At 43.2% G+C, this 50,191-nt stretch carries 56 protein-coding genes (1 of these 56 only partly in view); 19 read left to right on the forward strand and 37 right to left on the reverse strand.

Annotated elements, in window-relative coordinates; translation table 11 throughout:
* On the forward strand, positions 1–353 hold the 3' portion of the coding sequence (locus tag BIW53_RS13915) for a hypothetical protein (RefSeq protein ID WP_070992629.1). Its footprint begins 16 nt before the window's first position; 353 of the gene's 369 nt are visible here — the last part of the coding sequence; the start codon falls outside the window, past its left edge; its stop codon occupies positions 351–353.
* Positions 354–417: 64 nt separating this feature from the next.
* On the opposite strand, the gene rplQ is transcribed toward BIW53_RS13915, so the two are convergent.
* The 19 genes from rplQ to BIW53_RS14010 all read right to left on the reverse strand — a co-directional run bounded on the left by rplQ (position 418) and on the right by BIW53_RS14010 (position 12,220).
* Positions 418–816, reverse strand: a complete 399-nt coding sequence (gene rplQ / locus BIW53_RS13920; RefSeq protein WP_070992630.1) for a 50S ribosomal protein L17 — start codon at positions 814–816, stop codon at positions 418–420.
* 36 nt (positions 817–852) lie between these two features.
* A complete protein-coding gene (locus tag BIW53_RS13925; protein ID WP_070992631.1) occupies positions 853–1,839 on the reverse strand; it encodes a DNA-directed RNA polymerase subunit alpha in 987 nt (328 codons plus the stop codon).
* A gap of 24 nt (positions 1,840–1,863) precedes the next feature.
* Positions 1,864–2,484: a 30S ribosomal protein S4 gene (gene rpsD, locus BIW53_RS13930; protein WP_070986503.1), complete on the reverse strand. Its 621-nt coding sequence runs from the start codon at positions 2,482–2,484 to the stop codon at positions 1,864–1,866.
* A 21-nt stretch (positions 2,485–2,505) separates the two neighbouring features.
* Positions 2,506–2,892: a 30S ribosomal protein S11 gene (gene rpsK / locus BIW53_RS13935; protein WP_010363724.1), complete on the reverse strand. Its 387-nt coding sequence runs from the start codon at positions 2,890–2,892 to the stop codon at positions 2,506–2,508.
* Positions 2,893–2,905: 13 nt separating this feature from the next.
* Positions 2,906–3,262: a 30S ribosomal protein S13 gene (gene rpsM / locus BIW53_RS13940; RefSeq protein WP_058031679.1), complete on the reverse strand. Its 357-nt coding sequence runs from the start codon at positions 3,260–3,262 to the stop codon at positions 2,906–2,908.
* Between the two features lie 129 nt (positions 3,263–3,391).
* Entirely contained in the window at positions 3,392–3,505 is a 114-nt protein-coding gene (rpmJ, locus tag BIW53_RS13945) for a 50S ribosomal protein L36 (RefSeq protein WP_002959476.1), read from the reverse strand.
* A gap of 23 nt (positions 3,506–3,528) precedes the next feature.
* Positions 3,529–4,857: a preprotein translocase subunit SecY gene (secY, locus tag BIW53_RS13950; protein ID WP_070992632.1), complete on the reverse strand. Its 1,329-nt coding sequence runs from the start codon at positions 4,855–4,857 to the stop codon at positions 3,529–3,531.
* A gap of 11 nt (positions 4,858–4,868) precedes the next feature.
* A complete protein-coding gene (rplO, locus tag BIW53_RS13955; protein WP_070986505.1) occupies positions 4,869–5,303 on the reverse strand; it encodes a 50S ribosomal protein L15 in 435 nt (144 codons plus the stop codon).
* A gap of 5 nt (positions 5,304–5,308) precedes the next feature.
* Positions 5,309–5,491, reverse strand: coding sequence for a 50S ribosomal protein L30 (gene rpmD, locus BIW53_RS13960; protein WP_016710201.1), 183 nt, complete (start codon positions 5,489–5,491; stop codon positions 5,309–5,311).
* A 6-nt stretch (positions 5,492–5,497) separates the two neighbouring features.
* A complete protein-coding gene (gene rpsE / locus BIW53_RS13965; RefSeq protein WP_070992633.1) occupies positions 5,498–6,004 on the reverse strand; it encodes a 30S ribosomal protein S5 in 507 nt (168 codons plus the stop codon).
* Positions 6,005–6,013: 9 nt separating this feature from the next.
* Positions 6,014–6,364 (reverse strand): 50S ribosomal protein L18, encoded by a 351-nt coding sequence (gene rplR, locus BIW53_RS13970; RefSeq protein ID WP_070992634.1) that lies wholly within the window; start codon positions 6,362–6,364, stop codon positions 6,014–6,016.
* Between the two features lie 9 nt (positions 6,365–6,373).
* Positions 6,374–6,904: a 50S ribosomal protein L6 gene (gene rplF / locus BIW53_RS13975; protein ID WP_070992635.1), complete on the reverse strand. Its 531-nt coding sequence runs from the start codon at positions 6,902–6,904 to the stop codon at positions 6,374–6,376.
* A gap of 13 nt (positions 6,905–6,917) precedes the next feature.
* Complete coding sequence (gene rpsH, locus BIW53_RS13980; RefSeq protein WP_070992636.1) at positions 6,918–7,310, reverse strand: 30S ribosomal protein S8; 393 nt, start codon at positions 7,308–7,310, stop codon at positions 6,918–6,920.
* A gap of 20 nt (positions 7,311–7,330) precedes the next feature.
* The gene (gene rpsN, locus BIW53_RS13985; protein WP_058031299.1) at positions 7,331–7,636 is read right to left on the reverse strand and encodes a 30S ribosomal protein S14; all 306 of its coding nucleotides are present in this window, start codon (positions 7,634–7,636) and stop codon (positions 7,331–7,333) included.
* A gap of 10 nt (positions 7,637–7,646) precedes the next feature.
* Positions 7,647–8,186, reverse strand: a complete 540-nt coding sequence (rplE, locus tag BIW53_RS13990; RefSeq protein ID WP_070986510.1) for a 50S ribosomal protein L5 — start codon at positions 8,184–8,186, stop codon at positions 7,647–7,649.
* Between the two features lie 16 nt (positions 8,187–8,202).
* Entirely contained in the window at positions 8,203–8,517 is a 315-nt protein-coding gene (rplX, locus tag BIW53_RS13995) for a 50S ribosomal protein L24 (protein WP_070986511.1), read from the reverse strand.
* 10 nt (positions 8,518–8,527) lie between these two features.
* Complete coding sequence (gene rplN / locus BIW53_RS14000) at positions 8,528–8,896, reverse strand: 50S ribosomal protein L14 (protein WP_010378257.1); 369 nt, start codon at positions 8,894–8,896, stop codon at positions 8,528–8,530.
* A 288-nt stretch (positions 8,897–9,184) separates the two neighbouring features.
* Positions 9,185–10,012, reverse strand: coding sequence for a polysaccharide deacetylase family protein (locus tag BIW53_RS14005; protein ID WP_070992637.1), 828 nt, complete (start codon positions 10,010–10,012; stop codon positions 9,185–9,187).
* Positions 10,013–10,279: 267 nt separating this feature from the next.
* Positions 10,280–12,220 carry an AsmA family protein gene (locus BIW53_RS14010; protein ID WP_070992638.1) on the reverse strand — a complete coding sequence of 647 codons (1,941 nt, stop codon included), beginning with the start codon at positions 12,218–12,220 and terminating at the stop codon, positions 10,280–10,282.
* A 262-nt stretch (positions 12,221–12,482) separates the two neighbouring features.
* Here BIW53_RS14010 and BIW53_RS14015 point away from each other — a divergent pair, with 262 nt between their 5' ends.
* Together BIW53_RS14015 and BIW53_RS14020 are read left to right on the forward strand one after the other, a co-directional pair.
* On the forward strand, positions 12,483–13,649 hold the full coding sequence (locus BIW53_RS14015) for a hypothetical protein (RefSeq protein ID WP_070992639.1): 1,167 nt from the start codon (positions 12,483–12,485) through the stop codon (positions 13,647–13,649).
* Positions 13,650–13,877: 228 nt separating this feature from the next.
* Positions 13,878–14,546, forward strand: coding sequence for a TorF family putative porin (locus BIW53_RS14020; RefSeq protein ID WP_070992640.1), 669 nt, complete (start codon positions 13,878–13,880; stop codon positions 14,544–14,546).
* A 60-nt stretch (positions 14,547–14,606) separates the two neighbouring features.
* Here the strand turns inward: BIW53_RS14020 and BIW53_RS14025 are convergent, their stop codons facing one another.
* The 6 genes from BIW53_RS14025 to BIW53_RS14050 form a co-directional block, all read right to left on the reverse strand.
* Complete coding sequence (locus tag BIW53_RS14025) at positions 14,607–15,503, reverse strand: aldo/keto reductase (protein WP_070992641.1); 897 nt, start codon at positions 15,501–15,503, stop codon at positions 14,607–14,609.
* Positions 15,500–16,687: a formate-dependent phosphoribosylglycinamide formyltransferase gene (gene purT, locus BIW53_RS14030; RefSeq protein ID WP_070992642.1), complete on the reverse strand. Its 1,188-nt coding sequence runs from the start codon at positions 16,685–16,687 to the stop codon at positions 15,500–15,502. The genes BIW53_RS14025 and purT overlap by 4 nt, the downstream gene beginning before the upstream one ends.
* 36 nt (positions 16,688–16,723) lie before the next feature.
* Positions 16,724–17,386 (reverse strand): fumarylacetoacetate hydrolase family protein, encoded by a 663-nt coding sequence (locus BIW53_RS14035; protein ID WP_070992643.1) that lies wholly within the window; start codon positions 17,384–17,386, stop codon positions 16,724–16,726.
* 135 nt (positions 17,387–17,521) lie between these two features.
* Positions 17,522–18,223, reverse strand: a complete 702-nt coding sequence (locus BIW53_RS14040; RefSeq protein ID WP_070992644.1) for a hypothetical protein — start codon at positions 18,221–18,223, stop codon at positions 17,522–17,524.
* Positions 18,213–18,911: a hypothetical protein gene (locus BIW53_RS14045; protein ID WP_070992645.1), complete on the reverse strand. Its 699-nt coding sequence runs from the start codon at positions 18,909–18,911 to the stop codon at positions 18,213–18,215. Before BIW53_RS14045 ends, BIW53_RS14040 begins: the two co-directional genes overlap by 11 nt.
* A gap of 1 nt (position 18,912) precedes the next feature.
* Positions 18,913–19,641, reverse strand: a complete 729-nt coding sequence (locus tag BIW53_RS14050; protein WP_070992646.1) for a hypothetical protein — start codon at positions 19,639–19,641, stop codon at positions 18,913–18,915.
* An 801-nt stretch (positions 19,642–20,442) separates the two neighbouring features.
* On the opposite strand from BIW53_RS14050, the gene BIW53_RS14055 reads away from it, so the two are divergent.
* Entirely contained in the window at positions 20,443–21,120 is a 678-nt protein-coding gene (locus BIW53_RS14055; protein ID WP_070992647.1) for a nitroreductase family protein, read from the forward strand.
* 28 nt (positions 21,121–21,148) lie between these two features.
* On the opposite strand, the gene BIW53_RS14060 is transcribed toward BIW53_RS14055, so the two are convergent.
* From BIW53_RS14060 to BIW53_RS14070, 3 genes are read right to left on the reverse strand one after another with little or no spacing between them, the layout of a single operon-like run.
* A complete protein-coding gene (locus BIW53_RS14060) occupies positions 21,149–22,207 on the reverse strand; it encodes an efflux RND transporter periplasmic adaptor subunit (RefSeq protein WP_070992648.1) in 1,059 nt (352 codons plus the stop codon).
* The gene (locus BIW53_RS14065; RefSeq protein WP_070992649.1) at positions 22,191–25,481 is read right to left on the reverse strand and encodes an efflux RND transporter permease subunit; all 3,291 of its coding nucleotides are present in this window, start codon (positions 25,479–25,481) and stop codon (positions 22,191–22,193) included. Before BIW53_RS14065 ends, BIW53_RS14060 begins: the two co-directional genes overlap by 17 nt.
* An 11-nt stretch (positions 25,482–25,492) precedes the next feature.
* Positions 25,493–25,789: an ArsR/SmtB family transcription factor gene (locus tag BIW53_RS14070; RefSeq protein WP_070992650.1), complete on the reverse strand. Its 297-nt coding sequence runs from the start codon at positions 25,787–25,789 to the stop codon at positions 25,493–25,495.
* A gap of 110 nt (positions 25,790–25,899) precedes the next feature.
* Here BIW53_RS14070 and BIW53_RS14075 point away from each other — a divergent pair, with 110 nt between their 5' ends.
* The 3 genes from BIW53_RS14075 to BIW53_RS14085 all read left to right on the forward strand — a co-directional run bounded on the left by BIW53_RS14075 (position 25,900) and on the right by BIW53_RS14085 (position 29,264).
* The gene (locus BIW53_RS14075) at positions 25,900–26,073 is read left to right on the forward strand and encodes a YgaP family membrane protein (RefSeq protein ID WP_342671980.1); all 174 of its coding nucleotides are present in this window, start codon (positions 25,900–25,902) and stop codon (positions 26,071–26,073) included.
* Positions 26,074–26,077: 4 nt separating this feature from the next.
* Entirely contained in the window at positions 26,078–26,422 is a 345-nt protein-coding gene (locus tag BIW53_RS14080; protein ID WP_070992651.1) for a rhodanese-like domain-containing protein, read from the forward strand.
* A gap of 292 nt (positions 26,423–26,714) precedes the next feature.
* Entirely contained in the window at positions 26,715–29,264 is a 2,550-nt protein-coding gene (locus tag BIW53_RS14085) for a serine hydrolase (RefSeq protein ID WP_070992652.1), read from the forward strand.
* A 29-nt stretch (positions 29,265–29,293) separates the two neighbouring features.
* Here the strand turns inward: BIW53_RS14085 and BIW53_RS14090 are convergent, their stop codons facing one another.
* Positions 29,294–29,926 (reverse strand): YiaD family glycine zipper/OmpA-like lipoprotein, encoded by a 633-nt coding sequence (locus tag BIW53_RS14090; RefSeq protein WP_084228171.1) that lies wholly within the window; start codon positions 29,924–29,926, stop codon positions 29,294–29,296.
* 69 nt (positions 29,927–29,995) lie between these two features.
* On the reverse strand, positions 29,996–30,727 hold the full coding sequence (locus BIW53_RS14095) for a substrate-binding periplasmic protein (RefSeq protein WP_245699428.1): 732 nt from the start codon (positions 30,725–30,727) through the stop codon (positions 29,996–29,998).
* Positions 30,728–30,918: 191 nt separating this feature from the next.
* Here BIW53_RS14095 and chrA point away from each other — a divergent pair, with 191 nt between their 5' ends.
* A complete protein-coding gene (gene chrA, locus BIW53_RS14100; RefSeq protein ID WP_070992655.1) occupies positions 30,919–32,043 on the forward strand; it encodes a chromate efflux transporter in 1,125 nt (374 codons plus the stop codon).
* On the opposite strand, the gene BIW53_RS14105 is transcribed toward chrA, so the two are convergent.
* From BIW53_RS14105 to speA, 4 genes are all read right to left on the reverse strand, one after another.
* The gene (locus BIW53_RS14105; RefSeq protein WP_070992656.1) at positions 32,011–33,216 is read right to left on the reverse strand and encodes a mechanosensitive ion channel family protein; all 1,206 of its coding nucleotides are present in this window, start codon (positions 33,214–33,216) and stop codon (positions 32,011–32,013) included. The two genes, chrA and BIW53_RS14105, sit on opposite strands and share 33 nt — an antisense overlap.
* On the reverse strand, positions 33,213–34,133 hold the full coding sequence (locus BIW53_RS14110; RefSeq protein WP_070992657.1) for an acetyltransferase: 921 nt from the start codon (positions 34,131–34,133) through the stop codon (positions 33,213–33,215). Before BIW53_RS14110 ends, BIW53_RS14105 begins: the two co-directional genes overlap by 4 nt.
* A gap of 25 nt (positions 34,134–34,158) precedes the next feature.
* Complete coding sequence (locus tag BIW53_RS14115) at positions 34,159–35,028, reverse strand: acyltransferase (protein WP_070992658.1); 870 nt, start codon at positions 35,026–35,028, stop codon at positions 34,159–34,161.
* Positions 35,029–35,150: 122 nt separating this feature from the next.
* The gene (gene speA / locus BIW53_RS14120; protein ID WP_070992659.1) at positions 35,151–37,031 is read right to left on the reverse strand and encodes a biosynthetic arginine decarboxylase; all 1,881 of its coding nucleotides are present in this window, start codon (positions 37,029–37,031) and stop codon (positions 35,151–35,153) included.
* Between the two features lie 338 nt (positions 37,032–37,369).
* Between speA and BIW53_RS14125 the strand changes: the two genes are divergently transcribed.
* Positions 37,370–38,089, forward strand: coding sequence for a hypothetical protein (locus BIW53_RS14125; protein ID WP_070992660.1), 720 nt, complete (start codon positions 37,370–37,372; stop codon positions 38,087–38,089).
* A gap of 657 nt (positions 38,090–38,746) precedes the next feature.
* Entirely contained in the window at positions 38,747–39,607 is an 861-nt protein-coding gene (gene speE, locus BIW53_RS14130; RefSeq protein ID WP_070992661.1) for a polyamine aminopropyltransferase, read from the forward strand.
* A 72-nt stretch (positions 39,608–39,679) separates the two neighbouring features.
* Here speE and hemE read toward each other — a convergent pair whose 3' ends face one another.
* Entirely contained in the window at positions 39,680–40,744 is a 1,065-nt protein-coding gene (gene hemE / locus BIW53_RS14135; RefSeq protein WP_070992662.1) for a uroporphyrinogen decarboxylase, read from the reverse strand.
* A gap of 450 nt (positions 40,745–41,194) precedes the next feature.
* Here hemE and BIW53_RS14140 point away from each other — a divergent pair, with 450 nt between their 5' ends.
* Positions 41,195–41,665 (forward strand): Rsd/AlgQ family anti-sigma factor, encoded by a 471-nt coding sequence (locus tag BIW53_RS14140; RefSeq protein WP_070992663.1) that lies wholly within the window; start codon positions 41,195–41,197, stop codon positions 41,663–41,665.
* Between the two features lie 79 nt (positions 41,666–41,744).
* On the opposite strand, the gene fkpA is transcribed toward BIW53_RS14140, so the two are convergent.
* On the reverse strand, positions 41,745–42,497 hold the full coding sequence (fkpA, locus tag BIW53_RS14145; RefSeq protein WP_070992664.1) for an FKBP-type peptidyl-prolyl cis-trans isomerase: 753 nt from the start codon (positions 42,495–42,497) through the stop codon (positions 41,745–41,747).
* A gap of 254 nt (positions 42,498–42,751) precedes the next feature.
* Between fkpA and BIW53_RS14150 the strand changes: the two genes are divergently transcribed.
* Positions 42,752–43,741, forward strand: a complete 990-nt coding sequence (locus BIW53_RS14150) for a WD40 repeat domain-containing protein (protein ID WP_070992665.1) — start codon at positions 42,752–42,754, stop codon at positions 43,739–43,741.
* Positions 43,738–43,950 carry a SlyX family protein gene (locus BIW53_RS14155; RefSeq protein WP_070992666.1) on the forward strand — a complete coding sequence of 71 codons (213 nt, stop codon included), beginning with the start codon at positions 43,738–43,740 and terminating at the stop codon, positions 43,948–43,950. The genes BIW53_RS14150 and BIW53_RS14155 overlap by 4 nt, the downstream gene beginning before the upstream one ends.
* Before the next feature lie 13 nt (positions 43,951–43,963).
* On the opposite strand, the gene BIW53_RS14160 is transcribed toward BIW53_RS14155, so the two are convergent.
* Complete coding sequence (locus BIW53_RS14160) at positions 43,964–44,164, reverse strand: YheV family putative zinc ribbon protein (RefSeq protein WP_070992667.1); 201 nt, start codon at positions 44,162–44,164, stop codon at positions 43,964–43,966.
* A gap of 179 nt (positions 44,165–44,343) precedes the next feature.
* On the opposite strand from BIW53_RS14160, the gene BIW53_RS14165 reads away from it, so the two are divergent.
* From BIW53_RS14165 to BIW53_RS14185, 6 genes are all read left to right on the forward strand, one after another.
* Positions 44,344–46,263: an ATP-binding cassette domain-containing protein gene (locus BIW53_RS14165; protein ID WP_070992668.1), complete on the forward strand. Its 1,920-nt coding sequence runs from the start codon at positions 44,344–44,346 to the stop codon at positions 46,261–46,263.
* Positions 46,260–46,721, forward strand: a complete 462-nt coding sequence (locus BIW53_RS14170; RefSeq protein ID WP_070992669.1) for a TIGR02444 family protein — start codon at positions 46,260–46,262, stop codon at positions 46,719–46,721. The genes BIW53_RS14165 and BIW53_RS14170 overlap by 4 nt, the downstream gene beginning before the upstream one ends.
* 122 nt (positions 46,722–46,843) lie before the next feature.
* Positions 46,844–46,984 carry a DUF3149 domain-containing protein gene (locus tag BIW53_RS21095; RefSeq protein ID WP_139158858.1) on the forward strand — a complete coding sequence of 47 codons (141 nt, stop codon included), beginning with the start codon at positions 46,844–46,846 and terminating at the stop codon, positions 46,982–46,984.
* 260 nt (positions 46,985–47,244) lie between these two features.
* Positions 47,245–48,225, forward strand: a complete 981-nt coding sequence (locus BIW53_RS14175) for a hydrolase (protein WP_070992670.1) — start codon at positions 47,245–47,247, stop codon at positions 48,223–48,225.
* Positions 48,222–48,470 carry a YheU family protein gene (locus tag BIW53_RS14180; RefSeq protein WP_070992671.1) on the forward strand — a complete coding sequence of 83 codons (249 nt, stop codon included), beginning with the start codon at positions 48,222–48,224 and terminating at the stop codon, positions 48,468–48,470. Before BIW53_RS14175 ends, BIW53_RS14180 begins: the two co-directional genes overlap by 4 nt.
* A gap of 76 nt (positions 48,471–48,546) precedes the next feature.
* Positions 48,547–49,695: a dipeptidase gene (locus BIW53_RS14185; protein ID WP_070992672.1), complete on the forward strand. Its 1,149-nt coding sequence runs from the start codon at positions 48,547–48,549 to the stop codon at positions 49,693–49,695.
* Positions 49,696–50,191 lie beyond the last annotated feature (496 nt).

The raw sequence follows: 50,191 nt of genomic DNA on the forward strand, positions 1-50,191 counted from the left end.
CGATTCCGCAAACGCTGATAATGGTGATATTTCTTTCAACCGTCTATCTTTCGACAGTGATTTTATATTACAAATTAAACAACCACGTAAAACTCGGTGCAGGTTATGGTGTGGATACTTCAGTAGAACTCGAAAGTGACTTTTCTGACGATGTAAAACTCGATAACGCTGGTAAATTTATACTTTCAGGTATGTATACCTTCGAAGACATAAGCGCTAGCTTAGAACTCAGATATAGTTCCGTTGAGTACACGGTATCAAAAATTGGCTCTATTAATATTTCTAATGATATCGCAAATCACAACAAAGTCGATGGTAATCACTCTGCTCTACTGTTCCATTGGAATTTCTAAAAAATAAGTTTCATAACGAAAAAAGCCGAGCAATAGCTCGGCTTTTTCAATGTCTTATAAAGACTTACTCTGCAGACTGTGCGTCTTCTTGAGTTTCTTCCGCAACAGGGCGGTCTAGAAGCTCAACGTAAGCCATTGGTGCATTATCACCAGCACGGAAGCCACACTTAAGAATACGAGTGTAACCACCTGGACGACCCTCAAAACGAGGACCGATTTCGCTGAATAATTTACCAACTACTTCTTTATCACGCGTGCGAGCAAACGCTAAACGACGGTTTGCTACACTGTCAGTCTTAGCCAGTGTGATTAAAGGTTCAATTACACGGCGCAACTCTTTCGCTTTAGGCAAAGTTGTTTTGATGATTTCGTGCTTCACCAAAGAACCAGCCATGTTGCTGAACATCGCTTTGCGATGGCTGCTGTTACGGTTTAATTGACGACCACTCTTACGATGGCGCATGACCCTATCCTTCTAACTAAAATATAGTAACTTAGCTTATTCAGCTAAGCTTGCCGGCGGCCAGTTCTCTAGGCGCATACCTAGTGAAAGACCACGTGAAGCCAGTACATCTTTGATTTCAGTTAGAGACTTCTTACCAAGGTTTGGTGTTTTCAGAAGCTCAACTTCAGTACGCTGTACTAAGTCACCGATATATTGAATTTGCTCGGCTTTCAGACAGTTTGCTGAACGTACTGTTAGCTCAAGATCATCAACTGGACGAAGCAGAATAGGATCGAATTCTGGCTTCTCTTCTTTCTCTTCTGGCTCAGACACATCTCGTAAATCTACGAATGCTTCTAACTGCTCAGCTAAGATAGTAGACGCGCGGCGGATCGCTTCTTCAGGATCTAAAGTGCCGTTTGTTTCCATATCAATGATTAACTTGTCTAAGTCTGTACGTTGTTCAACACGGGCTGACTCAACCGAGTACGCAATACGCTCAACTGGACTGAATGATGCATCAAGCAGCAAACGACCAATTGGACGCTCATCGTCATCAGAGGATAAACGGCTAGACGCAGGCACATAACCACGACCACGCTCAACACGAATTCTCATGCTGATTTCACTATTGTCAGCAGTTAAGTGACAAATGATGTGATCCGGATTGGCGATTGTTACATCTCCATCGTGCTGGATATCTGCCGCAGTCACAGGGCCTACACCAGACTTAGTCAGGGTCAGAAAAACTTCATCTTTACCTTCTAGAGATACCGCTAAACCTTTAAGGTTCAACAAAATTTCAATGATGTCTTCTTGAACGCCTTCTTTCGCGCTGTACTCGTGCAATACACCGTCGATTTCAACTTCAGTTACTGCACATCCTGGCATAGATGACAACAGTATACGGCGTAAAGCGTTACCCAAAGTGTGGCCAAAACCACGCTCTAATGGTTCTAAAACAACTTTAGAACGCGTTGGGTTGATAGCGTCGATATCGACTAACCTTGGCTTTAGGAATTCGGTTACAGAACCCTGCATTTTATCCTCTCTTAACTCTTAACTTTACTTCGAGTAAAGTTCGACGATTAGTTGTTCGTTAATGTCCGCAGACAGATCAGAACGCTCTGGTAGGCGCTTGAAGCTACCTTCCATTTTCTTACCGTCAACTTCAATCCAAGTTGGCTTTTCACGTTGCTCAGCCAACTCTAGAGCAGCGATGATACGCGCTTGCTTTTTAGACTTCTCGCGAATTACTACTACATCTTCAGGAGTAACTACGAAAGAAGGGATATTAACAACACGACCATTAACCATAACCGCTTTGTGGCTAACTAGCTGACGTGCTTCTGCACGTGTGCTCGCAAAACCCATGCGATATACAACATTGTCTAAACGTTGCTCTAGAAGCTGTAGTAGGTTTTCACCTGTATTACCTTTAAGGCGAGCAGCTTCTTTGTAATAGTTACGGAATTGCTTCTCAAGTATACCGTAGATACGACGTACTTTTTGCTTTTCACGTAATTGTAAACCGTAATCAGATAGACGACCTTTACGAGCGCCGTGCTGACCAGGTGCAGTCTCAAGCTTACACTTTGAGTCGATAGCTCTCACGCCGCTCTTAAGGAACAGGTCAGTACCTTCACGACGACTCAGCTTGAGCTTAGGGCCCAAATATCTTGCCATGTTCTTTCTCCTAACCTATTGTTAAACGCGACGTTTCTTCGGTGGACGACAACCATTATGAGGGATTGGCGTCACGTCAGTGATGTTTGTGATACGGTAACCCGCAGCATTCAATGCACGTACAGCAGACTCACGGCCTGGACCTGGACCTTTAATGAACACTTCTAGGTTCTTAAGACCGTACTCTTGTGCAGCAGTACCTGCGCGCTCAGCAGCAACCTGTGCAGCGAACGGAGTAGACTTACGTGAACCACGGAAACCAGAACCACCTGCAGTCGCCCAAGAAAGAGCATTACCTTGACGGTCAGTAATGGTTACGATTGTATTGTTGAATGAAGCATGAACATGTGCCATACCATCAACAACTTGTTTTTTGACCTTTTTACGACGAATTGGTGCTTTAGCCATAACTTACCCCACCTTATTTCTTGATAGGCTTGCGAGGACCCTTACGAGTACGCGCGTTAGTCTTAGTACGTTGACCACGTAGTGGTAACGAACGACGATGACGTAAGCCACGGAAACAACCAAGGTCCATAAGACGCTTGATGTTTAAAGTCACTTCACGGCGAAGATCACCTTCGACTGTGTACTTGCCAACTTCTTCACGAAGTACGTCAAGTGTTTCGTCAGAAAGATCACCGATTTTTGTAGTTTCGGCGATACCAGTCGCTGCTAAGATCGCCTTAGCGCGAGTTTTACCTACACCATAGATGCTAGTTAAACCAATAACTGCATGCTTATGATCAGGGACGTTAATGCCAGCGATACGGGCCACTAACACATCTCCTATATTTAGATCCGACACCCATCTGTTTGAAAAGCCCGCAAGGATACTCAAACGAAGATCGGATCACATTCAAAAACACAGGCTAAGTAAGATTTACTTAGCCTGCATGACTTTTTATTAGCCTTGCCTTTGCTTGTGCTTAGGCTCACTGCAGATCACACGTACTACACCAGCACGCTTGATAACTTTACAGTTACGGCAAATTTTCTTAACGGAAGCACGTACTTTCATTGCTCAACTCCGTGAAAATAACCTTATCGGCCATAGCCTTTAAGGTTTGCTTTTTTCAGCACAGAATCATACTGATGTGACATCATATGAGTCTGTACTTGTGCCATAAAGTCCATGATCACAACCACGATAATCAAAATTGATGTACCGCCGAAGTAGAATGGCGTTTGCCATGCCATGGTCATAAACTCGGGCACCAGACAGATAAAGGTTATATACAAAGCACCTGCCAATGTCAGGCGTGTCATCACTTTATCAATGTATTTAGATGTCTGCTCACCTGGACGAATGCCTGGAATAAAAGCGCCAGATTTTTTCAGGTTATCTGCTGTCTCACGCGGGTTAAATACCAACGCAGTGTAGAAGAAGCAGAAGAAGATAATAGCCGCAGCCAAAACCATCGCATACAGAGGTTGACCAGGAGTCAATACTGCAGAGATAGCCTGTAGCACATCAGCGACCGGACCTTCACCTTGGCCGAACCAGCTTGCAATTGTACCAGGGAACAAAATTATACTGCTAGCAAAGATTGGTGGAATAACACCCGCCATATTTACTTTTAGTGGTAAATGCGTGCTTTGAGCAGCAAATACTTGACGACCTTGCTGGCGTTTAGCGTAGTTAACGACGATACGACGTTGACCACGTTCAAAGAACACCACAAGATAAGTAACTGCGAATACGATTACCGCAATCAATAACAGTACAAGAATATTCAGATCACCTTGGCGCGCCATTTCAGCTGTCGAACCAATCGCAGACGGCAGGTTAGCTACAATACCAACAAAAATCAGGACTGAGATACCGTTACCAATACCTCGTTCTGTGATTTGTTCGCCCAGCCACATTAAGAACATAGTACCAGTTACCAAACTCACCACTGCGGTGAAGTAGAAACCGAAACCTGGGTTAACAACTAACCCGTCCATCATGCTTGGTAAGCCTGTGGCTATACCTATTGACTGGAATGTAGCAAGCACAAGCGTACCATAACGCGTGTACTGACTAATTTTCTTACGCCCTTGCTCACCTTCTTTTTTAAGCTCTATCATCGCAGGATGTATATGCGTCAATAGCTGCATAATAATTGAAGCTGAGATATATGGCATAATACCTAATGCCAGTACCGAAGCACGCTCAAGCGCACCACCGCTGAACATGTTGAACATTTCAACAATGGTGCCCTTTTGTTGCTCGAAGAAATCGGCAAGTACAGCGGCATCAATCCCAGGGATCGGCACGAATGAACCTAGACGGTAAATAATGATAGCACCCAATACAAATAGTAATCGACGCTTCAGTTCCGCAAGCCCACTTTGTGCACTTTGCATATCTTGACCTGGTTTAGCCATAGTGTACTTCCTTATTCTTCTACCTTGCCTCCGGCAGCTTCGATAGCTTCGCGAGCACCTTTAGACACTTTAATGCCTTTAACGGTTACTGCGCGTGAAACTTCGCCAGATTTAACAACTTTAACGAACAGAACGTTCTTTTTAACTAGACCAGCTGCTTGTAACGCGTTCAAGTCTACCACATCGCCTTCAACTTTAGCGATTTCGTATAGGTTAACTTCTGTAGATACTAAAGATTTACGAGAAGTGAAACCGAACTTAGGTAGACGACGTTGCATAGGCATTTGACCGCCTTCGAAACCAACGCGTACTTTACCGCCAGAACGTGATTTTTGGCCTTTATGACCACGGCCACCAGTCTTACCAAGACCAGAACCAATACCACGACCTAGACGTTTCTTTTCAGTTTTTGCACCAGCAGCAGGTGAAAGTGTATTCAAATGCATTCGAATTACCCCTCAACCTTAACCATGTAAGAAACTTGGTTGATCATACCACGTACACATGCTGTGTCTTCTAACTCAACAGTGTGATTGATACGACGTAAACCAAGGCCACGTAAAGTTGCTTTATGTTTCGGTAAACGACCGATAGAGCTCTTTACTTGAGTAACTTTTACAGTTTTATTAGCCATGGTTAATTACCCCTGAATCTGTTCAACAGTTAAACCACGTTTTGCAGCAATACCTTCTGGAGAATTCATATTCTCTAGAGCTGAGATTGTTGCACGAACGATGTTGATTGGGTTTGTTGAACCGTATGCTTTTGATAATACGTTCTGTACACCCGTTACTTCTAGTACTGCACGCATTGCACCACCGGCGATGATACCAGTACCTTCAGATGCTGGCTGCATGTATACTTTAGAACCCGCGTGACGACCCTTGATAGGGTGCTGTAACGTGTTACCATTTAGTTCAACGTTGATCATGTTGCGACGTGCTTTTTCCATTGCTTTTTGAATAGCAGCAGGAACTTCACGTGCTTTACCATAACCAAAACCTACTTTACCCGCGCCGTCACCAACTACTGTTAGTGCAGTGAAGCTAAAGATACGACCACCTTTAACCACTTTAGACACACGGTTCACCGCGATTAGCTTTTCAGCTAAATCAGGCTGTTGTTGCTTTGCTTCTACGTTAGCCATTGTCTACTCCTAGAATTGCAGACCGGCTTCACGCGCAGCATCAGCTAGCGCCTTCACACGGCCGTGATATTTAAAGCCACTGCGGTCAAAGGCGATTTTCTCAATGCCTTTGTCAGCTGCACGTTCAGCAACAGCTTTACCTACAGCTTGAGCTGCAGCGATGTTGCTTGTACCTGAAACTGTTTCGCTAATTGCTTTTTCAACAGTAGAAGCAGCAGCCAGTACACTACCCTCAGCATTAACAACCTGAGCATAGATGTGACGTGGCGTGCGGTGGATAACAAGACGCGTAGTGCCTTGTTCAATAAAATTTCTACGGGTGCGTTTAGCACGACGTAGACGAGCTGTTTTCTTATCCATCGTCTTACCTTACTTCTTCTTAGCTTCTTTACGACGCACGTGCTCATCTGCGTAACGTACACCTTTACCTTTATAAGGCTCTGGCTCACGGTATGCGCGGATGTTAGCAGCAGTTTGACCAACTAATTGTTTGTCAGCGCCCTTAACTACAAGTTCAGTTTGGCTTGGAGCTTCGATAGTGATGCCCTCAGGGATATCAAAGTTCACTGGGTGAGAGAAGCCAAGAGTTAAGTCTAAAACTTTACCCTTAACAGCCGCACGGTAACCAACACCAACTAGTTGAAGTTTTTTCTCATAACCTTCGTGTGTACCAACAATCATGTTGTTGATAAGTGCACGAGCAGTACCTGCTTGTGCCCACGCGTTCGCAACGTCACGAGGTGTCGTTGTGATCACGTTGTCAGCTAGAGTTACTTCAACAGCGTCGTTGATAGTACGAGACAACTCACCATTTTTGCCTTTAACTGTGATGTCCTGGCCTTTAATTGTAACTTCTACACCGGCAGGAACTGTAATTGGAGCCTTCGCTATACGAGACATTGTTCCCCTCCGATTAAGCTACAAAGCCAATGATTTCACCACCAACGCCTGCACTACGTGCTGCGCGGTCTGTCATCAAGCCTTGAGAAGTTGATACGATAGCGATACCTAGACCACCCATTACCTTAGGTAATGCGTCACGTTTCTTATAGATACGTAGACCAGGGCGGCTAACACGCTGGATGTTTTCAATAACAGCTTTGCCTTCGAAGTACTTTAGTTCGATAGTCAATTCTGGTTTTGCGTCGCCAGATACTGCGAAGTCTGTGATATAACCTTCGTCTTTAAGTACCTTAGCTACTGCTACTTTCAGCTTTGAAGTTGGCATTGATACAGCAACCTTCTTCGCAGTCTGACCGTTACGGATACGTGTGAACAAATCCGCAATAGGATCTTGCAAGCTCATGTCTTACTCCCGTGATTCTATTACCAAGAAGCCTTTTTAAGGCCAGGAATTTCACCGCGCATAGCTGCTTCGCGAACTTTGATACGGCTCATGCCGAATTTGCGAAGGAAACCATGTGGGCGGCCCGTGATGTTACAACGATTACGTTGACGTGCAGGGCTTGAATCACGCGGTAAGCTTTGAAGCTTTAATACCGCATCCCAACGATCATCTTCTGATGCGTTAACATCACTGATGATAGCTTTTAGTGCCGCGCGCTTTTCAGCGTACTGAGCAACTAATTTAGTGCGCTTTGCTTCGCGCGCTTTCATAGAATTCTTTGCCATAACCCTACCCTTATTTCTTGAATGGGAAGTTAAATGCTTCTAACAACGCACGGCCTTCCTCATCTGTTTTCGCAGAAGTAGTGATTGTGATATCCATACCGCGAACGCGGTCTACTTTATCATAATCGATTTCTGGGAAGATGATTTGCTCACGTACGCCCATAGAGTAGTTACCGCGACCGTCAAAAGACTTAGCGCTAACACCGCGGAAGTCACGAATACGTGGCATCGCAATTGAGACTAAACGCTCAAGGAAATCCCACATACGCTCGCCGCGTAGGGTTACTTTACAGCCAATTGGGTAGCCTTCACGAATTTTGAAGCCAGCTACTGATTTGCGTGCTTTCGTGATAAGAGCTTTCTGACCAGAGATTGCTTCTAGATCTGCAACAGCGTTTTCTAGAATTTTCTTGTCAGCTAGGGCTTCGCCCACACCCATGTTTAATGTGATCTTTTCGATCTGAGGGACTTGCATGACAGAGCTGAAACCAAACTTCTCTTGAAGTTCAGCGACTACTTTGTCTTTATATACTTCATGCAGTTTCGCCATCATTCTACTCCAACTATTAGATAGTTTTACCAGTAGATTTGAAGATACGTAATTTCTTACCGTCTTCAATCTTGAAACCTACACGATCTGCTTTACCAGTTTCCTGGTTGAAGATCGCAACGTTTGATACGTCGATTGACGCTTCTTTCTCAACAATACCGCCAGCTTGCTGCAATTGTGGAACAGGCTTTTGGTGTTTCTTGATTAAGTTAATGCCTTCGACAAATACTCGACCAGTTTCAGTTACAACTGAAAGCACTTTACCGCGCTTACCTTTGTCTTTACCGGCTAGTACGATTACTTCGTCATCACGACGGATTTTTGCTGCCATGATAGACTCCTTATAGTACTTCTGGGGCTAGTGAAACGATTTTCATGAACTTTTCAGTACGTAGTTCACGAGTCACAGGGCCGAAGATACGAGTACCAATAGGCTGTAGGTTATCATTTAAGATAACAGCCGCATTGCTATCGAAACGGATCAATGAACCGTCCGGACGACGAACGCCTTTTTTAGTACGCACAACTACCGCGTTTTTAACATCACCTTTCTTCACTTTACCGCGAGGAATTGCTTCTTTAACAGAAACTTTAATGATGTCACCAACAGCCGCGTAGCGACGGTGCGAACCACCAAGGACTTTAATACACTGCACTTTGCGAGCGCCGCTGTTATCAGCAACGTCCAGCTGAGTTTGCATTTGGATCATATTAATGAGCTCCGGTGTAGTTACAACTCGCTTTAATTTTGTTTAAAATCAAAGCATTTAGATTATTTTCCGCTCAAAAAACGAGTCATTTGTCTTTCAAGGGCGGGCAATTGTACCAGCAAAGGTTGCGTATTCATAGTTCAATTTTTAATTAATTTAGCAAACACAGCTGTTAGAGCAGGTACAGTTTTACTAGGTGGGGGCACAAGTTAGCGATTTCAACATAAAACTCCCTTTATACTTCATTAGGTTAAAAAACCACCTAATGGTCATCGCCCTACCTGCACATTACAAAGGCAAGCGGTTTTGCTTGATATAATTCGCAATATTGTCGACGGTATTAACCCAATAGCCATTTTCGGGCTCCTTTAGGTAACTAACTAGCCGCTCCAGCGCCTCTTTATCTACCGTATACATCCCCCTTTCCCCTACATCATGCCCAGCAAGTATGACCCAACTATGACGAAACCTTAATAACTCCAACATTTGTTTGATTTCTTCGAAGCTCATACCATCGATACGGATCCCTGTTAGCTGTGCAAAATCTGTATAGGTTGGGTCGTTTGCCGTTTCATCCAACCATGTGCGACCTGATTCAAACATATTAGCTATCACAGGCACGTAACTTTTAACATCGCGCCCTCGACCTACAAACGTATTTCCACAAGGATATGCAAACGATCTTGGTCTTACTTTCAAGTTCTTTTCAATGTACACATTGGTTTGCTCAATATCCCTGCGAAGCCAGTCAAGGTTGGTTTGCTCCAAACCTTTATTTTGCTCTCTTAACCATTGAAAGTTACCTGTACATAAATGTGAAGTTGTATGATTTCCAATTTCATGACCGTTTTTTACCACTTTCTGCCAATCCGATAAACGCTCCGCCACTTTATCTCGCATAACATAGAAAGTGGCTTTTATGTCATGCTTATCTAGTATCGGTAGGCCTATATCCAATTGACTTTGCTTACCATCGTCAAAAGTTATACTCACCGCATTGTTCGCACCATTCGGATAAAAGGATTGCTCATTTTTCGCCTCGCTTGCGAAGCTCAAAGAGCATACACTCATCAGCACACAAGCTGTCAATCTGATACTCTGAGTTGTGCTCTTCACTCATAATTCCTTAATGATGATATAACTGTGTTTTACTAGAGCATGACTCCAAACCGCGTTCAAATGAATAATATTGAATTTGCTTGAGTGATGGAAGTCAAAGCCATCATTTACACTCTGTGTATATAGCAAATGTGATTTCACAGCTTCCCTCGTACCCTGTCTATTAAACAACGTTTACCAACCTAACAAGTTCATACATTACCAAAATTAAGACATTAAAAAGGGGCTGCTAAGCCCCTAATAAAACCGATTAAACCGTTAAGACTAGCCGCCAAATAGTCCTTTGAGTTTGTCTTTCAGCTTATCTTTGACTTTGTCTTTGGCCTTGTCTTTAGCTGCCCCGCTGAGGTCAAGGTTTACGCCAACTTTATGGAAAGGGCCTTTTATGCGCAATGGTACTTTAAAGCCTGTACTGTCATCGCTGCTCGCTTGACCTTCTATAGTATCGACGATACCTGTCACCAGCCGATAGTTTACGTTGGTTTGTGGCAAGTCGACTTCGCCTTCACCAGTAATACGAATTAACGGGCTAGCGAGATAAAGATCTGTGTTACGCCCGACCCCATTGGTAAATATCAGACTACCTGTTAATGATGAAAAGTCGGTCTTTTGTTCGGGATTAAAATCGGAGTTAAGACCGTCTTTTAAAGATGAAAAGTCACCTTTTATCATTTCCTTCGCTTGGCGTGTCATCTCCGCAATATTTGCGCCTTTCACGCCTCCATCTTTAAGATCAAATGCAAATTTGCCAGCCAGTGCCGAAACAAAGTCTTTCTGACTTTGCCCTTGTGTTACCAACTGCCAATTCATACTGCCTTTACCTAGTATTTTATCAAACCCAACGGCATCACTAAGAAGTGGCTGTGCATTGATGCTATCAAGAGCAAACTGGGTATTTATTTTGTAAGGTACTCGACTAGCATCAACATTTACCGTCCCCTGTCCCGCACCTTCATAAGCATTAAACTTATCTAAGCCCAGATTAGCTACTCCATTTGCTAATGTCAGCGATAGTCGGTTTTCGCCTAGTTTAATCTCTCGCGCTTTAAGGCCCGTTGCACGCACGACAACACTCGCATCCAACGCATTCAACACCGATAAGTCGAGCTTAGTATCATCCCACACTATTGGTGTTGCGCTCTTATCAGTCGTTTTCTCTTCTGGCGGTACTACTGGCTCTGGCAAATAGGGATTTAGGTCAAGCATTCCCAAATCTACATTGGCGTTTACATTTAGGCGCTCACCTAGCACTACTGTACTTTGTCCTGATATAGACAATTCATCTAATTTAGCAGTGAGTTTTTCAAGCGTAAAAGTCTGCTCTTGCATACTCATGCTTCCTTTTATTTCAAACGCGTTGAAAGCATCTCCTTTGGCGTTGAGCTCAACCCCCTGCCACTTTGCAATGGCTTTCACAGAATCCCCTTTTAAGTTCAGCTCACCCTGTATATCTGCGCCCATTTGAGCGACTTGACCGTTAAAACTCATGTTAACAAGTGCTGAGTTGACAGCTTGTGTCACATTAAATGTGTCACCTGTGAGCAACTTTGCAGGTGTTGACAAAGTCGCATTCAATTCAAATACTTGCTGTTGGTAGGTGATTGCACCAGCAATTGCCAACGTCTCATATAGGGAAGGTAGTTGTACGCTCACTTCGATATCACTTAACTGATGCTGTGCACCACTTTGAGCATCTTTAAAAGTAAACTTGCCACCATAAATAGCGACTTCACCAAGCTTAATATCAAAGTTCTCTGGTAATGATATAGCTTTGCCTGATTTATGCTTTGACTCTGTACGCGTTGGGGCTTCTTGTTTTGGCAAGATCTGCCAATTCGCGACACCATTTTTATCTACTTCCAATAAAATATCTGGCTCACGAATGACAAACTTTTCCAATTTTGCTGCACCAGTAAACACAGACAACCAAGGAATAAAGACTTCTAACGATTGCATACTGACCATATCAGGGCGTGAACCTGTTGCGGCATTGGCAAAATACACATCATGCAATTCAATCTTAAGACTAGGTATAACAGATAGCTCACTTTGGCCCATGATTGTAAGCTGTCGCCCTGTGTTTAATTCAACCTGTTCAGACAATTCACTTATAATTCGGTCTTTGGGGATTAAAAAAGGCGCAGCAAGTGCCACTGCGACTATGACCAAAATGGCACCACCCAGTATCTTCAACACGGTTTTCATAACATTCCTTAATTTATACTTAGCTCAAGTCAGTACTACTATAGTAGCGCTGCTCCCCCCTAAATTCATGCATATTTATGATAATACCGAGAAAAACTCCTTAAGCTTGCGAATCGAGCCATTATAAAACTAGTAAATGTCATCGCGTGGATTGTAACTTCAAGATTCTTAGGTATGATCGCCCGCCCTTGTCAGTTTTAACTGGCAGCGGCTAAACTCTTATGATGAATTTTTAAGCTAATGTGTGGAGACCCAAACCAGCATGAAGAAGTTGCTCATTTCCCCGTCAAAAATGGCTCTTGGTGAACAAGAAAGCCAGATTTACCAAAATATTTTGAAGCAAGCGACGGAGATCAGTTTAAACCTGATGGCGGTGAAAGTAGACAACCATCCAGAAGACTTCCTACTGTGGTGTTACGAGCTATTAGATATCGCAAAAAACCGCATAAATTTTGATTTACTGGATGACCATCAACTCCCTACCGTAAAAAAGCTACAGGACTTACTGAGCAACGCTATTAGCTTTTTGCAACTTAAGACATTACGTATTACACCTTGGCCAGTACTCGTTTCATTCATCGAGCAACATAGTGAAATACTAGCGCTAGGTGAGCAAATGAAACTACTCAACTATCTGGCGGATAAGCGCGCTATACCACTAAAAGAAATGATAGTCGAAGACCGACTGGCATTTAGCGGTAAACATGCAGCTTCGCTAGATACCAGTATTTACGACTTTGATGTAGAGTGGTTTAGCTCAACAAAAACTGCGAAAGGCTTTCATCAACTGCTAGCTGATTTACCAGGGGCGTTCGATGACGCTCTCTCTCATATCCCTCTCGAAGGAGAGGTTAGCGAACACGACTACCAGCAATTTATAATTGCCTACTTTATGGCTTTTAACAGTTGTGAAGAAAAGCCGACCCTTGCGCCAGCCACACGATTGCTCGCAATGCGCCGCCCTGATGTATTTACCCCTATCACCAGTTCAAAATTAGACCCACTGTGCTCAGCACTGGGTATCACGAAACTCAACAACCGTGATTTTGAAAGATATTGGCAAGATGTCGTCCTATCCATACACGCCATGCCGTGGTTTACCAAGCCAAATGCAGCAAACGAGTTTGAACGTGAACTTGAGGGTATCAAAGCACTACTACCTTGCTGGTTTTATTATGCTGATAAAGAGACGGCAGACAACTCAAACTATATTAAGTTGCTCAATAAACCAACACGTACCTCAAGCGCATCAGGAAAAAGAGCAACACGTCGTGGTAAAGAATCTGCACAAGTGTTGGTTGATAGAGCACTTAGCGATGACTCCATTCCGGAGCATATTCGTGCCAAGCGCGACTCTATCGTCGCTGAGGTAGAGAAAGGTCGCAGTGTGGATGAAACTATTTCATTAATGCGCACCATTTTTGGCTAACATTTATTATTTTCATTTTGCACATGTACTTGCTAGGTACATGTGCAAATTTCATCTAGAGCGCACCATATCAGTGCGTAATTTAATCACCTCAATCTAAATCACATCTTAATAAAGCCAGTTAAGTTCAAATATTTCAATGGAATACAGTAAATATTCAATTTTTCAAAAAATTGGCGTAAGCGTTGCTAATATTAATAATATCTCACAGCGCTCTAAGGAAACATAATGAACAAAACAGCTCCTTTATTAGCTTTAGCTTTTCTATCTATTAGCTCTTTTAACTCACAGGCAGCAGTCACAGCCAACGTAGCTGCTAGCTCTAATTATTACTGGCGAGGTATAACACAAACCGATGACGGTGCCGCGGTATCAGGAGGACTTGACTACAGCAACGACAGCGGCTTTTACGCCGGTACTTGGATGTCTAACGTAGACTTTGGTGATCAAACTAGTTACGAATTGGATATTTACGGAGGTTTCAGTGGCGAGACTCAAGGCTTAGGTTATGACATTGGCTATCTGTATTATGCTTATCCTGATGCTGAAGGTGATAGTGACTTTGGTGAGATATATGCCTCTTTGAGCTGGCAATGGTTGAGCGTAAAAGCAAGTTACATGACCCACGCACAAGACGATGCAAGCTCAGAAGAGGACATGTTGTACCTAGAGCTCAACGCCAGTTTTAATGTATTCAACGACAGCGAGCTGGCAATTCATATCGCACGCTCTAGTGGTGACACCATTATGGAGTGGACTGCAGAAGATGACAGCTATATGGATTATGGTGTAAGCCTGAGCAAAGCAGGCTTTACTCTAGGTTTGGTTAAAACAGATTTAGATTCACAAGACGACGTCAAAGCTTATATCCAATACAGCGTTGACTTCGACTTGTAACAGAATTTTAAATACTTGCTGCAAAACTCAGGGCCGAAAGGCCCTTTTCATGTTTACCTACTAAGGCACGCTGTGCCCTTTTGATGCTTGCCAAATACGATACCACTGCTCTTTGTTCAAAGTCAGTCGCAGCGCTGCCACTGCACTTTTCACTCGCTCACTATTGCCTGTGCCTAACACTACAGATGGAGCACTGGGTAGTTTAAGCAGCCAAGCATAAGCCACCTGATCGACCGATGATGCTCCTACTTCTGCGGCAACTTGATTTAATACATTCAACAAGCGTTGTGCTTTTTCATCTTCTTTAGAAAATAATCTACCGCCTGCAAGAGGCGACCAAATCATTGGACAGACGTTCAGCTGCTGACACTGATCTAAAGTCCCATCATCCAGCGCTTTCATTTCGTAGACAGAGCACTCTATTTGATTAGTAACTAGAGGAAAGTCTAAACGTGACTGCAGCAATGAAAATTGCGACGGCGTGAAGTTAGAGACACCAAAGTGCAGCACATCCCCTTGCTGTTTAAGCGTCGTGAAAGCATCTGCAACTTCGTCGGCTAACATCAAATAATCTGGACGATGAATAAGTAGCACGTCCAACCTATCAGTGTTGAAATTCTTTAAACTTTGCTGTGCCGAGGCAATAATATGCGCTTTACTAGCATCATAGTGATTTGCCTTACCCGCCAGCCCTTTTTTTGCCAATGCTGGACGAATGCCACATTTAGTAATGATGTTAATATCGTCACGTACATGAGGCGCCAACTTCAATGCTCTACCAAATGCGGCCTCACATTCATACTGACCATAGATATCAGCATGGTCCGTATCGCAAATTCCCAACTCAATACAGTCTTGTAAAAAACCTAAGCACTGTTGATCACTCCACTGCCAATCCAGTAGTCGCCAAAACCCCTGTACTAAAGGTCCGATAACTCTTTGTCTTTGCTTACTCATAGTGAAATAACTACCGATTCTGACGCCTGCATTGCTTTGTTAACAGCCTGTTCGGACGAGTCAGCGCGCGCCAATGTCACGCCCATGCGTCTTGTTCCAACAACCTCTGGTTTTCCGAATAAGCGTACCTGTGTATTAATGCTCGAAAGTGCAGACTTAAGTCCATCATATTGAACCTGATCTGACTGACCTGAAACAAGAATAACACTCGATGCTGATGGACCATGAAAATGAATGTTTGGTATAGGCAGCCCCAGAATAGCTCGAACATGTAACGCAAATTCACTGAGATCTTGAGATATCAAAGTCACCATTCCGGTATCATGAGGCCTTGGCGATACCTCACTAAAGTAAACGTCATCACCTTTAACAAATAGCTCAACGCCAAATAAACCTCGACCACCAAGTGCTTCTGTTATTTTGCGAGCGATTTCTTGGCTGCGAGTTAAGGCCAGTTCGCTCATCTTCTGAGGCTGCCAACTTTGTTGATAGTCACCGTTCTCTTGTCTATGACCTATCGGCTCACAGAAGCTTGTGCCATCAATATGACGAATGGTCAATAATGTGATCTCATAATCAAAGTCTACAAAACCTTCAACGATCACTCTCCCTTGCCCAGCGCGCCCACCTTCTTGTGCATACAGCCAAGCTGACTCAACATCTTGCACAGACTTCACCACACTCTGCCCTTTACCTGATGAGCTCATGATCGGTTTGACAACACACGGCATACCAATTTCGGCAATAGCGTGTTTAAAGTCTTCCAATGTGTCAACAAAGCGATATGAAGACGTAGCAATATTCAGCTCTTCTGCTGCAAGACGTCGAATTCCTTCGCGATTCATCGTCAATTGTGCGGCTTTTGCGCTGGGTACAACAGTAAACCCCTCCGCTTCAAGCGCGACTAGCTTATCAGTAGCAATTGCTTCAATTTCAGGCACTATATAATCCGGTTGCTCTTGTTTAATAACCGCTTCCAAGCGCTCACCATCTAGCATTGAAAGCACATAGCTTCGATCAGCTACCTGCATAGCAGGTGCATTGGCGTACCTATCCAGCACCACAACTTCACAGCCCAGACGCTTAAACTCAATGACGACTTCTTTGCCAAGCTCTCCGCCGCCACACAACAATACTTTACACGCGGTCGCAGAAAACGGCGTGCCCAGTGGTTTAATTTTCATTTATTTTCCTATGGTAACTAGTCACTGAAATTTTTATTACTGAATACTTACATGCGCCGTAAAAGGCTTTTCATCATTAAGTTGCAAACGCAAGCTCGCATTATTTGTCAGTTTGCCCACCCCCTTTGGGGTACCAGTTAAAATAACATCACCAGGCAATAATGTGCAAAATCGACAGATCTCCAATAACAGCTTTTCATATGCAAATATCATCATCTGTGAGTGGCCAACTTGCTTTAGCTCGTTGTTAAGCCAAAATTGCATCTTATTGTTTTGTAACTGTTCAACGGCGGTAACAGGAGAAAATGCAGTGATAGGACAGCTGCCATCGTATGCCTTGGCACGCTCCCAAGGATGACCAAGCTTTTTGAGTTTATCTTGTTCATCACGTAGCGTTAAATCCAGCGCCAGCCCAACCCCGACAATACCTTCTAACGGTGAAGCGCAATGTTTATCAAGTTTCCTGCCAACCAATAACGCGATTTCAGCTTCGAAGTGATGTGTTCCTAAAGCTGCATCTAAAACAACCTCGCCTTCAAATGCTTGGTAGGCAGTCGTTGGTTTAATAAAGATCAAAGGAACTGAGGGGATGGGGTTGTTGAGTTCTTGTGCGTGCGCAATGTAGTTGCGTCCTACACACACTACCTTCCCTGTAGGCAAGTCAACCTCATTGCCATTTGCCCATTGATGTCTATACATAATTTCTCCACCTAGCGTATACAGCTTGATTAAACTTCACAGCTATATAATAAACCAGTCAACTATGAATGAAATCACTACATGCCAACAAATTTGTAATAATGACTATCACAGAGAATTATATAAAACATTGTTTTATAAAGTGCTTGATGGGTCACTCTTCTCATTGATAGATACATCTCCACAGGCCGATGTTTTATCGTAGATATAGTGTGGGTCTAAACAAAACTTCACCCAGTCATCATCATCGAGAAAGCCTAGCTTTCTCATGAACTCCCCTAAACTCAATGGACCATAATCGGGCAGCAAAGCATATTCTACATATGCATCCAATGGTGTTATTTCATGTTGTACTGCAGACGAATCAAATAATGGCTGAAGATAGTTAAAGCGCATTGTGTTTGCTCTGCGTGACAGGCGCAATTGCATGCCTTCACGAAAAAAATCTTGCGCTTGTTTGGCTAACTTATATTTATATCGATAAGCCATCGTTGAATCTTCAACGTGTTGCGAAACCAATATAAGAGGAAACTGCGCTTCAACCATTTCCTCTTCTCTTTGGTAGGAAAGCTCTATATAGGCACTATTAGACAGCTCTGCGAGTGGCCTTTTAGTAACCAGATAAATCTCCCAGTCTGTTGCATCAGAAGTAAACAACTCTGCCGTAAAGTAGACTTTTTGAATAAACTCAGGGTAGCTTGTTCTTACGGAAATAGGTTGTAGCTTCCAACCAAGGGTACCAGCTTCCAAAGTAGCCTCGCTTACTTTACCGATCACACTACACCCGGTGCCAACATACAACAAACCTATCAATACCAATATATGCTTAAGTCGCATCGCTCAGCTCCTTAATAAATTGCCGAGCTTTGTCACTACTACTGATAACTGTGTCAATGATACGGCCAGTACGTGGGTCAAAAATAAACTGTTTATTTGTATTAGTTTCAAACATTAAATTTAATGAAATACTGAATGCGCTTGGTGCAACCTGCAGGTGAGCATCTTTTGAAGGTTCGTAATATATGACTTCATGCTTGCTTAACTGGTGAATGCCACAAAACTTTAAGCCACTGGCGCTGTCCACATCCAGTTCACGATTATGTTGGTACTGATATAAGCGTGAAGTGTATCCAGGTCCATAGTAATTGGTCGTCAGAAATCCAAAGTTATGATCATGTAGACATTGGTAGACATTCATCTTGTCATTTTGCCTCTTCTGCTCACCATCAGGGTGCCAAAAACATACTCTAACTTGGAAAAATGGTGAGCGATTGACATGCAATACAAATGAATCATTGCCGTACATAGTGCCTGTCTCAACATCGAGAGCATGCTGCAAAACGTGCTCACTTACTACCTGACTTAGAAAGTACTTATTATTAGCCAGTAACTGCAATTGCATCGCTAAATGATGCAAATTGTGTTCATTTAAGCTTTCTGGCCCTTCATAACTAGCCGTTACATTTTCAATAAACTCTTGCAACGAGATAGCATGAGTTGTCGCGAATTTAAACGAATATGTCATGCTAGGCCTCCATGAGCTCTAACGACGGCAATAAGGCGTCTGCACGATTACGCACCACTTCAGAACAATGAGATATCTGATATTCACGAACGAGTTGGGAGGCTTTATATCTATCTCTTAGATATATGCCTTCGATCGCTCGCCAAGCAAGTTCGTCAATATGACTGGCTGAAAGCACCAATAACGCTTGAAAACTCTTTTCACAGGTTGAGCGAGCTAGTACTTCAATGAAATTAAACAAGCGGGCATGATTTTGGTAAAGCAAAGAAGTGATGATCGGCTCAAGCGTTACAGCGCAAAGTTTAACGCTTTTCGTATGTACTATGTCTTTGTCATACAAAGCTAGCCAATAAGCATCTTTAGATGCCTGATAGTCAAATGCCTGCAAATAGTCGACTTGTATAGAATCGCCAGGATTGAGATCATTCACAGTTGCCTTGCTACATGCTCTAAATACACTCGCTGTGCCATTATTTATCAATTTTTCTTCTAGTGTGACCTGTTTGATCCTTAAGGAGCCTTGCAATAGACAAAGTGAATGCGGTGCTGAGTTACATAGCGTTGCCCCAAAGCAACTGGGCCCCTTATATAGCACCAATCTATGTGATGGGCTGTCCTTAAGTACCAAGCGACTCTTATCAGGTGAAAACGTGTGCTCCGTTTGCACCGCTAGCATCTCCAATACAGCTTGAACCGAGTTCAAATCATCAAATGTATTATCGTGATTCATCAGATATCCTTATCAATTAAACTATCCTTAACAGTATTGCTATTGGGCCCCAACTCACGTTGGGGCAGCTGTATTCTTAATTGCTTGAAACAATAATGATAATTGGGATAACAAACACGGGGTCTAGCGCCTGAGGATCAAAAAGCTGTGCATCAAAGTTACCCAATGTGTTGACTACTTCCGTAATGATTTCCATGACTATCTTCCTTTTTAGTATGTAATATATTGATATAAGTAAAGTTCTAATCCACTTACAAATTGGGTCGGTACATTTTTTGCCGACATTGAAAAAGCTAGGCGAGCCAAAATGAAATATCAATCCAAAGTACAATTTTTCATGTAATCAACATTGCAGGGTTATTTCAATTTTTTGAATTGCGGGATCTAAAGGCGGAAGAGCTTTCAATTGGTGGCTTGAGATAAAATATCTCAGGATGTCATTTTGTTAAACAAAGTTTAATAAAGCATTTCATTTATGTTCCACCCTACCCTGTTCTTTGCACCATTCACAACATGGTAAATTTCACAATGATGAACAACAAATAATGTAAACATTAATATTTTTTGCTGTTACCAACATGAAGAAAACTCATACCTCCTCAATGAGTTCTTAGTTATAACAATTCTCGTGTTGACGCCTTCAGATGTCAGTCATACTCTGCTTAGCGGTACCGACATTTTTAAGTACTGACAGACTAAACAATGCTCTTAGCCCTAACTATCGCATCAAGAGTGATGGGCACCTACACTGACACAAAATAGTAAAACTCTAACAAACGAATACGACAATGGACTAACATTATGCAGAATCACAAAAGCGTCCCTCTCACTGACTTTATTGAATACTCTCAACAGGATATGCTGCAACGGGCAGAAGACAATTTGAGTGAATACCAACGACGTCATACCATTCGAAGCTTTAGCGATCGCCCCGTACCCAAAGAAATAATCGAGGCATGTATAAAAGCAGCTGCCAGTGCGCCAAGTGGTGCAAACCACCAACCCTGGCATTTTGTAGCAATTCACAGTACAGACGTTAAGAAGAAAATCAGAGAAGCCGCAGAAGATCTAGAGCGCTCCTTCTATCAAGGCCGCGCGGGTGACGAGTGGCTTGATGCGCTCAAACCGCTTGGCACCGATGCCGACAAGCCGTATCTAGAACATGCACCTTGGTTGATTGCAATATTCAGCCAGAAGAAGGGCGGTATCCATAGTGAAGACAAAAATACCAACTATTATGTTCATGAGTCCGTAGGCATTGCAACCGGCTTCCTTATCCAAGCATTACATCATGCAGGACTGGCCACTTTAACTCATACACCAAAGCCTATGAGCTTTTTAACTGACATTTGCGGTCGTGACAAAGATAACGAGCGCCCCTATATGCTGCTCATAGCAGGCTACCCTGCTGAAGATGCCACCGTGCCTGAGCACGCACTAGTGAAAAAATCATTCGAAGAGGTAGCGACTTTCCTATAAGTGGACAACCCCTTAGAGGTACTGGTGATCAGCGCACCGCCAGTATCTCACCCGCTTCAAGCCCTGCGAGTACTTCAACTTGATTATCAATCACCTGCCCTAAACGAATGAAGCGTTTGTGTAATTGCCTCTGCTCAACCACCTCGACCATGGTCAGTTGCCCATAGCGCTTTATCAACTGTCGGGGAATTAAAACATGCATTCGAGGTTTTTCAGGTAAATATAGCTGCGCATACATGCCTGGCTTCACATTATTCGCCAGCTCGATATCCAGCTTCACCATAAACCGCCGAGCATTACTATCAGCAACGGGGACAATCTCACTCACAGTAGCATACTGCGTCATACCGCTGGCTGGTATGTGAATTTTCAGCTTTTCGCTTAACTGTAAATGACTCGCCTGCTGTTCACGCACCGCAGCGGTAACTTGCAATTGCGCTGGGTTATACAAAGCAACTATCGGTGTTCCAGGAGTCAACATAGCACCAGGTTCTTGTAAACGTTCCACCACCGTGCCATCTATGGGCGCTAAAATTTGGGTATCACTCAAAGCTACAAGAGCACCTTCTAGCTGTTGTGCTAAAGCCTGATGCTGCGCTTGAAGTTCATTGACCTTAGCGCGCCATTCATCGACCACATTAACGGCAACCAAGCCCTGGCTTTGCAACGTTTCACTACGCTCTAACTGTTTTCTTGCCTGCTTTAATTGAACGGCTAGTGCATCTTGTTGCGCCTTTACTTGCGAAGCTCGTGCCTGCAAATCCGCATCATCAATCTCGGCTAATAATTCACCGGCGCTTACACTCTGCCCAGCTCGCACATTCAAACTCTTCAGCTGTGCTAACAATCGACTAGCAACTAAGGTATTCACCTTTGCTGTCACATTAGCGTTGACCACTTCATGATGAACCACAGCGCTTTCGCTCACCACATATTCTTCGCCCTGATAAGCTTGAGGTATAGGTTTAGTGCCAGCAGTAACCACCTCATCAAACATGCCCGCCATATACGCCACGATGACCAACAGCCCAATGAGCGCTGATGCTGGTAATATAGCCCTACTAACCTTATTACTTATCAGTGACATAACTATCGCCTTCTGTATTTTTAAAAACCAAAAAGTAAACCAGCGGCACTACCAGCATAGAAAAAATGGTTGATGCGATAATGCCAAAAATGATTGCCAGTGCTAGACCACTGAAAACAGGGTCGAGAATGATCACCAAATTACCCAGCAAGGTAGTTCCTGCTGTTAACAATACTGGGCGCATGCGCACTTCTCCGGCTTGGATCAGTGCTTGCTTTAAGGCCACTCCTCGTGCCCTCGCTTGATTAATAAACTCAACTAATATAAGCGAGTTGCGCACCACAATCCCCGCCAGTGCAATCATCCCTATCATCGCTGTTGCGGTGAACAATACGGGGTCAGGTGCCCCCGCTATTTCACGCTCACCAAATTGGTTCAGTAACCAAAACCCTGGCATGATCCCTATCATGGTCAGCGGAATGGCAGACATAATGATCAAAGCAAGCGCACTAGATGCGGTTTGCCAGCGTAAAATGACAAATATTGCTGATAAGGCAAACGCAAACGCTATGCCCATATCCCGAAATACATCAACGGTAATACGCCACTCTCCCTCTCCACTAAAGCTATAACTGGTGCCTTCGGGCAGCTGCCATACCAGCCCTGCCCCGTTGTTTAGATAGCTTCGCTGTGACCAATGCGTTTGCACAGCACCATCACCTTGCTCATCTGCAACCACATCAGCTATGACCTCCGCTGGCGTGCGGCCGTTGAGCTCCGCGGTGACGTAAATCACATTTCGTAGGTCTTTACGGATGATTGGCTGAGGAGCTTCAAAAGTTTGCCAACGCCCAAGCTCTGACAACGCAACAAGTGGCCGAGTCGCGCTTTCAAGGCCATATTCACTGCCAACTTTGCTGAGTGCTCTTTGCCCTCTAACTTGTAGCGCATCCAAATTTGACTGCTGGTTTCTGACCTCATATGGCAAACGTAAGTTAATGGTGACGGGTTCTGACTCGTGAGATAGATACAACAGCCCAGCTTCTAAACCACCGTTCGCAATACGTAATGATTGATTTATATCATCTGTGCTGATGCCTGATAGTGCAGCCTTTCCCTTATCAACAATAAACCTTGAAAGCTGTGTGGTTGCAGCAATCGAGCTATCTACTTCAACTACATGTGGCTCTTGAGTTAGACGTGCCATTAACGATAGCGCCGCTTGTTGATGTGTTTGTGCTGATACAAATGGCTCAGCATAAACCTGAGCCACCAGCGTGCTTAGCACCGGAGGTCCTGGGGGAACTTCAACAACTTTAACTTTTACGCCATTGTTATTGAAGGCTTTCAATGCCTGACGCAACCGCAATACCACACCATGTGACTGATGAGAGCGCTGTGTCTTATCCAACAGCAAGACTCTTAAGTCGGCAAGGTGAGGCGCTTCACGACGATAGTAGCCCCGTACCATACCATTGAAGTCCATACTTGATGGCTTACCAACATAGGCGGCTATGCTTATCACTTCTCGCTGTTGCCAAACTTCATGCTGCACTAGGCGAGTCAATTTTGCGGTTTGCTCTAACGTGCTGCCCTCAGGCAACTCAATTAACACCTGCACTTCATTTTTATTGTCAAAAGGCAGTAACTTAAGTGGCACGGCTCGAAACAAGGGTAAGCTAACACTTATCACAAATAGAGCAAGTGTTGTCCATAATACCGCCTTAACTCGCCACGGTTTAACAAACATCGGCGATAATATTCGACTATACGCAGAAGTTTTTTGTGATATTTTCGGCTCTTTGAGCGGATGACCATGTAGCAATTTTTTAGCCAACCAAGGGGTTATTAAAAAGGCAACCAAAGTGGACGCTATCACACTAACAGGCACGTTAAAGGCCATCGGTGCCATATAAGGCCCCATCATGCCAGTGATATAAGCCAGAGGTAAAAATGCGACACTAATAGTTAGCGTCGACATTAACAAAGCCACTTTGATCTCGGACATGGCCGCTACCACTTGCTTGTCAGTGTGTTTTTGCGAAGTTTTTTTCCCCATCGACAAAAAACGACTGATATTTTCGACGCCCGTAATAGGGTCATCTACCAGCAAGCCAAGTGACAGAATTAAAGCAAATAGGGTTACTCTGTTAATGGTATAACCAAAGGCAAAATCTAATCCCAATGTAAGCCCATAACAAATGGGCACAGCAAGGCCAACCACAATAGCAGGTCGCCACCCCAAAAATACGCCGACAAAAATAACCACCGTCAATACCGCAAAGCCTAGGCTAGCTATCAGGTCATTCACCTTTTCATTTGCAGTATCACCATAATTTCTCAATACTTTTACACCAATGTCGGCGGGTAATAACTGTGTCTTTAATGTCTCTATGAGCGCCAAACTTTGCTCAGCAACCACCACCGCATTGCTTCCTCGCTGCTTAGCAACACTGAGAGTGACTAAAGGCAAACTTTGATGTTGTCCATCAATTGCTAACCATTGATAGGCTTGGGGTTCACTAGGACCATCCATTACCTTTGCTACATCTTTGAGCAATACTTGTTGACCATTAAGGACGTTAACTGTCAGTTTCGATACCTGCTCGGCACTGCGCAGCACATCCCCTGATTGCAACGCTATCAGCTGCTGACCATTTACCATTGATCCCACCTGCTGTAACTGATTACTAACCTGCAATGCCATTAGTACATCCAAAGGTGTAGTCTGGTGTGCAGCAAGCGCTGTCGCATCCAACAGTACCTGTACTTGTCGTTTGCGCCCAGCAATCACTTTCACTTCACTTGTGTTTGGTAGTTTTTGCAATTGCGTTGAAAGCTCTTGAGCAAAGCGAGTTAATTCATAATCACTGTAACGATCAGTGGATTGACTGTATAAGCCCAGCATCATGATAGGCACATCATCCACTTCGACAGGCTGAATTTGCCAATCTTTTATCACTTGAGCCATGTTATGTTGATTTGCATACAGCTTGGTGTAGGTGTTTAAAATGGCCTGCTCTCTGTTTTGCCCCACATGAAAGCGCAATGTCGCTACCGTGCCACCCGTATCTGTGGTGGAATAAACATGTTCCACCCCGGGAATTTGTAACAATAGCTTTTCCAAAGGTTCAGTTACTAAGCGTACAACTTCAGGCCCACTTAAATTGGGGGTATTGACCTGAATATCCAACATCGGCACAACAATCTGCGGCTCTTCTTCTCGAGCCGTGAACTGCATAGCAAACAGACCCATAATCAAGGCTATGAAGAGCATAAATACAGGCAGCCTTCCTGCAAGACTCGCTGTCATTGTCCTATCAAAAAGTGTCATTTTACTCTTTCCTAAGACGCGCAAAACAGTTGGTAAAGCTGCTGCAATACGGCTTTCACTTTATTATCTATCACTCGATAGTAAATCGTTTGGCCTTCTCGGCGAGTCGCTACCACATTTGCTTTTCTTAGGCTCGCCAGATGTTGAGATAAAGCAGACTGCGTCAGCGGCACACTTTCATTGAGCGCACTCACACTCAGTTCGTCGTCCATTAGACTACATAAAATCATTAGCCGGTTTTTATTGGCCATTAGCTTTAACAACGTTTCCGCCTGAAGCGCGTTGTGCGCCATTGCTTCAAAATCCATAACAATCACTTAAAAAAATAAAACGGGTAAAGTATAGACAGATATATTAGCAATGTCTAATATTAGGAAGTTCTAATATAATTGGAGTAATGATGATGAGATTAGAAGCGATGCTTAGACTGATTGCGGGTACAATGTTGTTGCTATCTATAGCACTGAGTTACTTTGTACACAGCAATTGGGTTTGGTTAAGTGTGTTCATTAGTGCTAACTTAATACAATCCGCTTTTAGTAACTGGTGCCCAATGATCACCTTACTAAAAAACTTAGGCGTTAAGGAGTAATTACATGCTTACGGCAGTTCAAGATGTATTAAAAACGGTCAAACCGAATCAACGCTGCATTAGTGCACAGCAAGCTAAAATAGAAATCGATCAAAATGATGGACTATTAATTGATGTGCGGGAACCCGCTGAGTATGAAGCGCAATCAGCCAGTGGCGCAATCAATATTCCTCGAGGCTTACTTGAGTTTAAATTGCCTGAAATAGAAAAAGATGCACAACGACCAATTTATGTACATTGCGCAGCAGGTGGTCGTGCAGCTTTTGCAGCAGAGCAACTTACTCGATTAGGATATCAAAACGTCAGTGTGATCACTTGCAAAGCCAGTGACGTCTGTCAGGTTTTTTAAGTCGCTTTAGTGCTGCTATACCACATGAAGGATGTTATAAAGCAAGACCGTCTTGCTTTTTTCAATAGCGATTCATTGTGTTGTGGGCGCTTAAGGTTTGACTCGTTAAGCCGCCCCTAGCAATTTTAACCCCGGGAAAAACTCACAAGCTTTTTGAGCAAGCTTAAAAGTGTAGAAATATGTAATTAAGTTCTCTACATTTCAACACTTTAAACGCACTTGCTGACAGTTTTTATACTCAATAGCTTCTATGCTGGCAGACTTAAATTAGACTCCTGAAGGACTGCTTAGCATGAATCGTAAACTCTCCACCCTCGCCATCGCCATATCCGCTGCAACACTATTGAGCGCGTGCAATGACAATAATGACAATCGCACCGAGCTCCAAAAGGCACAAGGAGTCTGGTTGAGAACCAGTTACGGTGAAGTAGTTGAAATAGATGAAGACTATGTAACTCAGTATCAAGTAAATAGCCAAGGCTGTATACAAGTTAGCAAGCAGAACCATCAACAAGCCAAAAACTCACACTTCATACAGGTTTTACGAGTCGATGACACACTTAAGGTAAATGACGACACGAACATCTCGATATACAGTTCAGCTGACAAATTACCTGATTTATGTAACAACCCCATTGTGGTCAAGAATAATACCAAGCCCAGTGAAGTGTTTACATACTTTTGGCACACCTTCAATGACTATTATGCTTTTTTTGACATCAGAGCACTTGATTGGCAAGCACAATACCAAGCTTATGCGCCACTGATTGATGATGCAATGGCTGACGATGAGTTGTTTGAGCTACTCGCCCAGATGGTTGCGCCACTGCAAGATGCGCATGTGTACATAGAAAGTGATGAACAAGAGTTCAATGTTATTAAGCCCAGCCCTATTTTGCGCTCGGCCGAAGGTCAGGCAAAATCTTATCTGCGCTTTGGCTTTGATGTTGATACCATGGATGTGGTCGAGTCAATACTGGAAGAATATGAAGACACAACCATCAGTTATATCACTACGGATAGTTTACAAACCTTCCCTGCAGACGACTCACCAAAAACACTGATTTGGGGCAAAACCTACGATAACGTTGGCATCTTGGTCATCAACAATATGGCTGAATTTCATACCGCCCCTGGTGCAAATGAGCAGCAGCATCTCCTCGCGGCTGAACAGCACATAGAGCGTATTATGCTCGCACTTAAAGACACAGATGGGATGATCATTGATATTCGCAATAATCTGGGCGGTGAAGATGCCATAGCCAAAGTATTTGCAAAGCACTTCAACGAAAAAGAAAGTATCGCGTTTCATAAGCGCGCTAATAACCGCGCGGGCTTGGGTCCTCAATCTCATCATGTATTAGCCACAGTCAAACACCCTTACCTTAAACCAGTTTACTTGTTAACTAGCCAAATTACGGTCAGTGCAGGCGAAGTATTTGCAATGATGATGAAGCAATTGCCACAAGTCATACACGTCGGTGAAGAGACCTCAGGAGCATTTTCAGATGTCCTTCGGTTTACGTTACCTAACGGTTGGGAAATTGGCTTATCAAATGAAGTATATCGTAATGCTGCTGGCAAAAGCTTCGAAGCAATCGGGTTACAACCGGATGTGGAGGTTCCCGCATTTTCAAACCTTTCAGGAGAGCTCCAGCATTTTGCAAGCTATGACTACGCCCTTGCTGCATTGGGCAAACAAACCTATTCGAGCATCAGTGTTACTAGCTTTGAGAGCCAGGTTACGGATCTTATCTCGCAAAGTGGCTTACCTGGTCTTGCCGTTGCCATCGTTCAAAATGGTAAAATGACCTATAGTCAGGGTTTTGGAATGGCCAATGTGCAGGGTGCGCCAGTGCATGCTGATACACCTTTCTATCTTGCTTCTGTGAGTAAAACTTTGGTGGGGGCAACCTTAGCCCACGCTGTTAGCACAGGAGAAACTTCCGTCGATGAGCCAATTGCCCCCCTGCTGCCCTTTGCGATAAACGCAACATCAGCGCTTGAAACCCCTATCACTTTTAGGCATTTGATCACCCATACAAGTGGCATCATCGATGAGTTGTCGACGTATACGTGTGCGTATTACCTGCATGAAACGATGCAAAGTGTTAATAACGCTCTGTTGGGAAAAGATATATGTGACGAGCAAATAAACCCTGACATTGGTACCTATTTGTCTAACTATTTGACTCACTCTGGTAGCACTTATCAACAGCAGAACTTCACCGCTCAATACGGTTATGGAACGGGCGATGTTTATGTGTACTCCAATATAGCCACGGCGCTTGCAGCTTTCGCCCTAGAACAAAAACTACACACACCATTTGTTGAGTTAGTACAGAGCTATGTGTTTGAGCCACTGTCAATGCATGATAGTCATTGGGGAGTAGGTCCAACAGCGGATAATGTAGCCACGCGCTTCGTTTTCTTGGAAAAAGACAATACTTTGATGCCGATGCCAGATTATGGTGCCATTACTTATGCAGATGGCTCTGCTATCTCGACAGTGAACGATTTGGCTCGTTTTCTTATTGCCAGCATGAACCAAGGAAAAATCGACCAACAGCAGGCTCTTTTGGAAGATACTGTATTAACAATGTTGAGCCCACAAACCGACACACCGACACCAAGTCGAGACATCGGTTATTTCTGGGAGCTAGATGGTGACATTATTCACCATGATGGGTCGGATCCCGGTGTAATGTCACAGCTTATTGGCGACTTAAAACACAACACGGGCGTTGTATTGTTAAGTAATGGCGATGACGATCATCAAGCACATGAGGAAGCGATGTACGCGATACAACAGCTCGCACTACAGTTGGCCTACTCTAAATAATAAGAGGCGGTGCATAGGCACCGCTGCTTTTATGCTTTATTTGGCACGATTTGAATTTCTACCCGACGGTTTTGCGATCGCCCTTGCTTGGTATCATTACTAGCAATGGGTTGTGACTCACCCATACCTTGAGTATGAAGCCTTGCAGCGAGTACCTCCTGACCCAATAGGTAGTTTTTAACACTGTTGGCTCGCTGTTCACTCAACTGCTGATTCAATGCACTTGTTCCCGTACTGTCTGTATGACCAACAATATTGAGGAATGTTTTTTCGTATTTATTCATTACTTTAGTAATGGCGTCTAACGTATTGTAAAAGCTAGGAGAAATACTGGCCTGATTAGAGGCAAAGGTAATGTTACTTGGCATCACTAGCCTCATATTGTCACCTTCTCGGATCACTTCGACACCAGAGCCTGCTAACTCTTTGCGAAACGCAGCTTCTTGCTTGTCCATATAATCACCAATTGCAGCACCGGCAACTGCACCAATGGCAGCTCCAATAAAAATACGCTTATCTTTGTGATTACCAGTCGCTTTTCCTAGTACAGCGCCTGTTGCAGCACCAATTGCGGCACCTTTACCTGTATTTGTCATCTCACAACCTGATAGTAGTACGAAACCTAAGGTTGCGACAACGAGCCCTTGCGTGCTTAACGTCATGATCTTCTCCAAATGATTTTCCGTTTAGGCTAACGACCATTTGGTGAATGTGAGATTAACTTTAGTAGATTATTGCAGCAGATGTTCAGGGATGGGAGGAAGCGCATATGGAGTGATAATTTTATCTAACTGTTTACTTTTCGCCATTTCCATTATGGCATCGCGCAAATGTTGAGCTGCTTCACTTTGCGCAAAATCTTTGCTTATCGCCATATAACCGTATATTACATTAGTAAAGCGATAATCCATTTTTTCAAGCTGAGAGATTGGTTGTTTGAGCACTTTCATGGCGACTTCGGCAGTATCTTCCACAGCAATGGCCAAATCTACTCGATCTTTGAGCACCAAATCAAAAGCCACCTGCTCTGAAGTCACTTCAACTTTTGATAATTTCGAATCTTTATCAAAGCGCTCAAAAAATGCTGCACCACGCATCACAGCAATACGTTTATCGTAGAGGTCTTCAAAACGATTAACGGTCATATTGCTACCTTTTTTGGCATAGAAAACAAATGAAGATGACAAAGCCATATAGGGTGGTTCAACAAAAACCATGTTAGCTTCACGCTGAGGTGTTTTTATAAGCCCGCCCACAATATCTACATCCCCTTGCTCTAGCATGCGTATACATCTTGATAGTGGACAAGGAACAGGCCGGATATGATATTTGTCAGCAACTGCGGCCCGAGTAATATCTAAGATCAGACCCGAGGAATCGCCATCACTACCTACTTTGCTATAAGGTGGCGCATGATCAACTGCAACATGGATCATCTGGTGCTCCGCGCTCGCACTACACATCGCGCACATTCCCAGAAAATAAAAAGCCAATATCAAGTGTCGCAAATTCTCACACCTCTAACTTCGACCTAATCTTGTGCATAACAGAAATGGTATATAGCGCTTAGTAAAGCCAAGCTACAGACCGTGAACAATAAAAATGTCACAATATTATGTCAGCATGTAATGTTAACTGTACCATAAGGAAAACTATGACACTGAGTATTTTTTATCAATTTTTTCTACTCGGCTGTACCAGTTTTGGCGGCCCTGCAGCCCATTTAGGCTTTTTTAAAAAACACTTTGTTGATAATTTGGGCTGGCTTTCTAATGAGCGCTATGCTGCGATGATCAGTTTATCGCAAATATTACCTGGCCCTGGTTCTAGTCAAGTTGGCTTTGCAATCGGCCTTCAACGAGCTGGAATTTTAGGGGGTATCGCTGCCTTCTTAGGCTTTACCTTACCCTCTTTTTTAATCATGCTGTTGTTAGCCATGACCGCTTCACAACTAGAAAGCTCACTCCTAGGCGTTATCAGTGGTCTTAAGCTCTTTGCTGTTGTGATAGTCGCCGACGCCGTCTTAACGATGGCAAAAAGTTTTTGTAAAACCATCCCCCTTAAACTTGTCGCTTTTGTTAGCACTATGGTTTTGCTGCTGTTACCCACCTTGTACGCACAATTGCTTGTGTTAGCGGCAGCTGCATCAGTAGCCTGTGTATATCGTTTCTCTCCCATTCCAGCGCATAGCACTAACACGACAAATAACAGGGTTAACTTACCCGTACTCAGTGTTTTTAGTCTGCTCTTTATAATCACATTTTTTGGCCTGCCAAATGAGTTATTTGCACAGTTTTATCAAGCTGGCGCATTGGTATTTGGTGGTGGTCATGTTGTACTGCCACTACTGCAAAATACGGTGCCTGAATTGGATCAAGACAGTTTTTTAACCGCCTATGCCGCAGCACAAGCTGTTCCCGGTCCCATGTTCAGTATCGCAACTTACTTGGGCGCCTCCATTGCAAGCGAACATATTTGGCTGTTTGCTTTGATAGCTACTGTTGCAATATTTTTACCGGGTTTACTCTTAATGTGGGCATTTCATAACAATTGGCAGTCATTAAGCACTTTGCCTCGATTTGCCAGTGTGACCTGTGCATTAAATGCGGCAGTTGTTGGATTGCTAGCAGCAGCGCTTTATAGCCCTATCTGGCAATCTGCCGTTTTCTCAATCACACACATGGTTATCGTAACAGGTGGTTTTGTAGTCTTTAAATATTTAAAACCACCTATTTGGATGATGTTACTACTGTTCAGTATTGTGGGGGTGCTGCTGTAATAGCTGACCAGAGATGCTTTGATATGGGCGCAACTGGAATGTGCCCATAATCGCGAGCATGTGATCGAGAATATCGGCCTGCAAATGCTCATAAGCTACCCATTTTTTATTACTACTAAAGCAGTAAAACTCTATTGGTAAGCCGTAATTTGCCGGCGCAAGCTCCCGCACCATCATGACACACTCTTTATTAATGCCTCGGTGTTGTGCCAAATACTGCTCAGCATATCGGCGGAACAACCCTAGATTTGTCGTCTTATCTGGCCAAGATTCGATGTCATTCAGTTGGCTAAACTCCCCCTTTAATGCTTCTACTTCCTGCGGCTCAAGCACTTTGATACTATGCATATCAATGAGAACCGCACGCTTTATGCGCCGTCCAGCAGACTCTTGCATTGCACGCCAATTTTTAAACGAGTCTGAGATCAGCATATAAGTTGGGATAGTCGTGACTGTGTTGTCCCAGTTCCGAACGCGTACCGTGTTCAAGCCAAGGTCGATAACTTCACCATCTGCGCCAAATGCATCGACCTGGATCCAATCACCCGTTTTTACCAAGCGGTTGGCAGCTATTTGAATACTGGCAACCAGCCCCAAAATGGTATCTTTAAACACGAGTAAAGTAACCGCAGCGATGGCACCGAAGCCAGACAGAATATAGGTTGGAGATTTATCGAGAATCAAACTGATGATAAGGATGCTGCTGACAATAAAAGTCATCAGCTTAGTAACCTGTACAATGCCCTGTATTGGTACATCTTTGGCAAATCTTAGCTGGTTATAAATAGCATGGGCCAGATTCACAAAGCCACTAAATAAAAAGCCGGTGACGATGATCAACACAATTTGGCCCACGGACAATAAAATACCCATTAACCAAGCTGGTGCCACAAAAACCTTATCGTAAAAGGCTAGGAAAACGACGCAGCACAGCATTGCTGCCAACCGCCCAGTAACTTTATTGAGCTCTAACGCTAAGTGGCCAATGCGAGTGGGAGAAACTTTGGTTAGCCCCTTCTGAATACTAGGAAACACTAACCTGCGAGTAAACAGGTAAAGTATTAGTAGCGCAACAATACCCATGCTGTTGGCTGTAATAGCACTCAACAGGCTGTCTTGTGGCATGCTTACAAACCAAGTATCAAATAAGTCGGTAATATGAACCAAAGTCATAAGGGGGCCGTTTCCTTGTTAATCTCTGTGCCCTTTTTCCCATATTGTAAATAGAGCTGACTGAGTTGCTTATCTTTATTTTGCCAAAGCGTATTTAGATAATTTTGGAACAGGACACGGTATTGTTTATCTTGTTGATAGCAACCTTGTGGAACAGTGGCGATGTCTATCAATGCAATATCGACATGAACACTTTGCAGCTGCCCCAGCATAAAGCTGCGGCATATGTGTTCATTCTTAGACTCGTACATTATGGTGGTATTCAATAACCCATCCAGTTGCTCACCTAGTACCTCAAGCGCAAATGCCGTACCGCCGGCCTTGGGTTTTAATAAATGGTTAAACGTACTTTGCTGTTTGTGTTGTTTTACCTTGGTAAATCTCGTTCCCTCAGCAAAGTTAATGACCGTGGTTGGATGCTGACGAAAGTTACGGCAACTATGTTTGGTACGTGCAACATCAAGTCCCTTAAGCTTTGGATTTTTTGCCACCTGAGCTCTACTTGCGCGTTTCATAAACGGCATCCCCATCGCCCACGCCCCAGTACCAATAAATGGCACATATTTCAGTTCATCTTTTAGAAAAAACTTGGGAGCAGGTAAAGCCTGATTGGCACTAAGAACCACGATGTCTAGCCAACTGATGTGATTTGCCACCAACAAGTACCAACCTTGGTGCCTGACCTGTGGTGGTGTATTCACATTAACCTGCTCACAACCGACCTTCAACGCTAATCTATTGCCCTGACACCAAAGTCCATATGCCAGATGAAGTAACTCAGACACAGCCGTGATTGGCAGAACGAGTTTAACCAGACCCAGTACAAATACCAGGGCGCCACACACCAACGTGTTTAATAGCAGTATCAAAGTCGCAGATAAGCCAAAAAACCAATTTGGTAAAACACTTCTTAGCATTGAGCAACCTCGCTTTGTTTAATTCTTAGCTACGTAACCGCTGTAACTGCTCGTCTTTTTGGCTCCACAACTGATTCAGTTCTGCCTGAAAACGTACTCTAAAGTCATTGTCATTACTATAGTCACCAATCAAGTTCTCACTCACCGGTAATACTTCCACATGCACATCTATTTGTTTTACACGACCGCTTACAAAATCAACAAATGTAGGAATACCATCAGGGTAATGAATCGTCACATTCACTACTTTACTTAACTGCTCACCCATTGCCTGCATAACAAATGCAATACCGCCGGCCTTAGGCTTAAGTAAATGTTTAAACGGACTGTTTTGGCGTCGGTGCTTTTGAGGTGTATAACGAGTACCTTCCACAAAATTCACAATGCTTACAGGCATGGCTTTAAACTTTTCACACGCTTTGCGCGTGGTTTCAACATCTTTACCTTTAAGCTTTGGATTCTTCTTCAACTGACTTTTGCTGGTACGCGTCATAAATGGAAAATCCAACGCCCACCAAGCTAGGCCAAGAAATGGAACATATAACAATTCTTTTTTTAAGAAAAAGTTTAAGAAGGGGATCTGACGATGTAGCACTCGTTGCATCACCAAAATATCCACCCAACTTTGATGATTTGCAATGACTAAATACCAGTCCCGTCGTTTAAGCTCGCTCAAGCCCTCAACATTTAGCTTGTAAGGAGATAATAACTTTTGGTTTAAGTTGTTACCCGCGACCCAAAAACTCGCACACTCTTTTGCCAACCAACTACATGCTTTTTGCAACGCAGCGATGGGTAATAGTTTGATCAAACCAAAGATAAAGATTGGGACAAACCATACTAGTGTGTTCAGTGCATACAGTATCAAACTCAAAATACAACGTAACAACGACATGCAATGCTTCCTTTACAGCCTAGCCAATTAGCTGAGTCATAAACAAATGACTCAGTCTTTAATATGGCCGACGATGATACCTTGTTTTTAACCAGCAAAAAACCTAACACACCATATTTTATCTAATCTTCAAAATAGGTATATCCTGCAAGCCCAGCATTAAGTTCTTGTAAATATTGTGCTCGCAGTGATTCATCCTGAACCGTTTCACTGACACGTGCGACAAAGTTATCCGCAAGCTGGGTGTGATCATAATGGACGAATTTTAATACGTCCTGAACGCTATCACCCTTGATAGCGTTGGTTAAGTTGTAGCCGTTATCGCACAGTTCAACGTGCACTGAATCCGTATCTCCAAACAAGTTATGTAGATCACCTAAAATTTCTTGGTAAGCACCTACCATAAACATGGCAATATGATATTGCTCGCCAGGGACATAAGGTGGAATAGGCAAACTTGATTCAATGCCAGAACCTTCAACATAGTCACGGATCTGACCGTCTGAATCACAGGTTATGTCTTGTAAAATAGCACGTTGTGTCAGTGGCTTGTCTAACGACTCAATTGGCATAACAGGGAACAACTGCTGAATGCCCCATACATCTGGTAATGATTGAAATAGTGAGAAATTAACAAATAGTTTGTCTGCCAACTTTTCATTTAAGTCGTCCAAAACCTCACGGTGTGCGCGAGCATTCTCATTAAGTAACTCTCTTACACGATGCAAAATGGTAAAATATAACTGCTCTATTTGCGCCCACTGGGTCATGCTCACCATACCATGGACATATTGAGCGTGAGCTTCGCTGAACAGGTGCATGGCGTCGTGATATGTTTCCAACGCTAAGCGCGCTGTGATACGGCTATACGCCTGCCATAGTTCTTGTAGGATCACATGCGCATCCTGAGCGGGCATAATTAGAGTATGTTGATGTGGCGCTTTTTCAACATCAATGACATCCGTTATGAGAACCGCGTGATGTGCTGTTAACGCTCGACCTGACTCAGTAATTATGGCGGGGTGTACTAGGTCATGTTGCTCGCACACCTCAGCAAAGGCACTAACCACATTGCGAGCATACTCTGCCACGGTGTAATTCATTGAACATGCACTGCGTGAGCCTGAGCCTTCATAGTCAACCCCTAAACCACCGCCAACATCCACAGTTTTCAGCGGTACGCCCAATTGAGATAACTCAGCAAAATGACGTGCACACTCTTTCAATGCTCGATGAATATCACGTATGTTAGCTATCTGCGAGCCAATATGAAAATGCACTAAATTCATCAAATGCAATTTGTTGGCTTGTTTGAGCATCTCGACCGCTTCGAGAACCTGCCCTGCCGTCAGACCAAACTTACCTTTTTCGCCGCCGGTGTTTTGCCATTTGCCTTTACCCACCGAATTCAAGCGAATTCGAATGCCGATGGCAGGCTCAATATTTAGGTCATCAATTTCTTTAATTAAGGTCGTCAGTTCTGACAACTTCTCAACCACAATATTCACTTTGTGGCCCATCGCTTGGCCAATACACGCGAGCCTTAAAAACTCACTGTCTTTGTATCCATTACAAACGATAGTAATCGGCTGTGTTGCAACCCCTAAAATGGCCATTAACTCTGGCTTCGAGCCAGCTTCTAAACCTACCTGACCACTTGGATGTGCCAGCAGCTTTGTTACCACCGAACGTTGCTGATTCACCTTTATTGGGTAAACACAGTTATATTGACCTTGATAGTCTCGTTGCTGACAGGCTTCTGAAAATGCATCTGTCATGGTATCGACACGATGTTTTAAGATGTCGGTAAAACGCACCAACACAGGTAAAGTTAAGCCTTGCGCCTTAAAGTCTTCAGTTAACTGATTGAGTGAAACTGGGGTTTTGTTGTGATCGCCATCAGGGTAAGCAACTAACTCACCTTTATTATTAATATCAAAATATCCTTCACTCCAATGAGCGACATTATATAAAGCACGTGCTGTGTCTAAACCCCAAGTCATGGCTTACTCGTTTATTCATTGTTAAAACCTGTAGTTTAATACGCTGCGAACCATATGGCGATGACATTTTTAGGCCAAGCCATATAGCAAGATACACCATATGAAGATTAAAACATTAATAACTCAACAATAACAAAAACCACGTTGAAGTTAACCTTTTTGCAAATACACTTGAAGTGACCGCGTGTTTGAGGGACGCCTTTGACAAGCGGATCACTAGAAACGTTGACAGCGCTTGCAGGAAAGCAATGGCCATGAACTGCAGCAGTTTGATCGCCTAGCGCTGAGATATAAAAAGACACAATGTTATTTTTGTAATCAAAAACAAGGAATTAATAATGAAAAAACTATTTATGCTACCCTTATTAATATGCTCAGCAGGTGTACTGGCGAACGTCACATCCGTCCCCTCTTTTGCATCGATACAAACGACCTTAATCTCAGATGCCAATACTTTAGGCATCAGTCACCAGCGCTACGCCGATGCAGTGATAAAATACGAACGCTTTATGACAAAATTGATTGCCCCACAAGGTTATCAAGACTATAACATCCCAGATATTGTCGCTTTCGAGCAACTACCAGCAGTGTCAGTTATTTACCCAAATGGAGAGCTTTTAACACCAGAGTTACAACAATCGTTAATCGAGCAAATTAACCACAACGATACCAAACTGGCGAATTACTTGGGCCTTAGTGTTCTAGAACTATATCTTTTCCTCAAATTACATTCTCAGTCTGTCATGGAGGGTAAATTACCAATCAATAACGCTATAGCTCCAGATGATTTAGCGCCTCTATTAGAGGACTATGTCGAAGTGGTATGTCGCGCTGATTGTAGTAATTTCGGCATGACCAGCAATGACTTCTACGACCTACTAAATGCCATGCGTGATCATTATGTTAGAGGTATGTACCGAGATATTAAGGTGATCTCTCGCAATCATGATGGTTCGCTACATGATATTGCCATGTGGCGAAAACGCCATGATGGACTCATATGGAAACTAAGAGCTGCAACGTGCGATGACGAGATAAGTTGTCCTGTCGAACCCTAAACCAAAATAGCAACTGATGCTCTGGCATCAGTTGCTCCTCACAAGCCCCCTCATATAGAAGCAAAGTTATTCAATGGAACTACTAACTACATTGCACTGGGTATTGCATATACTTTCAGCGGCACAATACGCGTCATGCAGCTAAATAAACCGAGCGTGTACTTAGACCCCTAAATACGAGCCACGCAAAAATATGATGTTTAGCTCAAGCCTACAGAGCGAAGGTGACTATGTTCCTACAGAGGAGCTACCAAACTCTCAACTTTTCCACAAATTTCCTGCAGCCAAGACGCATTTCAAAAAACAATATTCTGATTCAACAACAATGAGTTACAACTCATTAAAAGGAACCAAAATCGACACCAGTGACTTATTTAGGTCTTTGAGTCAAAGACCTAAGACTTTTCACTAAAAGCAATGCTTAAATCTATGTGCATAAACAACACAAAGGCTTACCACTTTATGGTCCGTGTGCCACAACCCGAGCCAATAATTATAAGTTTCTACCATATTGTAAAACATTCTTTTTTAATTGAATTAGTCAATTTATCTACAAAACATGCCGTCATAATTTTCCTAAATGCGCTAAAATAAATTGAGCAAAACTCAAAGCACTGGCAAAATTGCCAACAATTTATAGTAAGTGTGAAAATAGATATGTCGAATTTAGAAGCAAACCGTTGGTTTACAGAGGTCAGCGACCGAGATGGAAGCGCCTTTTCACTACGCATCAACAAAAAGCTGGATGAGATCCAATCACCGTTCCAAAATGTTGAGATGTATGAAACAACCAATTTTGGTAACCTCATGATCATCGATGGTTGCACCATGGTCAGCACCAGAGAAAACTTTTTTTATCATGAGATGATGAGCCACCCGGCACTTTTTTCTCACCCTGCACCAAAAAATGTGGTGATCATTGGTGGTGGTGACTGCGGCACTTTGCGTGAAGTATTAAAACACCCAGGTGTTGAACAGGTAACTCAAATTGATATCGACGAAGTCGTAACGCAAATGTCGCTAAAGTATTTCCCTGAGTTGTGCGAATCAAATAATGACCCACGTGCAACCGTGATGTTTGACGATGGTATCAAGTACATGCGTGAAGCAGCCGCGGAATCTATTGATGTCGTTATTGTCGATGGTACCGACCCAGTTGGCCCAGGTGAAGGACTGTTTAATCATGCGTTCTACAAGAGCTGCTTAGAAGCGCTACGCCCTGGTGGTATTATGGTTCAGCAAAGTGAGTCTCCACTTACTCACATGCCACTCCTTCTAGAAATGCGTGAAGCAATGCTTGAAGTTGGTTTTGTTGATTTACAGACACTACCTTTCCCTCAGCCTATTTATCCAAGCGGCTTGTGGTCAGCAACCATGGCACGTAAAGGTGAAGCATTTAATGGCTTTAGAGAACAAGATGCTGACAATGCACAATTTGATACAGAGTATTACAACACAGGTATTCATAAAGGCGCATTGGCCACCCCTAACTTTATGAAGCGCGCATTTAACAAATAATATTTGCGCCGCTTTACTGATAATAAAAAACCCAGACTGTGTCTGGGTTTTTTATCTTTTTAGCAAGCCAAATTACTTATGGTATTTGCCGCTGAATTCATGTACGGCATTAATAAATACACCCGCATTCTCAGGGTCAACATCAGGCGTAATTCCGTGGCCAAGGTTAAACACATGGCCTGAACCTTCACCGAAACCAGCAAGAATAGATTGCACCTCTTCACGAATACGCTCAGGCGTTCCATGTAGCATAGCAGGATCCATATTGCCCTGTAGTGCCACTTTGTCACCAACACGACGTTTTGCATCAGCAATATCAATCGTCCAATCCAAACCAATCGCATCACAGCCAGTCGCTGCAATCGCCTCAATCCACTGACCACCATTTTTGGTAAATAGTGTGACCGGTACTTTGCGACCGTCATTTTCACGGATCAAGCCATCCACTATTTTATGCATGTATTGCAAAGAAAACTCTTTATAATCACGAGGACTAAGTACGCCACCCCATGAGTCAAATACCATTAATGACTGCGCACCCGCTTTGACTTGCGCATTCAAATAATCAATCACAGAGTCCGCGAGCTTATCTAGCAGTAAATGCAATGTTTGCGGTTCCGCAAATGCCATTTTCTTAATTTTACCGAATGTTTTGCTGCTACCACCTTCAACCATATACGTAGCTAGCGTCCAAGGTGAACCTGAGAAACCAATTAGTGGTACTTCACCTTTCAACTCTCGACGAATGGTACTTACCGCATTCATGACATATCCCAGTTCTTCGGTAGGATCGATATTTGGGATATTTTTTACATCTTGTAACGAGCTGATTGGGCGCTCAAACTTAGGACCTTCACCTGTCTCGAAATATAAGCCTAGCCCCATTGCATCAGGAATGGTTAAAATATCACTGAACAAAATTGCCGCATCTAGCGGATAACGACGCAGCGGCTGTAAAGTAACCTCACAGGCAAGTTCTGCATTTTTGCATAAACTCATAAAGTCGCCAGCTTGTGCACGGGTTGCACGATATTCAGGTAAATAACGCCCAGCTTGACGCATCATCCAGACTGGCGTGACATCAACCGGCTGTTTCATCAACGCACGTAAATAACGATCGTTTTTCAATTCGCTCATAGCGTATCTCGATTCCAATGCTTTAAAAATTGCACGGGATTGTATCACTAACTTGGCGCTCACTCTATCTAAACCAAAGCGCAAAATCGCGTAACTATGATCTAGATTAAATTGCCCTTAACTCAAAATGTTAGCAAATTTGTACTGTAATTATACAAAATACATGGTGTGAAGGTATTTACAATCGGGGTGAAAACTTGTTATAAAATTGCCGCGTTACAAAAATAACAACAAAACACCTTTATAATAATAACAATAATAGTTATCAACTAGCTAAACTGCATTCAAACCACCTTCAAGGTGGTTTTTTCTTTTCTATAAACCCCAAAAATGGAACACTATGAAAATCAAATACTTATCATGTTTTTGTATAATAAAAATAAAAATAGGTTGACCTTTGCAACAGATTTCCTTTTTATAGTGTAAAACAATCCGCAATAGGAGATCACTATGCTTTCAAGGTTAGAGCAAGCCCAAGAAAAGTGGGGAGGCAGCCATAGTGTTATTGATGCATGGTTAGCAGAGCGACAAGAATTATTACTGCAATACTGTAAAATTGCGGGGTTCTCTCCTTATGACAAGAAAGATCATGCCCTACCTGATCAACTGCAAATACAGTCTTTTTGTCAGATTCTCATGGATTACTTATCTGCAGGCCATTTTGAAATTTACGACAACCTCGTCGAAGCCTGTGAAGAAAAAGGCCCTGATAGCGCTAAGCTCGCTCAGGAATTATATCCTCGTATTGCTGATACCACTGATGTCGCCTTAGATTTCAACGACAAATACGCTGAGAATTCACAAGAACAGGTATTAAGAGATTTTGATCGTGACCTATCTCATTTAGGTGAAGTATTAGAATCACGTTTTGAATTAGAAGATGAGCTAATTGATAACTTATATGCAAATCACACCGATTAAGTACTGATATGCCGCGGACATATTCAGCATACTAAAAAGGGCCTATTGGCCCTTTTTAGTATTCATAAACTGTAGCCTATTATTCAGCTTCAGCTTTTTGCTCTTCTTCTTGAATCTCTAGCAGCTCAACTTCGAAAATCAATGTTGAGTTGGCAGGGATCTTACCAAGATTACGCTCACCGTAACCAAGTTCAGGTGGAATCGTGAACTTAAACTTAGAACCTACAGGCATTAACTGTAAGCCTTCAGTCCAACCTTTGATCACTTGACGTAAACCAAAGCTCGCAGGTTGATTACGCGCGTAAGAGCTATCAAACTCTGTACCATCTAACAATGTACCTTTGTAGTGTACTTTTACATGGTCAGTATCAACTGGCTTTTTACCATCACCTTCGGCAAGTACTTCATACTGAAGACCAGACTCAGTCACCACAACACCTTCTTTTTTAGCGTTCTCAGCTAGGTATTTTTCACCTTCAGCTTTGTTTTGCTCAGCTTCAAGTTTTACTTTTTCAGCTTGTTTTTCACGTACTGACGTATCTAACGCAGTTAACACTTCGCGAATTTTCGCTTCATCAAGTTGTGCTTTACCAGCTAGAGCATCTTCAAAACCACGCTTTAGTAGAACTTGGTCAAGCTCAATACCAAAGCTGCTTTTATCTTCTAAATCTTTTTGTAAGAAATTACCTACTGAAGCACCAATACCATAGGCTTGTTGCTGTGCTTCTGTTTCTAGTTTTAGTTCTGCTGGTTTTTCTTCTGCTTTTTGGTTACATGCAGCTAGCGCTAAAACTGATGCTGCCACCAAAGACAATTTAATCGTCTGTTTCATTCTCTCTCTCCGACAGGTCTGTCGACCGTCTGTTAATATTATATTAATGGTTAAAGCTGTGTATCCACATTATCATTCATCACTAAATATGCCAAATTGTATAGCACTTTGGCATATATTTAACGTTTTCTGTGACTTGTAGCGACTTTGCGGTAACGATACGCTACTATCAAACTGATACTACCAATAAACTGTGTCGATTTTTATAGTCTAACCAGTGAAATTCACAGCGTTAAGGGGGAAATACCCATTTTATGCTCAAACTCCACCGTTTATGGCTGTTTTTTGTCTGTATACTGCTAAGCAGTTGTACCCCAGCCGATAAAAAAGCCGATTTTACCGTTGAGCATGCAGCACGAGGTGCATTTGCTGCTGCCATTTCACACGATGGTCGTTACAGTTTAGTGTCATCCGTAGAACATGGTGTCAGTCTTTGGGACAATCAAGTCCATGGCTTAAAATATCAGTGGCAACAGTCAAAAATCGATGGCAACTTAGTCCATTCTCTGGCAATTGCATATGATAACAGCGTGGCCGTTACCGCAGAAAATGAAACCTTTGCAGTTTGGAGTATCACCTCAGGTAAAAACCTCGGTTATTACCAAATCCAAACGGGGACCATCAGAGACATTGCTATTAGTAATCAGGGCCGCTACGTACTTTATGGACGTAGTGACAATGTAGTCGTACATCTGGACTTAGAAAGCGGAAGACGTATAGAGTTCCTCGGTCACCAAGAAAAAATTAATTCAATCGCTCTGTCTCCCAACGGGTACTTTGCGCTCACTGGTGCAAATGACTACAGTGCATATTTTTGGGATACCAGAACAGGCCAAGTGATCCACCGTTTTAATCATCCAAGCCGAGTGACTAAAGTGGCGCTCGATGCATCGGGTCAATACGCATTTACAGCCGACAGTTTAAAAAAAGCCAGTATTTGGCAACTGGCATCAGGTGATCTTGTGTCACAATTGCAGTATATTGCGCGGCAGAAAATATTTAGCGCAGTACGCTTTAATCAAACTGGTACTTTGCTTGCCACTGGCGCACCAAACCGAGAGCTCACCCTATGGCGAGTACAGGACGGTGAAAAGCTCGGGTTATGGAAAGTGCAGCCACGAGAAGGCAGTCGCCCAAAATCAGCAGTTGTGTTCGATGTCACATTTGTCGAACAAGACACAGCCCTAATAACGGAAAGCTCAAGTGGCTTATTAGAGCGTTTTAATCAAGTGGAGTCCCGATGACAGAGTTAGAAAATCGCGTTATGGAGCTTGAAGCCAAGGTGGCTTTTCAAGACGATACCATTGAAACCCTCAATGATGAACTCAAGGCTCATCAGCAAAGACTTGCAAAAATGCAGCGCCAGATAGAGTTACTAGGTGAAAAAATCAAAGAAGGTAGAGAAGAAGGCCTTATGCCACAACATCAAGAGCCTCCCCCGCCGCACTACTAACACTAAGCCAGAATCACTCTGGCTTAAACACACCTATCACTTGCTCAAATTGGCGTGTTGATGCCTGAACGGCTTCTTTTGGTTGAGTCATCACATGACCACATTTAACACACTCAACTTTTTCTACATCGTGCTCTTTGAACAGCATCATTACGTCGAGTTCTTTACACTCAGGACATGATGCCCCAGCAATAAAACGTTTTTTCTGTCTCACGGCTTTTTGCCCCTACTACACATATTTAAGCCCATATCGAATTGCGCTCATTTTAACCTAAAGCGACATTTATAGATACGATTGTAAGTATAGAACGGCCCAATAAGCACAACAGTGCTGACTTATATACCACCCTTCATGTTATGATGACCCCCATTCGGGTTTAACTACAAAGCATTATGATCCAGCTGTCTGATATTGAATTATTGCGTGGCGCCAAAAGCCTATTAAAAAATGCCAGTGCGACTTTATTTCCTGAGCACAAAGTCGGTCTTGTCGGAGCCAATGGCTGTGGGAAGTCCTCTTTATTTGCGCTATTAAAAGGCGAGTTAACGCTAGATGCTGGTGAGCTACTCATACCAAAAGATTGGTCGATTGCCTCAGTAAAACAAGAAACTCCAGCCCTCGACATAAGCGCTTTAGATTATGTATTACAAGGACATCCTGAATATTACCAATGTAGAGTGGCTTTACAACAAGCAGAGCAAGCACAAGATGGCGCAAAACAAGCGCAAGTTCACCAACAACTGGAACTTATGAAAGGTTACAGTATCGAAGCTAAAGCTGGCGAGTTATTACATGGCCTAGGCTTTAGTAATGAGCAAATTAGTCACTCTGTCAGCTCTTTCTCTGGTGGCTGGCGAATGCGTTTGAATTTAGCGCAAGCACTGATCCGTGATGCAGATCTCATGCTACTCGATGAGCCGACCAACCACTTGGATCTGGACGCTGTTTATTGGTTAGAACGCTTTTTACGTGCGTATACGGGCACCTTAGTTCTTATTTCTCACGACAGAGAGTTTTTAGATGCGGTGGTGGATCAAATCTGGCACATAGACCAACAAAAAATCAATGTCTACAAGGGTCACTACTCGCAGTTCGAACGCCAAAAAGCAGAACGAATGGCACAGCATCAAGCTCTATTTGAAAAACAACAAGAACAAATTGTACATTTAGAAAAGTTCATCACTCGCTTTAAGGCCAAAGCCAGCAAAGCGAAACAGGCACAAAGTCGAGTAAAAGCACTAGAGCGCATGGAGAAGCTTGCGCCAGCTCATGCTGACTCTCCATTTGATTTTGAATTCGCAGAGCCTACAGCTTTACCCAACCCACTAATGACCTTAGATGGCGCGCAAGCTGGCTACAATGATGTGACTGTGCTTCACAAAATCAAATTGAATTTAGTACCCGGCAGCAGAATTGCTTTGCTGGGGCGTAACGGTGCAGGTAAATCAACTTTAATAAAATTACTCGCGGGGGAACTCATCCCGCAAGCGGGTGACGTATTTACTCATCAGGGCCTAAAAATTGGTTACTTTGCCCAACATCAGTTGGAATCTTTAGATCTAAGCGCCAGTGCAGTCACCCATATTCAACGTTTAGACCCAAAGGCCAGTGAACAATCTCTGCGTGATTTTTTAGGTGGGTTTGCTTTTAATGGAGATCGAGCACTTGAGCCTGTCGCGCCTTTTTCGGGCGGTGAAAAGGCACGACTTGTACTTGCCATGCTAGTCTATCAAAAGCCCAACTTATTGCTCCTTGATGAGCCAACCAACCACTTAGATTTAGAAATGCGTCATGCCTTAGTTATGGCTCTACAAGGTTTTGAAGGGGCAATGGTCACCGTATCGCACGACCGTCACATGTTGAAAAATACTGCTGATGAATACTATTTGGTCGACAATGGCGAGGTTACATCTTTTGGCTATGACCTTGACGCATACTATCAATGGCTATTGAACGCCAATAAAGAGACAAGTAAAAAGTCAGAAGTAGAAAGCAAAGCACATTCAAGCAGTAATCGTAAGGAACAAAAGCGCCTTGAAGCCGAGTTTCGTAAATCTGTGCAACCACTCAAAAAAGACATCGAGAAACTTGAAAAGTCTCTCGACAAATACTCCGAGCAGCTATCAACGATAGAGCAGCAACTGGCAAACAACGATTTATACCAAGAAGAAAATAAAGCCCAGCTTACTGACTTGCTCGCACAACAGGCAAGCATCACTCCACTACTTAATGAAGTCGAAGAGTCACTGCTATTAGCACTAGAAGAACTCGAAGAAAAACAAGCTTCTTTTGAACAAAGCCTTGGTCTATGAATAAATTAAGCGAACAAGCCTTCTGGAACTTTTCATGTCAACTGTATCGGCAAGGAGGTGCACAAAACACCTTGCTGATGCTGCAAAATGAACGACAGAAAAATATCAACCTTTGCTTGCTGCTGCTTTATCTAGAAAAGTTACAATTGCAAATCCGCGAAGTGGATGTCACACGCTTGATTCAGCTTTGCCTACAGTTAGACGCACAACTTTTAGCTCCGCATAGGGCTATAAGGTCTGAGCTTAAACAGCGGTATGTACGACACCCTCACTATCAAAAGCTTCGCGAGCAACTGCTACAAAGCGAACTACAGCTAGAGCGTTTCCAACAAACAGAGCTGCTTACTCTCACCCAGCAACTTGTACTACAGCCGCTCAGCCCCAGCCACAACCTATCGCTATATCTGAATGAACACGACTTATCGTTATTGCAACAGAGCTTAGCTGACGAGAAATAATGATCTCGATCAAGGTCTTATAGACCTTAAAGCTAGCGCGCTTAGAAACTTGATCTCGATCATATCATCCGCCTCTAAGCAGGACTAAGATTACTACATCGACAAGTTAGGAGGCCACAGCCATGAACGTATTCTTCAGAGATTTTTTGAGTGACCCTGTACTATTTCTCTCTTTTGGGATTTTAGGCACAGTGATTGGGTTGTGTATCTTCTACGTTTATTACTTTGTCAAAAAAGTACAAGAGGCAGAAGTACCTCATTGATAAGTAAATAATTATTGGGCTGTGAGTAAATACTTAACGGCACTACTGGTTCCCCCAGCAGTAAACAAATTAAGCACGACGCACAAAGCACCTTACTAACCTTGTTAGTCGGGTGCTTTTTATTTGTGTATGAGCGTTAGCGGCTTTGAAGCTAGGTTACCATTGAGCAAATACGTTTCTGTATTTAGCTGAACCAATGTACCTGTTATCCTAAGCATAGGTTTGTTAGACTTCATTCTCCTTTGATTCTAAGACGCTTTATGGACTACTCATTCAACAGCGCATGGTGGATGCGCAATCGACATGTGCAAACAATTCTGCCACGCTTTTTTCGCCCGCTGCAAAAAGTACCTGTACAATTTGAAGAACTAGGCACGCCCGATGGTGACTTTTTAGAGTTGGCCTGGGCACAAGAGAAACGTCCAAATGCGCCACTAGCTATTATCCTGCATGGTCTAGAGGGTAATATTAATAGCTTTTATGCCAAGGGAATGCTCAAGGCTTTAACACACAAAGGCTTTGATGCCGTATTAATGCACTTTCGCAATTGTTCTCGCGCAGCCAATAAATTACCCAGAGCCTATCACAGTGGTGAAACATCTGATCTTGGGTTTCTGATCCACACCTTAAAACAGCGCTTTGTTGAGCGACCACTTTATGCGGTTGGCTTTTCTTTAGGTGGCAACGTATTGGCTAAATATTTAGGAGAACAACGCCAGCATAGTGGTTTACAAGGTGCTGCAATCATTTCCGCACCTCATCATTTGTCATCCTCATGTCAGGTGATCAGAAAAAGTTGCTATGGGCTATATCAAAAGTATTTACTCGATAGAATGAAGCGCTCATTTTCGCGTAAACTAGATACCATTGCGGATGTACTCACCATTGATGAGCAGCAATTAAATGAAATTAATGACCTTTGGCAATTTGATAATTTGATCACTGCACCTCTGCATGGCTTTGATGGCGCTGAAGATTATTACAGACAAGCCAGTGCGCAAGACTACTTGAAACATATCGTCACGCCTACGCTATTGATCCATGCTCAAGATGACCCTATGTTATCAGAACAGGCTGTACCACAACCTGAGCACGTCAGTGATAGCATCACTTTAGCTGTCTCTGAAACGGGTGGTCACGTGGGTTTTATCAGTGGTAATAATCCATTAAAGCCCCAGTTCTGGCTAGAAAAAGCCGTACCTCACTATTTCAACTCATTGCAAGCAAAGAGTACTTTATGATCATTCCTTACCAACAAATTGACACCGCTACACTTGATAACCTTATTGAGCACTATGTACTACGTGAAGGCACCGACTATGGTGAACAAGAGTTCTCTACTGACGCGAAGGTTGAACATGTCAGGTCGCAATTGAAGTCAGGTGAAGCCTTAATCGTGTATTCGCAATTACATGAGTCTGTCAACATTGTTTCAAAAGCCCAATTTCAGGCAATGCAAGACGAAGATTACTCAGACTATCAGTAACTGGTCGCAGAGCATTTAGCCTACTGGCTTTTTCAGTTATAGTCTGAATACATCCAGAATAACTTAAGGCAGGCTCATGACATTACGTTTTACTCTTTGCGCCCTTGCTTTGTCGGCTTTGACCGCACAAGCGCAAGATTATCAAGCATCTGAACGCGCACATAGGATTGCTCAAAAAAGCATTCTCATTGACACGCATATTGATGTACCTTATCGACTAAAATCCCAGTGGGATGATGTGAGTAAAGCTACAGTAGGTGGTGATTTTGACTACCCTAGAGCTGTCAAAGGCGGTTTGAACGCACCGTTTATGTCTATTTACATCCCTGCCAACCTAGAGTTTGAAGGTGAAGGTAAGAGCTACCTATTGGCTAACCAACTCATCGATGGGATGGAGGCCTTAGCGTTCAGAGCCCCAGAAAAATTTGCCATCGCATACTCTAGTAAAGATATTTTTACCCATTTTAAGCAGGGAAAAATGTCTATTGCTATGGGCATGGAAAATGGCTCCCCCATTGAGGGTAGTCTCAAGAACCTAAAACATTTTTTCGATAGAGGTGTGCGTTATATCACTTTAGCTCACTCACAAAGCAATCATATTTCAGATTCATCTTACGATGTTCGCCGTAAGTGGAAAGGGTTAAGTCCATTTGGCAAAGAATTAGTTGTCGAAATGAACAAAATTGGCATGCTCGTCGATGTGTCGCATATCTCTGATGCTGCGTTCTATCAAGTTATGGAACTGTCTAAGGTCCCAGTGATCGCATCTCACTCATCACTGAGAAAATATACACCTGGCTTTGAGCGCAACATGGATGATGACATGCTTAAAGCATTGAAAAAGAATGGCGGTGTGATCCAAATTAACTTTGGTTCAAGCTTTGTAACCTCAAGCGCACAGAACTGGTATAAGAAACGTGATAACGCTGCACAGCGAGAAGATTTCATCAAAGATAATCCATTCCCATTTGCCACCCTTGAACAAGTGCTTGATCATATCGATCACGTGGTCAAGCTCATTGGTATAGACCATGTTGGTATCGGCTCTGACTATGATGGTGTGGGAGATTCTCTCCCTGTGGGGTTAAAAGATGTATCAAGCTATCCTAATCTAGTCCAAGGCTTGCTGGATAGAGGCTACAGTGAAGTGAATATCAAGAAAATCTTATCAGGCAATACCCTGCGAGTTTGGAAACAAGCCGAGGAATACGCTGCCCAATTCTAACGCACATAAGCAAAGTGCAGCAGCGCTTTGCTTCACCTAGCTAATTTTTTCAATGCTAACAGCGCCTGTATCAGAAAATAGATCAACAACTATGCACTGTTCTAAGAAGTAATTTCGAAGCTGCAACTTACGAAGAGTTAGCCGATGACTTTTGGTCGTGACCAAAAAAAGTGCTTCTGGAGCTTTGACTTATGAAAAGTGAACCGACGACCTTTAAAGTTGTACAAAGTAGTGATTGTGGGAGCTGTGACTTATGAAAAGTGAACCGACGACCTTTAAAGTTGTACAAAGAAGTGATTGTGGGAGCTGTGACTTATGAAAAGTGAACCGACGACCTTTAAAGTTGTACAAAGAAGTGATTGTGGGAGCTATGACTTATGAAAAGTGAACCGACGACCTTTAAAGTTGTACAAAGAAGTGATTGTGGGAGCTATGACTTATGAAAAGTGAACCGACGACCTTTAAAGTTGTACAAAGTAGTGATTGTGGGAGCTGT

This window comes from Pseudoalteromonas byunsanensis (assembly GCF_001854475.1).
Lineage (GTDB): Bacteria > Pseudomonadota > Gammaproteobacteria > Enterobacterales > Alteromonadaceae > Pseudoalteromonas > Pseudoalteromonas byunsanensis.

What these genes read in the sequence shown, in the direction of transcription:
- rplQ (WP_070992630.1), bottom strand. Translation starts at nt 816, where the DNA reads ATGCGCCATCGTAAGAGTGGTCGTCAATTAAACCGTAACAGCAGCCAT.
- BIW53_RS13925 (WP_070992631.1), bottom strand. Translation starts at nt 1,839, where the DNA reads ATGCAGGGTTCTGTAACCGAATTCCTAAAGCCAAGGTTAGTCGATATC.
- rpsD (WP_070986503.1), bottom strand. Translation starts at nt 2,484, where the DNA reads ATGGCAAGATATTTGGGCCCTAAGCTCAAGCTGAGTCGTCGTGAAGGT.
- rpsK (WP_010363724.1), bottom strand. Translation starts at nt 2,892, where the DNA reads ATGGCTAAAGCACCAATTCGTCGTAAAAAGGTCAAAAAACAAGTTGTT.
- rpmJ (WP_002959476.1), bottom strand. Translation starts at nt 3,505, where the DNA reads ATGAAAGTACGTGCTTCCGTTAAGAAAATTTGCCGTAACTGTAAAGTT.
- secY (WP_070992632.1), bottom strand. Translation starts at nt 4,857, where the DNA reads ATGGCTAAACCAGGTCAAGATATGCAAAGTGCACAAAGTGGGCTTGCG.
- rplO (WP_070986505.1), bottom strand. Translation starts at nt 5,303, where the DNA reads ATGCATTTGAATACACTTTCACCTGCTGCTGGTGCAAAAACTGAAAAG.
- rpmD (WP_016710201.1), bottom strand. Translation starts at nt 5,491, where the DNA reads ATGGCTAATAAAACTGTAAAAGTTACTCAAGTAAAGAGCTCTATCGGT.
- rpsE (WP_070992633.1), bottom strand. Translation starts at nt 6,004, where the DNA reads ATGGCTAACGTAGAAGCAAAGCAACAACAGCCTGATTTAGCTGAAAAG.
- rplR (WP_070992634.1), bottom strand. Translation starts at nt 6,364, where the DNA reads ATGGATAAGAAAACAGCTCGTCTACGTCGTGCTAAACGCACCCGTAGA.
- rplF (WP_070992635.1), bottom strand. Translation starts at nt 6,904, where the DNA reads ATGTCTCGTATAGCGAAGGCTCCAATTACAGTTCCTGCCGGTGTAGAA.
- rpsH (WP_070992636.1), bottom strand. Translation starts at nt 7,310, where the DNA reads ATGAGCTTGCAAGATCCTATTGCGGATTTGTTCACACGTATCCGTAAC.
- rpsN (WP_058031299.1), bottom strand. Translation starts at nt 7,636, where the DNA reads ATGGCAAAGAATTCTATGAAAGCGCGCGAAGCAAAGCGCACTAAATTA.
- rplE (WP_070986510.1), bottom strand. Translation starts at nt 8,186, where the DNA reads ATGGCGAAACTGCATGAAGTATATAAAGACAAAGTAGTCGCTGAACTT.
- rplX (WP_070986511.1), bottom strand. Translation starts at nt 8,517, where the DNA reads ATGGCAGCAAAAATCCGTCGTGATGACGAAGTAATCGTACTAGCCGGT.
- rplN (WP_010378257.1), bottom strand. Translation starts at nt 8,896, where the DNA reads ATGATCCAAATGCAAACTCAGCTGGACGTTGCTGATAACAGCGGCGCT.
- BIW53_RS14010 (WP_070992638.1), bottom strand. Translation starts at nt 12,220, where the DNA reads ATGAAAACCGTGTTGAAGATACTGGGTGGTGCCATTTTGGTCATAGTC.
- BIW53_RS14015 (WP_070992639.1), top strand. Translation starts at nt 12,483, where the DNA reads ATGAAGAAGTTGCTCATTTCCCCGTCAAAAATGGCTCTTGGTGAACAA.
- BIW53_RS14020 (WP_070992640.1), top strand. Translation starts at nt 13,878, where the DNA reads ATGAACAAAACAGCTCCTTTATTAGCTTTAGCTTTTCTATCTATTAGC.
- BIW53_RS14025 (WP_070992641.1), bottom strand. Translation starts at nt 15,503, where the DNA reads ATGAGTAAGCAAAGACAAAGAGTTATCGGACCTTTAGTACAGGGGTTT.
- purT (WP_070992642.1), bottom strand. Translation starts at nt 16,687, where the DNA reads ATGAAAATTAAACCACTGGGCACGCCGTTTTCTGCGACCGCGTGTAAA.
- BIW53_RS14035 (WP_070992643.1), bottom strand. Translation starts at nt 17,386, where the DNA reads ATGTATAGACATCAATGGGCAAATGGCAATGAGGTTGACTTGCCTACA.
- BIW53_RS14040 (WP_070992644.1), bottom strand. Translation starts at nt 18,223, where the DNA reads ATGCGACTTAAGCATATATTGGTATTGATAGGTTTGTTGTATGTTGGC.
- BIW53_RS14045 (WP_070992645.1), bottom strand. Translation starts at nt 18,911, where the DNA reads ATGACATATTCGTTTAAATTCGCGACAACTCATGCTATCTCGTTGCAA.
- BIW53_RS14050 (WP_070992646.1), bottom strand. Translation starts at nt 19,641, where the DNA reads ATGAATCACGATAATACATTTGATGATTTGAACTCGGTTCAAGCTGTA.
- BIW53_RS14055 (WP_070992647.1), top strand. Translation starts at nt 20,443, where the DNA reads ATGCAGAATCACAAAAGCGTCCCTCTCACTGACTTTATTGAATACTCT.
- BIW53_RS14060 (WP_070992648.1), bottom strand. Translation starts at nt 22,207, where the DNA reads ATGTCACTGATAAGTAATAAGGTTAGTAGGGCTATATTACCAGCATCA.
- BIW53_RS14065 (WP_070992649.1), bottom strand. Translation starts at nt 25,481, where the DNA reads ATGACACTTTTTGATAGGACAATGACAGCGAGTCTTGCAGGAAGGCTG.
- BIW53_RS14070 (WP_070992650.1), bottom strand. Translation starts at nt 25,789, where the DNA reads ATGGATTTTGAAGCAATGGCGCACAACGCGCTTCAGGCGGAAACGTTG.
- BIW53_RS14075 (WP_342671980.1), top strand. Translation starts at nt 25,900, where the DNA reads ATGCTTAGACTGATTGCGGGTACAATGTTGTTGCTATCTATAGCACTG.
- BIW53_RS14080 (WP_070992651.1), top strand. Translation starts at nt 26,078, where the DNA reads ATGCTTACGGCAGTTCAAGATGTATTAAAAACGGTCAAACCGAATCAA.
- BIW53_RS14085 (WP_070992652.1), top strand. Translation starts at nt 26,715, where the DNA reads ATGAATCGTAAACTCTCCACCCTCGCCATCGCCATATCCGCTGCAACA.
- BIW53_RS14090 (WP_084228171.1), bottom strand. Translation starts at nt 29,926, where the DNA reads ATGACGTTAAGCACGCAAGGGCTCGTTGTCGCAACCTTAGGTTTCGTA.
- BIW53_RS14095 (WP_245699428.1), bottom strand. Translation starts at nt 30,727, where the DNA reads ATGTGTAGTGCGAGCGCGGAGCACCAGATGATCCATGTTGCAGTTGAT.
- chrA (WP_070992655.1), top strand. Translation starts at nt 30,919, where the DNA reads ATGACACTGAGTATTTTTTATCAATTTTTTCTACTCGGCTGTACCAGT.
- BIW53_RS14105 (WP_070992656.1), bottom strand. Translation starts at nt 33,216, where the DNA reads ATGACTTTGGTTCATATTACCGACTTATTTGATACTTGGTTTGTAAGC.
- BIW53_RS14110 (WP_070992657.1), bottom strand. Translation starts at nt 34,133, where the DNA reads ATGCTAAGAAGTGTTTTACCAAATTGGTTTTTTGGCTTATCTGCGACT.
- BIW53_RS14115 (WP_070992658.1), bottom strand. Translation starts at nt 35,028, where the DNA reads ATGTCGTTGTTACGTTGTATTTTGAGTTTGATACTGTATGCACTGAAC.
- speA (WP_070992659.1), bottom strand. Translation starts at nt 37,031, where the DNA reads ATGACTTGGGGTTTAGACACAGCACGTGCTTTATATAATGTCGCTCAT.
- BIW53_RS14125 (WP_070992660.1), top strand. Translation starts at nt 37,370, where the DNA reads ATGAAAAAACTATTTATGCTACCCTTATTAATATGCTCAGCAGGTGTA.
- speE (WP_070992661.1), top strand. Translation starts at nt 38,747, where the DNA reads ATGTCGAATTTAGAAGCAAACCGTTGGTTTACAGAGGTCAGCGACCGA.
- hemE (WP_070992662.1), bottom strand. Translation starts at nt 40,744, where the DNA reads ATGAGCGAATTGAAAAACGATCGTTATTTACGTGCGTTGATGAAACAG.
- BIW53_RS14140 (WP_070992663.1), top strand. Translation starts at nt 41,195, where the DNA reads ATGCTTTCAAGGTTAGAGCAAGCCCAAGAAAAGTGGGGAGGCAGCCAT.
- fkpA (WP_070992664.1), bottom strand. Translation starts at nt 42,497, where the DNA reads ATGAAACAGACGATTAAATTGTCTTTGGTGGCAGCATCAGTTTTAGCG.
- BIW53_RS14150 (WP_070992665.1), top strand. Translation starts at nt 42,752, where the DNA reads ATGCTCAAACTCCACCGTTTATGGCTGTTTTTTGTCTGTATACTGCTA.
- BIW53_RS14155 (WP_070992666.1), top strand. Translation starts at nt 43,738, where the DNA reads ATGACAGAGTTAGAAAATCGCGTTATGGAGCTTGAAGCCAAGGTGGCT.
- BIW53_RS14165 (WP_070992668.1), top strand. Translation starts at nt 44,344, where the DNA reads ATGATCCAGCTGTCTGATATTGAATTATTGCGTGGCGCCAAAAGCCTA.
- BIW53_RS14170 (WP_070992669.1), top strand. Translation starts at nt 46,260, where the DNA reads ATGAATAAATTAAGCGAACAAGCCTTCTGGAACTTTTCATGTCAACTG.
- BIW53_RS21095 (WP_139158858.1), top strand. Translation starts at nt 46,844, where the DNA reads ATGAACGTATTCTTCAGAGATTTTTTGAGTGACCCTGTACTATTTCTC.
- BIW53_RS14175 (WP_070992670.1), top strand. Translation starts at nt 47,245, where the DNA reads ATGGACTACTCATTCAACAGCGCATGGTGGATGCGCAATCGACATGTG.
- BIW53_RS14180 (WP_070992671.1), top strand. Translation starts at nt 48,222, where the DNA reads ATGATCATTCCTTACCAACAAATTGACACCGCTACACTTGATAACCTT.
- BIW53_RS14185 (WP_070992672.1), top strand. Translation starts at nt 48,547, where the DNA reads ATGACATTACGTTTTACTCTTTGCGCCCTTGCTTTGTCGGCTTTGACC.